The organism is Candidatus Acidiferrales bacterium (genome assembly GCA_035515795.1).
Lineage (GTDB): Bacteria > Bacteroidota > Ignavibacteria > Kryptoniales > JAKASW01 > JAKASW01.
Genome location: DATJAY010000013.1, coordinates 1 through 57,671 on the forward strand (window position 1 = coordinate 1; position 57,671 = coordinate 57,671).

Consider the following 57,671-nt stretch of genomic DNA (forward strand, 5'->3'; position numbering starts at 1 on the left):
AAATTTCCTCTTGAAGGAATTTTTTTTTCGATGGCTGCCTGCGCAATCGGCGTGAATGCAACTAGGAGTCCCGTGATGAACGCGGACTTGGATGAAGTCGTATATTTCAAACCGACCGTCTGGAAGGCAAATCCGATCATCAGCAAAAACCCCAGGAACAGGCCGCCCATCAACGTCGCCCTGTCCATCGAAAAATAATTTTTCCGGTAGATCAGCGGAAAAACAACCGACGCGATACCAAACCTTATTGCAAGAAACATCAGCGGGGACGCGCTGTTCAGCGCAAACTTGACGACCGCAAAAGTCCCGCCCCAGATAAACGTTATCGAGAGGAGAACTAATTCGGCTTTACTGAACCGGGACATATCTCGAGATAATTCGGATCAGTTCATGCCTATATATGATCGCAACAACGGATAGTATGAATAAAACGACAGTTATAACCATGGGCTTATCAGTGAGAAGCGCGTTCGTCGGGCTTTCGCCGAGCCGCGTCTTATGAATGAGATACATATACCTGAAGATTCCATAGACCACGAAAATGGTTGTGAATATCAAAGCCTCCGTGCCGAACGCGCGCACTGTTCGCTCCGAGACAGTGTAGAGCGCATAGGCGATGATTACACTCGCTGCCGAAACTGAAAGAATCTGATCTATCAGGCTCAAATCGTAATCCTCCAGGACTTCCCGCGTCGAAGGCAAAGCAGAATGCCCGTCCGATTCGCTGCTCATGTTAAGGAATTCGCTCCTTCGTTTTGCGACACCGAGGAAAATGGAGATGAAAAGAGTTGTCATTATGAGCCAGCTTGATATCTTAACATCTATGGCGTAACCGCCTGCAACTATCCGAAGAATAAATCCTGCGGCAATGACGAACACGTCGATGAGAACGATCTTCTTTAACCCGAACGAATATAGAAGATTCATGATGATGTAAAGGACGATCGGGATTGTCGCGGTCCAATGCACACGGCCGGCGAATAATAAAACGAATGATACAAATATCAAGGATACGGCGATTGTCCATCCTTCGCTTGTGTTGACTGCTCCTGCCGCAATGGGGCGGTTCTTTTTGATGGGATGGAGTTTGTCGAGCTCTCTGTCGGCAATATCGTTGATTATGTAAACGGAAGACGCAGCCAAACAAAACGAAAAGAAGGCGAGCGCGGAGCCGGAGAAAAGGGAAACGTTGAAAAGGTTTTTCGAAAAGATGAGCGGTACAACCACGAAGACATTTTTGACCCACTGCTCGGGTCTCATCAGTCTGAGGTAGTCAGGAATTCGTTTCATTGCAACAAATCTGATGAAAGTTGAACCGCCCAATATCCCGCAAAGACGGTAATTGACTATTATGCATGTAGCATGTTCTACTTAAACCAAGAAACTTCTTTGGCACAAAAAAGCCGATTGTAGATTGGTTTCATCAAAGTACTTTTCATTATTTCATCAGCCATTCAAGAGCCTCGGTTTTGTCAGAGAAAATAAATAATTGCGACCCTCTGTTGTGTGCAACGGTTTCAGAAAATTTGTTGATCTGATCTTTTTTACCTATCACCGCCAATTTTATCCTGAAAGAAAACAACTTCGCTATCAACTCTCCAAGAACAAAGCGATCGAAATTCGGTATAATTCCGTCCTTCTTCGTGATATCGACAAGCAGTTTGTGAATCTTGTTTTCCATACAGTGATTATATATTTCTTCAATCATTTTCTTCCCTTCGTCCAGGGAATAAATGCCGGTAATCTCAAAGTATGAGTAATCCTCTTTGGTTTCTTTTAAGCTATATTTCATTTTGGAACTCTTCAACATTCTATCTCAACAATAAATTAGAGAATCAAAACATTTCCAAAAATGCGCTGCGGCGCGTCGAAAAGTGTTCATCCGGTCCTCGATTGAGCATGTCATCTGACTATTGCAATACACACTGATTTTGTACCACGCAGCGGGAAAGCCAGACTCCTGTTTGTGCACCAACAAGGTGCCTCCTGTTCGCACAGTAAATTTATTTCTTCTATCTATGAAGTGCAAACGAGTTTTCCCCTTTGTTATTTGGGTCGGGCGAAATATATTTTGCCATGCTCCTGTCGTATCTCCTGATGTTTCTCATAGCGGTCTTTGCAGGATTTTTCGGTGCCCTTGTCGGAATCGGCGGAGGGATCGTAATCGTCCCTGCATTGTCGGTCATCTTCCACCTTCCTATCCACACGGCGATTGCCGCGAGCATAGTTTCAGTGATCGCCACCTCGATCGCCGGCGCGCGCTCGTACGTGGATCAGCAAATTACAAACGTGCGGCTCGGTATGTTTCTTGAAATTTCGACCACGCTTGGCGCACTACTCGGAGCGCTGATCGGCGTCATGGTACGCGGCTGGGTTCTTGCTTTGACATTTGCCGCGCTGGTTTTTTACATGGCGATAATTTCGTTCAGGACTCGTAAAACCGAAGACAAAATGATTCGGGCCGGCGTCTATGGCGAAGGAGTTTCCAGCGACACAATTTCATTATCTCTTAGATTGGCAGGCAACTATCATGATGCCGCGATGCAGACGGAGGTTAATTATATGGCGACGCGGACGGTCGAAGGAAGCTTGATCTCATCGTTTGCGGGCATTGCGTCCGGAATGCTTGGCGTTGGCGGCGGAATCATTAAAGTTGCCGCGATGAATTCACTCATGGGAATTCCGATGAAAGTCGCCGTCGCGACGAGCAAGTTTATGATCGGCGTTACCGCCGCAATCAGCGCTGTCGTCTATTTCATCGCGGGCGGAATAAACTTTTATGTCGTAGCTCCTGTCGCACTTGGAACGATGCTGGGCGCAACTCTAGGGAGCGCAGTGATGAACAAGCTCCGGAGCCGCGTGATCAAAACGATTTTCTTCGTTCTCATGCTCTATCTCGGCTATCAAATGCTCGCGAGAGGATTGTCGTCGGGTTTCGGCATTAATCTGCCGGGAACATTATGAATGGTTTTTTGAGATCTCACGAACGGCAGGTTGCTGAACTGGACCTCAGTCCCGACAAATCCGAAGTCCAGTTCATTAATAGAATTGTCATGTTCATTCTTTCCACGGGTATGTACGCCACCGTTGCATTTTATCTAATCGGATTATTTCTACTTTTTACAAAAGGAGATCCGGTGCCCGAGATTTCCAAACAGTACTTCAACTCGTTCGGATCATTTGTCTCGGGCATTTACTCATTCAACCCGCGGCCGTTTTTTTATCTTGGCACAATCTCGCTTATTCTCACGCCGGTCAGCAGAGTATTGATTTCGATCTTTGCATTCTGGAAAGAGAATGATAGAAAATTTGTCTATGTAACTGCCATGGTCTTTCTGATAATCCTTGCGAGTATTGTGGTCGGAAGTATTTTTAAGATAAATGTCGGATGAATCGGGTAGAAAAGTGGCAGGACCGCTGAGGCATCCCTGAAACGCGGAGGTGCCGGCAAAGAATATGGCGCGAAACCGGAGGAATTACATTCCGCTTTTTTTGATTTTGACCTTTGAATTTCATCCTCATAATTGCTAAAATGTTGTCTAACTAAGACTTACATCGTTGAAGAAATCGACGAAAATATTCATGTGGACGATTGGGATCGTCCTTGCTTTAGGCATTCTGATGATTGTCATTATAATAATGTCGGGAGGCGGAGCCGAAGAAGGAGAGTACGATCTTTCCGGGAGCGGGCAGAGAATTGCCGTCGTAAATATTACAGGTACGATTTTGTCATCGAGAGAAACAGTCTCGACACTGAAGAGCCTCGCAGAAAGTCCGAATGTAAGCGCAATCCTTCTTCGCGTCGATAGTCCGGGCGGCGGAGTTGCGGCGAGCCAGGAAATTTATGAAGAGATAAAATCGATTCGCGATTCCGGAAAACCGATCGTTGTGTCGATGGGTGCTCTTGCTGCGAGCGGTGGCTACTACGTCAGCTGCGGTGCATCAAGAATCGTGGCCAATCCGGGTACGGTTACCGGAAGTATCGGAGTCATCGCAACGTTTCCGAATTTTACAAAGCTGATGGAGAAAGTTGGGTTGCAGATGAACGTTGTAAAGAGCGGGGAATATAAAGACGCCGGTTCTCCTTTTAGACCGGCGACTAAAGAGGACGAAGAAATTTTTCAGAATGTTGTGGACGACACCTACTCTCAATTTCTCAATGTAGTTTCGTCGGAAAGAAAACTCCCTCTCGAAAAACTGAGAAAGTTTGCCGATGGACGTGTCTTCACCGGCGTTCAAGCCTTGAAGCTGGGTCTGGTGGATACCCTCGGTTCTTATGAAGATGCGGTCAACGTTGCGGCGAAACTCGCGGGAGTGAAAGGGAAGCCGGTGGTCGTAGAAGCGCACAGACAAAGGACGCTTGCCGACCTTATCTTTGGGGATCTATTCTCGAATCTCCATTTCTTCGAGAAGGATTTCATCGAGCAGCCGATATTACAGTACAAAATGAATTAGGAATGGGTCTTAACTGTTAGCGATCCGCTGTTTGTTAAAAACTAATAACAAATGGCTGACGACTAAAAAGGAGAAACGATGAGCGTTACTAAAGCTGATATTGTCGAAGAGATAGCTCTTCAAACCGGTCTTACGAAAATTGAAACCATGGCGGTTGTCGAAGGCTTCCTTGCATCGGTCAGGAATTCACTTGCAGAAGGAAAGACCATCGAGATAAGAGGATTCGGCAGTTTCAAAATCAGAAAGAGAAAGGGACGAATGGCGCGCAACCCCAAGACGGGACAGGCATATCCCGTCAAGGAGCAGTTTGTGCCGTACTTCAAAGTGTCGAAAGAATTCAAGGCATTTGTGGACGAGCATCTCGGGAAAAATATTCCCGTCGAAAAAGAAACGGATGGCTCGCATGTGGCCGGAGAGGAAGCGGCGCAGAAGTGACAACAGTGTTTTGTCCGCATTGCGGGACAGAATTGTCGAGTGAATACAATTTTTGCCCGAAATGCGGTACAAAACTTCAATTGGCGAGCAGTCAGCAGCCGGCAATCAGTCAACCTTCCGTTATTACTTGTCCGACGTGCGGATTTCAAAACCCGGTCGGAAATAAATCGTGCGAATCTTGCGGCTCTTATCTCAAAAGTTCGGAAAGGAGCCAGTCGGAAATCTCGGGCGTGCCAGTGGCTCCTGTAAATATGCCTGGACCCGAACCACCCCGCTCGGTTGAAGCATCTTCCAGGAATGAAAAGCGCAAGGAGGTGAAATCGCAAAGTTCAGTGGCGCGATCACAGCAGAAATTTCGTCTCACCACGACACAGGTAGTATCTATCGTAGCCGCCGTACTGCTCGGGTCGATATTGGTTTACGGGATCGTGTCCACGAAATCGGTCACTCCGCAGCAGGATAACACGGCAGGTCTGGATGCGCAGCAGCAGGCAACGGCAAACCAGCCGAGCGCGGATGTGCTCCATGAAATAGATCGTTTGAGGCAAGTGGTCGACAAGAATCCTGATGATCTAGTCTCAACTCTTCGACTCTCCAATATGCTTCAGGACAACGGGTTCTACGATCAGGCGGTGGTTTATTACAAAAGATATCTCGCAAAAATTCCCGATAATGTTGATGCGAGAGTCGACTATGGGGTGACGCTTTTCGAAGGTGGTCATACTCAAGATGCAATCGAGCAGCTGACTCAGGCGCTGAAGATGAACCCGCGACATCAAATAGGTTATTATAATCTGGGCATTGTGTATTTGAATGCCGGAGAGTTTGACAAGGCGAATGCCGCTTTCAAGAAATGCGTTTCGCTGGATCCGAACAGCGACATCGGAAAAAAAGCTCAGCAAACGCTCGAACAACATGCAAACCTAAAAAATTAGGAGGTGATGTAATATGCCGAGTGGTAAAAAGAGGAAACGTCACAAGATGGCAACTCACAAGCGCAAAAAACGTCTCCGCAAGATGCGTCACAAGAAAAAGATTCGTTAGTCAATTCAATATTCAAGCTGCGGTCCGCCGAAAATACTTGGCGGACTTGCAGATCTGATAATTCATAACTAACTGGCTTAGGTTTCAATGAGAACTTTCAAACGAGTTTCACTATTCATTTTTGTCTCAACATGTTTGATATTAGTATCCCAAGCTGCTTTCGGCTGGGGATTCTGGGCGCACAAAGTCATCAACAGGGAAGCTGCTGCCTTACTTCCGGAACCGTTGAAAGGTTTCTATGAGAAGAACCTCGACTACGTTGCCGAACACGCATCGGATCCGGACCTTCGGAGGGACTTCGACAAGAGCGAAGGTTATCGTCATTACATCGACATCGATCGTTACGGCTCATATCCTAATTTTGACGTTCCGCATTCTTATGAAGATGCCGTGAAAAAATACGGCGAGACCACTGTGATAAAAAATGGCACGGTGCCATGGACGGTCGGATTGGCGGTTGATAGTCTCGCAGCGGCGATGAAGACGGGAAATATCCCGCTGGTGCTTCATCTCTCGGCCGATCTCGGCCACTACGTCGGTGACATGAACGTGCCGTTGCATGTGACTCAAAATTATGACGGGCAGATGACGGGCAATATCGGGGTTCACGCGAGATGGGAGAGCGGGATTCCGGAACACTTCGGTGAGAAATATGATTTTGCAGGAATCGACAGTGTGTTCTATATTAAGAATCCGGTTGAGCATGCGTTTGAAATCCTGAATCACAGTTATTCATTGATCGATAGAATTTTCAGAGCCGACAGCATGGCAAAAATCGGGATTCCGCGCGATTCGCTCTACCGCGTGGAGGAAAAAGATGGTCGAAAAGCATATATTTATTCCGAGCGCTATTACGACAAATTCAATATAGAACTGGATGGTATGGTAGAATCACAGATGAGACGAGCGACAAGAGAAGTGGCCTCATACTGGTACACAGCCTGGGTGAACGCAGGTAAACCTAAATTTTGGTGAGAAATATTTCAATGAAATCGAAGCAAGTTCAAAACCGAATTTATTTGACAGAAAAAGAAATACCGAAGAAATGGTATAACATTACATTTAACTTGAAGGAGAAACTTCTTCCGCCTCTCGATCCACAGACGCGTCAGCCCATAGGGCCGGATAAGCTGGCGGCAATTTTCCCGCAGAGACTGATCGAGCAGGAAGTCTACGACAAGCAATTCTTGAAAATTCCGGAGGATATTCTGAAGATTTATTTGAAGTGGCGTCCGACTCCGCTTGTTCGGGCCACGAGACTCGAGGAGATGCTCGAGACGACGGCGCACATTTATTACAAGAATGAGTCGGTTAGTCCGGCGGGAAGCCATAAGCCTAACACAGCTGTCGCGCAGGCGTACTACAACAAGCTCGAAGGTGTCAAGCGTCTTGCTACCGAGACCGGCGCGGGTCAGTGGGGAAGTGCGCTTGCATTGGCGTGCAATTATTTTGATCTCGGGTGTAAAGTCTTCATGGTCAAATCATCGTACGACCAGAAGCCTTATCGTCGCAGCATGATGCAGCTCTGGGGAGCGGAAGTTACACCGAGTCCCAGCGAAGAGACGAAGTCCGGCAAGGAATTACTCGAAAGAGATCCGAACTCACCCGGCAGCCTCGGGATGGCCATCAGCGAGGCGGTTGAAGTGGCTGCGAGCGACCCCGATACGAAATATTCTTTGGGAAGTGTTTTGAACCATGTTCTTCTTCACCAGACGATCATAGGCGAAGAGACGATCAAACAGCTGGAGAAAATCGGAGAATTCCCGAATATTATAATCGGATGTGTGGGAGGGGGATCAAATTTCGGAGGGTTTTCATTCCCGTTCATACGCGAAATTCTGGAAGAGAAACCGCGTGCCAAGAAGATGAAAGTGATCGCAGTTGAGCCTGCCGCCTGTCCCACGATGACGCGCGGGGTTTTTACTTATGACTATGGCGACACCGTCGGTCTGACGCCGCTTCTTCCTATGCACACGCTCGGGCACGATTTTGTGCCTCCTGCGATTCACGCAGGCGGATTGAGGTATCATGGTGTATCGCCGCTCATATCCGCGCTGGTGAACCAGAAAATAATTCACCCGGTTTCATATTCTCAAAATGAAGTCTTCGATGCTGCCGTGAAATTTGCAAGGAGCGAAGGCATAGTACCTGCACCTGAATCGTCGCACGCGATCCGCGCAACGATCGACGAGGCTTTACGCGCAAAGTCCGAAGGAAAAGAAGAAGTCATAGTTTTCAATTTGTCCGGTCACGGTCACTTTGACATGAGCGCCTACGACGCTTACCTGCAGGGGCGGCTCGAGGATACTTCTCTCGATGAAGATGAGCTTCAGAAGTATTTGAGTCAGCTGAAGCATCAAGGGATCGCTGATTGAATATGGTTGGCACTGGTTCTCTGCGATTTCTTGATCGAAGATAACGAATTCTGAACAGACCGGACGTTAGCCGATAGAAAGAGATAGTTCGGGCAGACTTGTTCAGCCTCGGTTGCGAAGATCATTTGAATCACTTTGCAGCAAGTTTTTGCGTTATCGGTCTTCTTGATTTTTACTCTATGCGTTGATAACTTAAAAAAGCGTTTAAAATAATGGGAGGTATATCATGGCACACGACGACAACGGTTTGACCAAGGGTTTGTTGCTCGGCTTTATCGCGGGAGGCGTGATCGGGGCAGTGACCGCGTTACTGCTTGCGCCTAAGTCCGGAAAGGAACTTCGACAGGATATCAAAAAGAAAACAGACGAACTGAAAGAGGTTGCTCAAAATCAGCTCCAACAGGCGCGTGAAAAAGCCGGCGATCTTGTAAATGAGGGGAGAAAGCGCTCCGAAGAAATGATAAGCCAGGCAAAACAGCGAGCGGAGACTCTGCTGTCCGATGCCGAAAAAGTCATCGATCAGGCAAAGGGCGAAGGGAGCAAGCTGAAAGCAGCTTTCAAAGCCGGCGCGGATGCTTTTCGCGAAGAGAGAAACAAAAATAGTTAAAAGGCGGCGACATGACATTTGTTTATATAGCGGCTTCGATTGCTTTACTGTCATTCGCAGCCGCGAGCATCTACATGATAGTTCTCATGAAGGACGCCAAGCAAGTGCTCAATCAGGTAGAGGCTTCGGTCAAAGAAATATCCGATAAATCTGGCCCCCTTCTCGAGAATTCCGGAGTCATCACGGGAAAAATCAGAGAGATTGCCGAGAACGTCGACGGTGAAGTCACAAGTCTGAAGGGGGCTATGGATTCACTCGTCGGTGCAGTCGATGACCTTGTCGAGTTTGAGCGAAAAATCAAATCGAAAATCGAAGGACCAATCTTAGACACCGCGGGCATTGTTGCAGGAATTACAAGAGGAATAAGAACTTTCCTGCGGGTACTTAAAAGTTAATATTATAAGCCGAACGAAAATTGCATCCTGTGAAGTTCGGCTTCCCTGACTTCTTGTTCGGCAAAAGGAGATTCTATGAAGGAGTATCTTTCATCAAATATAAGAAATGTTGCCCTGGTAGGCCATGGCGCTGCAGGCAAGACCACCTTCGCGGAGGCTGTGCTTTATGCGGCCGGCGTCACGAGCCGGATGGGTTCAATCGCTGAAGGGAACACGGTTTCAGATTACAACCACGATGAGATTGAAAAGAAAATCTCGATAAGCACGTCGCTTCTTCATGTTGAATGGCGGGATTTGAAGTTTAATATAGTTGACCCGCCAGGCTACCCGGATTTCCTGGGTGAAGTGAAAGCGGCTTTAAGAGTTTCCGACGCTGCCCTGATTTTCGTCAAAGCCGTCGAAGGTATTGAGGTCGGGACGGAAATCGATTGGGGATTTACCAAGGAATATAAAAACCCGTCGATCTTTGTCATCAATAAAGTAGATGCCGAACACTCAAGCTTCAAAAAGGTTTTTCAGCAGATTCGGGATAAATTAACCCACGATGCCGCAGTGGTACAATTCCCGGCGAACGAGGGATTGACTGCAGACAGCGTGGTTGATGTTTTGAAATTGAAGCTGTTAAAGTTTGATCGAAACGCAAAGGGGAAGTTTACCGAGAGTGAAATTCCGGGTACTCTGAAAACTGAGGCGGAAAAATATCGCGAGGAGCTGATCGAGCAGCTTTCTGAAACGGATGAGGAATTGCTGAATACCTTTCTAGAAAAGGGTGAACTTACTGAAGAACAAATATTGTCGGGGTTGAGGAAGGCAATTGCAGAGCGAAAGATTTTTCCCGTGTTCGCGGTTGCAGGCCAGCAGCTCGTTGGTGTAGCTTCGATTCTCGATTTCCTGGCTGATTACGCTCCTTCGCCTGATGTCGTGCCGCAGAGTATTGCGTATAAGGCGGGAAATTCTAAAGAGGAAGTGAAAGTTCCATGCAGCCCCGGCGGCGACACCGCACTTTTTACATTCAAGACAATTTCTGAGCGCAACATAGGTGAGCTTTCTTTGTTCAGAGTATATTCGGGAATAGTCATGCCGGGTATGGATCTGGTGAATCAAACGAATGGAAAGAGCGAACGGCTCGGAACGTTGTACGTGCTGAACGGAAAAGATCGGAAAGAAATTTCGAAAGTAATAGCCGGTGATATCGCTGCGGTTGTCAAGCTGAAGGATACCCACACCAACAATACGCTTAGCAGCAAGAATTTTCCAGTAGTGCTGAAAAAAATAGAATTTCCTGAGCCGATAATGCGCGTGGCAATCGTCTCCAAGAACAGGCATGACGAGGACAAAGTCGCTTCAGGACTGCACGCGCTTCACGAAGAAGATCCCACGTTTCTCATTGAAGTCGATCCTGAATTGAGCCAGACTGTTCTTAGCGGACAGGGTGAGACGCATTTACAGGTCGTGACCAAGCGGCTCAAAGAGCGCTATGGCGTCGATGTCGACATGGTCGAACCGGATATCCCTTACCGCGAGACTATCAAAGGTTCCATCCCCGACTCTGAATACAAACATAAGAAGCAATCGGGCGGACGCGGCCAGTACGGTCACGTACATTTAAAGATAGAGCATCTGCCGCGCGGCGGCGGATTCGAGTTCGTCGATGCGATTGTGGGTGGAGTTGTGCCGGGAAGGTTTGTTCCCGCCGTTGAGAAAGGTGTCGTTGAGGCAATGGAGCGCGGCGTGGTGTCGGGTCATAAAGTTGTCGACGTAAAAGTGACTTTGTTTGACGGGACATATCATACCGTAGACTCGGATGAGGTCTCTTTCAAGATAGCCGGTTCGATGGCATTCAGAAAAGGCTTCAAGGAAGCCAAACCGATCCTCTTGGAACCAATTTATGAACTCGAAGTGGTCGTGCCGGATGAGCATATGGGAGACATAATGGGCGACATCTCCGGCAGGCGCGGGAAGATCATGGGAATGGAAGCGGAAGGAAGTAATCAAAAGGTTCGTGCACAGGTTCCGCTGAAAGAGCTGTACAAATACGCGAACGTGGTGAGAAGCATGACTCAGGGACGCGGCGTCTTCAAGCAGAAATTCTCCCACTATGAAGAAGTTCCGAAAGAGGTTGCCGAGAAGATTATCTCCGAAGCACAAAAGGACAAAGTAGAACAAGAGTAAAGTGTAATTCTTGTTTTGAATTCTGAAATTCAGATTTAACATTCACAATTTAAAATTTAAGATCCTCCTTTATGCAGCGTTTGTGGTCGCCGTGGCGATCAAAATATATTGAATCGATCTCTGAAAAGAATGACGGAACGCAGAAGAAGTGTATCTTCTGCGAAAAGTTTTCAGAACACGATGACGAAAAAAGTCTCGTCGTCTATCGAGGGAGCCTTTCGGCGATTGTAATGAACCTTTATCCGTACAACAGCGGCCATCTGATGGTTGTCCCGTTCGCTCACAAGGGAGACTTCGAGGATTTAACGGATGAAGAAAATGCGGATGTGATGAGACAGGTGAGATTAGCGGTCAAACTGCTTCGGATGACCTGCCATCCGGATGGATTCAATTTCGGCGCGAATCTTGGGAAGGTCAGCGGCGCTGGGATCGCAGAGCACGTGCACTTCCATGTTGTACCACGATGGAACGGCGACACCAACTTCATGACGGTTCTTGACGACACCAAGATCATCTCTGAGGAGCTTCAGGACACGTACAAAAAGTTCAAGGCTGCTCTCGCCGCAATGAAGCCTTAGAAATAGGGCGCAAAAGGGGCAAATCTTTCAGTCTTTGCGTCTTTTCTATCCTGGAATTTCAAACTTCGACATTTTTCGTCACGGACAAAAAAGGTAAATTATATAAAATCCAATTTCTTGCTCCATTCCGGCATGCATGGACGGCAGGCCGGGAGATACGTGATCTAACGTAGAATAAAAATGACAAAGAAAATCTTATTTATTTTCGGCACTCGCCCTGAAGCCATCAAGATGGCTCCGCTGATAAAAGAAGTCGAAAAGCACAAAGACTTCGAAGCGAAGATTTGCGTTACCGCTCAGCATCGCCAAATGCTTGATCAGGTTTTGAAAATATTCGACATAAGACCTGATTACGACCTCAACATCATGACGAACAACCAGTCCCTCTTCGAAATTACCGCAAAGATCATCGTGAGAATGCAGGACGTCATCGCTCGGGAAAAACCCGACATCGTTGTCGTCCAGGGAGATACGACCACGACGTTTGCTGCATCGCTCGCAGCCTTTTATATGAGAACGGTTGTGGTACACCTCGAGGCAGGACTGAGAACGGGGAACAAGTTTGCTCCTTTTCCCGAAGAGATCAACAGGCGAATAACGAGCACGATAGCTGATATCCATCTTGCACCGACACCCTGGGCGAAGGATAATTTGCTGAAAGAAAACATTCCACCTGACAATATTTTTGTAACGGGGAACACGGTAATAGACGCACTGTTCCATGTTGCCGAAAAATTAAAAACGACAGGCTCGAACTTCGACGGACATTTCGACGGGATAGACTTTTCAAGGAGGGTGGTGTTGATCACCGGACACAGGCGGGAAAATTTCGGGGAAGGATTCAAAAATATCTGCAACGCGATAAGGGATTTGGCAGCAAAATTTACGGACGCAGAATTCGTTTATCCGGTTCATTTCAATCCGAATGTCCGCAAACCCGTGAACGAAATCCTGCGGGGCTTCAAGAATGTGCATCTTACCGAGCCACTCGGCTACGAACCGTTTGTCTACGCGATGGAAAAATGTTATCTGATCCTTACTGATTCCGGGGGCGTGCAGGAAGAAGCTCCGTCGCTTGGCAAACCGGTTCTTGTCATGCGCGAGACGACCGAACGCCCCGAGGCGGTCGAGGCAGGCACGGTCAAGCTTGTCGGAACTGATCGAAAAAAGATCGTCGACAATGTTTCGATGCTGCTCACCGATTCAAAAGAATACCTTGCGATGAGCCGCGCTCACAACCCGTACGGAGATGGAAAAGCCTCGCGAAGGATCGTGAAAATTTTTGAGGATTATTTTAAGCGAGAATCGATCGGAAAAATTGGAAAATAAATTGTCGCTTGTAATTTTTGATCTTGACGGCACTCTTGCCGATACTCATCAATTGATTTTTGACAGCTTTAATTTTGTGATGGGCAAGTACAAGTCTGTCGAGTTGAGCCCTCAGGAAATTATGTCGTACTTCGGTCCACCCGAAGAAGTGTGCATAAAGAATATGATCGGCACAGAAAACTTCGAGGGCGCGTGGCACGATTATCTTGATTATTATGAAAGACATCTCGACGAGACCGTCATATTCTCCGGCATCCCAGAACTTCTTAATGACCTGAAAGCGTTGAAGATGCTCTTGGGTATTTTTACAGGGAAGGGTAAAGAGACGACGGAAATGACCTTGAAATTTCACCGCATACGGAGCTTTTTCGATATCGTGGTGACCGGGTCGGGCGTGAAAAATCACAAGCCGCATCCTGAGGGTGTCGAGCTGGCGCTCGCGAGATTGAATGTGCATGCGCAAAAAGCCGTGGTTGTGGGTGACTCGATGGCTGATTACAAAGCGGCGGTCTCCTCCGGCACGCACTTCATCGCCGCAATGTACGACCCGTTTCTCAGAGCTAAATTTGACGGCATCGATTGCAGACGTGTGAAATCCGTGCAAGAGCTTTCAGGGATGCTGCTGCATGATGGAGCGCGCTAGAACTGCCGATGGATTTTAGTCGATTCGATAAGTATCATAAAGTTCTGTTGGCGGCCGCATTGTTGATAGCGCTTCTCACTTACTGGAGATTTCGCGAGATCGACGTGTCGGAAGCTTATTCATATGTTGCCCAGCAGAATGTGATCCATCCAATTCTTCAGCAGAGTTTTGCGCGAATCGCTTCCTTCGAAACTCGGTCCATGGTCTGGGATTTCTTCGGCCTGTTGGGCAGAACATTTGTCCCTGATTCAATCATCGTGGTACGCCTTGCGGGGCTTCTGCTTACAGTTCTGAATTATTTCCTTCTTACAAGACTGTTGAACCAAATTCTCGATCAGCGCTTTTGGGGATTTCTAGGAGTGTTCTTGGTATCGCTGTCGCCGTTCATGACCGTTGCCGCCGTGTCCGGACTTCCTGCAGCGAGTGCCGTGACCATAACGCTACTTTATCTGATTGCGCTTTATAAAAATCAATATGTTTTTGCCGGAATGCTGTCGGGAATCGGAGTTGCCGCGAATTTGCCGGGATTGATTATGTTCTTGATATTAGTACTCGACCTCCTGCAGAATTCCTTGACAGGAGACCTTCGAGCGGCCGGCAAGAAAAAGATCATACGGGAAATCTTATCTTCTGCAGCGGGATTTCTCGGAGTTATTCTGGTCGTGTTTCTTTATTCGGCTTACGCGGGAACCGCAAGACTCTCTTCAGTTCCTTTGCAGGAGCGAGATGTGCCATGGTCGCTGCTCGGTGCTGTTCCGCTCGTTGTCGTCGGCATCGTGGACATAGCAGGTATCATATATTTGATCGCTGCGAGACGTTTTGACATTTGTCGGATCCATTTTCATACGTTGATGCTGTGGATTTCGTTCGGTGCATTGTGTGTAGTTCAACCCACTGTGTTGAATCTCTCGACGGCATTCATAGTGTCCTCTCTCCTTGCAGTATATTTTGTACGGGGATTTGCCTCAATCTGGAATTTGAAATTCTTGTCGGTTGAAACTTTTGTTTTTCTTTTTGTCGTATCTTTCTTGTTCTCGGATATATATGCCAACAATAGGTTCCTGGGAGAAAAGGTTCTTGCCGATTGCAGGGAGAAGACGCAAGCGGTGAATGAATTAATAGATTCGCTCAAGACTGTTGACGATGATTCGCAGATTGTCAGCAACTTTGCGCCGTCGGAGCTGTCTGTGCGGCTCGTGAAGCCGGTTTTGGAAATCAACGGTGAACCATTTCCGCTGGAAAATGTAAATATCCCCGGAAGAAAGACCATATATATCGTTGACAAAATTTCTAAAGTGGATTCGTCGTATCGAGGATGCAAACTGCTGGTCAGGACTAATTATGAATTCGAGGGACACGAACATTTTGTCGAAGTCATCCAATGCGAGGGAATGTCAAATGAGTGAGAATGTAAAGATTGGAGTTGTAGGTGTCGGTCATCTCGGACAGAGTCATGCCCGGCTTCTCAAACAAATAGGGAGCGCAGATCTGGCCGGCGTTTTTGATATCGATAAGTCGAAGTCGCAAAGTATAGCTGCTGAGTTGAACGTGAGATCGTTTGGCTCTGTCGAAGAAGTGCTCAATTCGGTGGAAGCCGTTTCGATAGCAGTCCCGACAAGCGTTCACTACGATCTGGCAGCAAGATTTATCGAAGAAGGTAAACATTGCTTCATTGAGAAGCCGGTAACTTCGACGGTGGAAGAGGCTGAAGCCATCTGCAGGCTGTCGAAAGAAAAAAAAGTGAAAGTGCAGGTTGGTCATATCGAACGGTTTAATCCGGCGGTGTTGGCACTTTCGAATTTAAAACTCGATCCAATGTTCATAGAGTCGCATCGTCTTGCACAGTTTAAACCGCGGGCGCTTGATGTCGCCGTCGTGCTCGACTTAATGGTGCACGACATCGATTTGATATTGAACTTTGTGAAAAGTCCCGTGACGAGCATCGACGCGAGCGGAGTTGGAGTCATTTCAGACACTATCGATATCGCGAATGCAAGGATCAAATTTAAGAACGGTACGGTTGCTAATTTGACCTCCAGCAGGATTTCGCAGAGGCAGATGAGGAAGATGCGGCTCTTCCAGCGTGACGCATATATTTCGTTAGACTTCGCCGACGGAATCGCGGAGATCTACCGCGCTGTAAAGCCCGATAAAGTAATGCCTGTCGGTATGAACTTAGGGACCATTGGAATCGGAGATTCTACACGCGCAATAACCTACGAGCAGCCGGAGATTTCTCAAGTGAATTCGCTGAAAATGGAACTGGAGCTTTTTGTCAAGAGCATCATTGACGACACCCCCGCTGCGGTGAGTCCTGAGGAAGGTCTGAAGGTCCTTAAAGTTGCCGACACAATCCTCAGACAAATAGAAGAATCTAAAAAAATCTTGAATCTTTGATCGAACGAAATGCTGCGCCGTAAAGAGCATAAAATAGATAATCCTATTCTTCTTCAGATAGGGAAACTTGCCGACAGCATCGGGATGCAATCTTATGTTGTGGGTGGATACGTTCGTGACCTAATTTTGTCCCGGAAGGATACATCCGGGAGGACCGAAAGCAAAGACATTGACGTGATGGTGATAGGCGATCCGATTTCATTTGCAAGAGAGGTCCAGCGAGAGTTGAACGCGACTGCATTGGTGGTGTTCGAAAAATTTCGGACGGTGCAGATGATAGTCGGCGACGTGAAAGTGGAGATAGTCGGTGCGCGTAAGGAAAGTTACGATGCTGATTCACGAAAGCCTCATGTGAAAGAAGCGACGCTTGAAGAAGACCTGTCGCGCCGGGATTTCACGATCAATGCGATGGCAATAATGTTGAATCCGAAATTCGAAGCCCGGCATCCAAAATTGGATGTGATCGATCCTTTTGACGGGAAAGGTGCTCTTGCGAAAAAAATGATCGATACGCCGCTTGATCCGGAGGAAACGTTCAGCGAAGATCCCCTGAGAATACTTCGCGCGATCCGGTTTGCCTGCCGCTTTGATTTTGCCCTATCGCCGCGGGTCAAAGAAGCTATCGTAAAAATGAAAGATCGACTGGGCATAGTTTCGCAGGAAAGAATAACCGAAGAGTTTCTTAAAATAATATCTGCATCGCGTCCGTCTTTAGGATTGAAACTTATGCAGGACACCGGCGTAATGACGATTGTGTTCAAAGAGATAAGCGATATGCCCGGAGTTGAACAGCGGCAGGATCATCATCATAAAGATGTGTTTCTACACACGATCTGTGTTGTGGATAATCTCGCCCAGAATTCGAACAACATATGGCTGCGGTTCGCCGGATTAGTACACGACATCGCGAAGCCGGAGACAAAAAAATTTGTCGAGGGTGTAGGATGGACATTCCATGGCCATGACGAGATCGGCGCACGAAAGATAAAAAAAATTTTCCAGCGCATGAAATTTCCGATGGACAGTCTTCCTTACGTAGAAAAACTCGTTCGACTGCACCTGCGACCCATGGCGCTGGCAGTGGAAGGCGTTACCGATTCCGCTGTCCGCCGGTTACTTTTTGACGCGGGCGATGACTTTGAAGATTTGATGAAGCTTTGCCGGGCTGACATAACCAGCAAGAACAGGGCTTTGATAAAAGAATATTCACGGAATTATGATTCGGTTGAACAGAGGGCCAAGACAGTCGAAGAAAAAGACAAGATACGAAATTGGAAACCGCCTGTGAATGGCGACGAGATAATGGAGATTTTTAGATTGAAGCCGGGAAAAGAGGTGGGCATGCTGAAGAAAGCCGTGGAGACCGCGGTGCTCGACGGGATAATTCCGAATGACCATGATGCCGCGCTGGAGTTTTTGAAATCGAAATATGAGAGAATCCTGGCAGAAGGATGAAACAGTGATTCATTTTATCCGTCTAAATAATGGAGGCATAAATTCAAGCCGCTCTATTTTAAATTCTGAGGAGTTATTAGATGATTAAAAGAATAGTGTATATTTGTGCAATTGTTGTTTTCGCATCGACAGCATTCGGACAGGACAACAGTACGCCGAGGCAATTGTCGCTCGACGATTGCATAAAAATCGCTCTTGAAAGAAATACAACAGTTTTACAGTCACAATATCAGGCGGAGAGCCAGGATGCCAGAGTTCTCAGCGCCTATGGTGGATTGTTGCCGTCATTAAACGCCAGCGGAGAATTTAACTACACCGACCTCCACTCCCCGCCGGGTTCTTACACCGTTGGTACGACCGTGATACAGACTAATGGAATCAGTATAAACAGACGCTACTCGGCTGGGGTCGAGGCAAATTACACTTTGTTTAATGGATTTGCGAATTATGCGACGGTGAATCAGGCGAGCTCCGCGAGTCAGGCTGCGGATTTAGGCTTTGGACGCTCAAAACAAACTGGCGCATATCAAGCTACTGTGAACTATTTGGCGGTCTTCAACGCAAGAGATCAGCTGAAAATTAGTCAGGACAATCTTACCAGGGATCAGCAGCAGCTGGAAACGATCAAAGAACAAAATAGCGTCGGCTCCGCATCACTTGCTCAAGTCTATCAGCAGCAATCCGTTGTAGCCGCCGATGAATATTTGCTCGTGCAGGCAAAGAATACTTATGATCAGGCGCAGGCTTCTCTTAAATTTTTTCTCGGCATTCCCGTTACAGATAACGCGGTTTTTGCCGATTCGACCGTGAAGAGTGACATCGATACCACGGAATTTGTACAAATAAATCGGCAGTTCAGCGAAACCGCAGCAGTAATAGATAAAGCACTTCAGGCACGTTCGGATTATCAGGCAGCAGTTGCAGATCTGAATGCTTCTAAATCGTCTTTGACAATCGCAGAGGCAGCGTACTCGCCTGTGATCAGCGCCTCTCTGCAGTACGGGATATACGGACCTGAATTAGCAAACAGTGGAATTAGCCAGAATAAGAATTTATCTGGCTTACTCAGCGTCTCACTCCCGATCTTCAACGGTTTTCAAACTCAATCGAATATTGAAGAAGCCGGTGTTGCCGTAAAGTCATCGGAACAAACTCTCGATGCCGCGCAGCGGCAGGTGGCGCTCGATGTATATCAGGCTTTGCTTAATCTTAACGCTTCCGAAAAAGGTTACGAAGCTGCTGTAAACTCAGTTGCGTCCGCCAAGATCAATTTGGAAACTGCTCAGGAAAAATTCAGGATCGGCGGAGCTACACTTCTGGATGTCTTGACTGCAAACGCGCAATATACACAGGCATTGTCCAATCAGGTCATTGCTGCTTATACTTATATTCAGGCAAAGAAACAGATAGAGTACGCTATCGGAACAATAAATTATTGAGGTAAATAATGGCAACTAATAGAAAGAAAAAAAGAATTTTCATTTTATCCGGGGCCGGGCTATTGGTGGTGATCCTTGTTGCCGCAATAGTTATCGGCGGGAAGAAAGAGCCCGTCATAATGGTCCAAACTGAAAAGGTTGTTCGCCGTACGATCACTCAGGTAGTTACCGCTTCGGGCGATGTTGAACCCAAGGTGCTCGTGAAAATCAGTCCTGAGGTAAGCGGTGAGATCGTAGACCTTCCTGTGGTGGAAGGACAGCGAGTAGACAAGGGACAAGTCATCGTTAAGATACGTCCGGATACATATATCGCCCAGCTCCAGCAAAGTCAGGCGAACCTCCAATCGATGCTCGGGCAACAGGACTTAGCCAAGGCGAATTACGACAACTCTTCTTCCACGTATAAGCGTGCGCAGGAGCTCTACAAGAAAAACTTAATGAGCGACCAGGATCTCGAGTCTGCAAAGACTCAATATGATGTCAACAAAGCGACATATGAGTCTGCCAAGGCGAATGTCGCGTCCGCAAAAGCGCTGCTTGACCAGACACAGGATGCTCTTAGTAAGACCACCATTCATGCGCCGATGGACGGAATCGTGAGCGTTCTCAATTCGAAACTCGGTGAGCGTGTTGTCGGCACAAGCATGATGGCGGGCACTGAAATCATGGACGTAGCCGACATGAAAAGCATGGAAGCCCAGGTGAACGTCGACGAAAACGATGTGGTCCTCGTTGCTGTCGGCGATACTTCTACGTTGTCCGTCGACGCTTTTCCCGACAAGAAAATAAAAGGAGTCGTATATCAGATAGCATCTTCCGGAACCACGACCGGTGCTGGGACGCAGGACCAGGTGACAAACTTTTTGGTGAAAATAAGAATTATTCAAAGCGAGGTCGATTTGAAGCCGGCAATGTCGGTGACTGCCGACATCCAGACGGCAACTCATCTTAATGTCCTCTCGGTTCCGATCCAGAGCGTGACGGTAAGGATGCCGAAGGCATCGGAAGGCAAGGGACAAGGTGAAGCGTCGAGCGTTAGCGATTCAAAGGCAAATGCAAAGCACGAGACAGTGAACGAATGCGTGTTTATCGTTGACAAAGGTGTCGCAAAAACGGTGACGGTAAAGCGGGGAATTGCAGACGATAATTATGTTGAGATAACCTCGGGGCTAAAAGGTGATGAAGAAGTAGTCAGCGGCAACTTCGTCGCCATCAGCCGGGAACTTAATGACGGATCGAAGGTTAGAATAGATAATAATAAATCTATGGCGACAAAGGCGATCGGAGGATAAAATAATGTCGGGTAATGTTATTGAGCTGATCAAGGTAAATAAAGTTTACGACATGGGTGCAGAAGTCCAGGTCCAGGCACTTAAGGACATAGATCTCACTATCAAGAAGGGAGAATACGTATCGATAATGGGACCGTCCGGTTCCGGGAAGACGACGCTCATGAATATTCTCGGCTGTCTTGACACTCCGACCAGCGGCAAATATCTGTTCGACGGCGTAAACGTCAGCGACATGGATGACAACGAGCTTGCGAAAATTCGCAACCAGGGGATAGGATTTGTATTTCAGACTTTCAATTTGATTCCTCGCTCTGACGCCCTGCATAACGTCGAACTCCCTCTGATCTACAGCGGAGTTCCGGCGGCTGACAGAAAAGAACGGGCAAAAAAAACGCTCGAAATGGTTGGTCTCGCCGAGCGTGTCCATCATAAGCCGAATGAGCTTTCCGGCGGGCAGCGCCAGCGTGTTGCGATCGCGCGGGCACTTATTAATAACCCATCGATTATCCTTGCTGACGAACCGACGGGGAATTTAGATTCGAAGACAGGCGACGAGATAATGTTGTTCATGGAGGAATTGCACAACAAAGGGATCACGATAATTCTTGTCACTCACGAAGAATACATCGCCGAGCATTCGAAGAGAATAATCAGGATAAGGGATGGAATGATAGAAAGCGATTTGCCGTTGGAAAAGAACGGTAAGGTTCACGCATTCCACGAGGCGGAAAAGGTTCATTAATGTCCTTTTTGAGCGAGCTACAAGAAGGTTTGAAACTCTCGTTCGCCGCATTAATGGCCAACAAGATCAGAGCGGCACTGACGATGGTCAGTATTTTTATCGGTATCGTCGCGGTGACACTGATGGGCGCGGCAATAACGGGTCTTACTAACTCGTTCAACAAGAGCTTTCAATTCATGGGTGCCGATGTCCTGTATGTTGACAAATGGCAATGGGGTTTTAGCGGCGGAGAATGGTGGAAGTATCGAAATCGGAAAGACCTGAAACCTGAATATGCCGAGAGAATACAGAGAGAAGCGACGTTAGCTGCCGCTGTTGCACCGGAAACCGATCGAAACGGGATTGTGAAATATAAAAATAAGGTTGCAAACAACGTCGATATCGTGGGGACTACTGCGTCTTATCCGGATGTGACTAACATGAGCCTCGACGCGGGAAGGTTTTTCACCCTTGAAGAAGATCGCGGGAATAGACCCATGGTAATCATAGGCGGTGACGTCGCAGATGCCCTTTTCCCCAATCAGGATCCGATAGGACAGTCGATCAAGATTAACGGTTTATCTTTCCGCGTCGTCGGTGTCAGAAGTAAAGAGGGAAGTTTTCTCGGAATGTTCAGTCTTGATAACGTTGTATTCATTCCCATCGGACAATTCCAGGACATTTACGGAACTCGTTTTTCCGCCACGATAGATGTCCGAGCCTCTAATGAAAAAGACTTAGATGACTCAAAGGAAGAGTTGAGAGGAATAATGAGAAAGATCAGGGGTCTGGCCCCCTATCAAGAGGACGATTTTTCAATCAATCAACAGGATCAATTCACGAATGCGTTTGATCAGATGATAATGTATGTAGGAGCGATCGGGATCTTTGTTACCGCACTTTCTTTATTCGTCGGCGGTATCGGCATTATGAATATAATGTTCGTCAGTGTTACTGAACGGACGAAGGAGATTGGAATCAGAAAGGCGCTCGGTGCGCCGAGGCGCGCGATCCTGGCACAGTTCTTGCTCGAAGCGGTATTGATTTGTTTAAGCGGAGGATTGATTGGCCTCGGAGCTTCATATCCGCTGAGCATGCTCGTTGACAAAGTGCTCCCTACGTCTATGCCGGTATCGATTGCAATCACGGGAATCTTGATATCGCTCGTGGTTGGTGTCATCTCAGGAATTGTACCCGCGCTGAGGGCATCCAGGCTCGATCCGGTTGATGCACTGCGATATGAGTAACCAAAAATTGTGGATGAAGAATTTGAACTATGAATAAGAATTTCATCTTGTCTGAATGGAGAGAGAGTTTTGCGATGGCGTTGTCCGCCATACGAGCTAACAAGCTTCGCTCAAGTCTCACTCTGCTTGGAATCGTTGTCGGCGTCTTCTCGATCATTGCGGTCAACACGGCTATGACAGTTCTTCAGGACTACGTAGTATCCAAATTGAATTCCATGGGCTCAAACACTTTTATGGTTCGGAAGTTTCCAGCTTTCTTTACGGACTGGGACAAATATAGAAATCGAAAGGATCTCACCTATGAACAGGCCATGGAATTGAAGGAACGCGCTACGCTGGCATCGAGTGTCGGCGTGCTGGCAGGTAAGTGGGGGAAGATCGTCGAGTATCGTGACCAGAAGACGAATCCAAATGTGAACCTGTTGGGAATTACCCCCGATATTTCTACGGCGCGGAATGAGGTGATGGAGGAAGGAAGATCGGTAAGTGAAAGCGACGTCGAGACGGGACGTCTTGTTTGCGTTCTCGATCCAAATTTAGCAAAGGCTCTGTTTGTCCACTCCGATCCGCTTGGAGCAGTGGTGACAGTGGACGGTATCGGATACACCGTTGTTGGGGTCATTGAAGACCAGGGAAACATGATCGGACAGCAATACTATCTGGAGATACCGATCTCGGCTTTTTTCGCTCGGTACGGAAAAGAAAGAAGCATGAACATTTATATCCAGGCGAAGAGCCAGAATCTATTCGATGCAGCCCAGGAGCAAGCCATAGGAATTCTGCGCACGGTCCGGCAGGTGCCGCCCGGAAAAGACAACGACTTTGATATCATCTCGAATGCGTCGTTGGTTGGACAATTCGATAAGGTGACCTTCTACGTAAAGATCGGTGCGATAGTGGTGAGCGCTATCGCGTTGCTCGCGGCGGGTGTCGGAATCATGAATATCATGCTCGTCGGTGTCACCGAACGCACGAGAGAGATCGGCGTCAGAAAATCCGTAGGCGCGACGAAGCGAAACATATTAATCCAGTTTTTGTTGGAAGCCATCGTGCTGTGTGAAGTCGGAGGAGTTGTAGGAATTATTCTTGGTTTGATTGGAGGAAACTTAGCAGCGGTTGTGTTGCACCTGAAAGGTGCTTTCCCCGTAGATTGGGCAATAATCGGACTTGTCGTATGTTCGCTCGTCGGCATCACATTCGGGGTCTATCCTGCATACAAAGCGGCGAGCGTAGACCCGATCGAGTCGTTGAGATATGAATGACGGGGTCAGACCTCAAAAGTCAGAGATACATGTCAAATATTTCCGAGCTGTGACTTTTTGATATTCCTTCTCTCATGCCATTCTCCTGAGTCGTTTTTCTTGTCAAGTGTAAACCGCATTGGATCAAAACCTCACCGCGACGTCCTGTTTGTCTGCGTCTGCGGCCTTGAAAAATTCCTGGGGCGTGTAGTTGAGTAATCTGGCGATGAATACGTATGGTATTTGAGCTATGCGTATGTTAAATGTGTTCACTGAATCATTGTAAAATTCCCGCCTATCGGCAATTTGGCTTTCTATTTCGGATATTCTGTTCTGAAATTGGACGAACATCTCATCCGCCTTCAACTCGGGATAATTTTCAGAGACGGCAAAAAGAGATTTCAGAGCTGAGGTCATCATATTATCCGCCTGCGCTTTTTCCGGTATTGTCTTCGCCTGAGCATACGCCGACCGCGCTTGCGTTACCCGTATCAAAACGTCCCTTTCAAAGTTCATATATCCTTTCACGGAATCCATCAACTTTGTCAATTCATCATGGCGCTGTTTTAACAAGACATCAATATTGCTCCAGGCTTTTGAAATATTGTTTTTCAGAAAAATGAGACTGTTGTAAATAGAAACAAGAGATCCAACGAGCACGATAACAATAAGGAGAACGATTACAAGTATTACGATTTCCATGATGATATCCTCACAATAAATTTGATAGATAAAGTATTCCTGAGAATCCCGTAAGAAAAATTATCGCTCCATAAGAGAGGCCGGCAATCATTCCCCATTTTTCCTGATGGAGTGTGTACTGCTCGCGGCTCTCTGAGATTACAAAAGGGGTTTCAGCTCCTTCTTGAATAACAAGCTGCTCTGTTGTACCATCTTTTCTGACGGTAGCTGTTCCTAGAATGAATACGGGGTCGTTCGGTGCCAGAAATTGCTCGATGTAATGTTTATCGCCGGCCTTGGGAGAAAAATCTGCCGAATAGACATCGCTGGTATCGTTCGGAGTTCCATCTGCATTCAACATTCCGAACTCTCTGTCGGAAATCTTAACTTCAGCGTCCTGAGGGTCCACCATGATTTCTCCTGTGTCGTCTTTGACCCAAAAGGGAACCTTGTACGTCGGACCGGGCATTTTCTGCCAGTCATTGTATTCGTCGGAATGTTGATCCTCGCTGCCAGTGCATATTTCCAGTGAACTCGTGCAATAGACACAGGGCGACTTGGAATATGGAGTCGTAAGAACATTTCTCGATACAATCGTGCCGCTTATTTCCACCGGTCCTATTGCCACCGATCGGATCTTTGAGCGAGGGATATTTTGCATGACTTGGAGTTCATGCATTTTCCCAAAGCCGGATTGGAAAAGAATAGAGCCAATAATTGCAAGGAAAAATGAGACCATGATCGAAGCGGTGGATATTACGGAGTGAAGAGCTTTCATGTAGGATGTCAAAGACGTGTAAGACATACTTATTACCATAGCTACAATTATTGCACAAATTAGGAATATCCCGGCGATGACTCTCCTTTGAGGAAGAAACAGGAGACTAAAACCGACAAATAAATAAAAGATAACTACGGAAGTAAAATATCCAACGGAGAGCATAACTGCCGGGATAATAATCGAGGCTATGAGACCGAAGATAAATCTACCGGCTGAATTCACAAGCGCAAAGAATTTATCTTCTAAGCTGCCGTCGGCAAAAAATCTTTTATATAAGTACCACGATAGAAATAGACACAAGAAAAAAGCCAAAAAATACAGAACAGCAGGATCCATTTTCTAGAGCCCTTCTAATATTATTCCACGCGTGCCACTTTGTTTTGCGCTTCGATGAAATATAAGCCGGGGATGCTGCAGAAAAAAATTTCTCTGTGCCCCGGGATATCAGTGTCCTTACGCCTTCATCCTCAGCCCTTTTTCCTCATACGAGAAAATCCAGCCGACGATTTTCCCGGGCTCGATCGATTCGAAGTTGTTCCAGTATTCCTTTGTATAAATGAATCTGGAGCTCGTCTCGTTAACCGGGATCGGCTCGACGGACTTTCTTATTTCATCGAATCTTTTTTTCCATAACTCCATATTCTTGACGCGCAGATCGACCCATCCATCGTGTGCCCACGCGTCAATAGTTTTCTGATTTGCCGGAAGAATTTCTTCCCCTCTGAACGGCGGAATCTTTATCTCGTTTCCTCGCAGCAGGCTGTTTCCATCCGGAAGCAAAATCGGAATGCCTATCGATATGATCTCCGAGCGGAGGCTTTTATTTTCTTTTATCATTTCGCTCAACTCCTCGGACATTTTCCCTGCGGAAGTTTTTTCGACCTTATCAAGAGTGCTGTAGCGCTTCGACAGCAAATAGCTTTCGTAGAGCAGCTTGGAGAGCCGGGGCGGTCCGAGAAGCTCGAACGCTACACTGTCAACATTGTGTTCCTGTTCGAGCTCCCGCATTTTCTTGAAGGCAGAATGAAATAGATAGCCTGCCCTGTAAGTCGGCGCGAGTGTCGCATTATCGAGGGCATTGATGATGTCGTGGCCTGTGTTGCCGCCTTTGATTTCAAAGACTACATCTTCTGCAATCTCTTCGGGCGTCACATACTCCATTTGGCCGGGCGCAGTTATCGCCTCAAATTCGTCCAAGGAGAAGAGTCCATTTTCACCGGTGTCTATGAAAACGGAGCGGAGAGGCTCGTTGCTCTTTACCACCTTGCTCGAATTCTTCAATTCCAGTTTGCTGTCTATCTTATATGGATCATCCGGAGAGCAATCCTGAAGCAATATAGGTTTGCCTCGTTTCATTATCTCGCCGAAACCGATTCGTTTCCACGCGATTGCTGCCGTCGGCTTGATTTCCTTTGTGATCGGCGCGTCCGGAGTTCGTCCCATCAGAAACATCAGCAGCGTGTGTGCTCCGGCAACTGCAGATTTCGAGAGGAGGACGCTGCTCGGTTTTTCTTCGCTGTGAGTATAAGGAATGTTCAGTCCCATTCCGCCGGTTCCGCTTGTACCTATTTTCATGTAGATTTGTGTGCCGGCATCGTGCATCGAACGATAGAGGATCTGGATATGCCTGATCAGCTGCGGGGTATAAAGCGTGCATAAAAGTTTTTCCACGGTATCAAATAGCTCGTGGCCCTTGGTTGACGAATCATGTTTTGCCCTGTCAAGCTCCTTCAACAGCGTGCGGCTCGATTGAAACAAATCTTGATAAGCGATTGCGGTTGCTGAATTGATGCAGTCGATGATGACTTCCGGCCTGTAATCGGTAAGGAGATTATAAATTGTGCTTGATTTGAGAATATCTTCGGACAATTCGCCGAGCGTGTCGTTGATGAGAGCGCGGCGATTCTCGGAATTATTCAGGATCTCCTCGCGCGGCAGGTCTTTGAACTCCTCTCTAACGAAAATGTTGCCATGATATGGGATGAAAAAGTCGGCGTCATGTCCGGCAAACTCTTTTCCGAGCTGCGCAACCGCATCGATTGCTTCCGATTTCAAGAGAGACGTGACAATTATTTTGTCCGGTTTCTCCGGAACAAGCTTCCGGCAGATTGCGGAGCCAACCAAGCCCCACCCGCCAAGAACAAGGACTGTTTTTCCTTTGATCTCCATCGGTCCTCCTTTTTTTGAGTGCCTATAAATTAATTCCTATGTGTCGGTTGAACAAGCGGCGAGTCGTCAATAATGGATCGCCAGATTCATGGATCATTTGGACCGTAGAATCTGCAAGATGATCGCTGGTCCCTAAAGCTATTAAATCATTTGACTTTATGTCCCGCATGATTTAAACTTACCCGTTACCGAAACTAAAAAGGGAGGTATCTGTGGCTTCCAGGAAAAAAGCCTTGCTTGGTACTGTTGCCGCTTTTGCCGCAACTGTGCTGTCCGCTTCGACGGCATTTTCGAGCGGCTATCAACTCAACGAACATGGATCTAGTGCGGTTGCAATGGGCGGCGCGTTTGTCGCTCGCGCGTGGGATCCATCTTCTATTTACTTCAATCCTGCAGGATTAAGTTACGTGAAAGGTTTTAATATTATGCTTGGAGGTACGCTCATTCTTCCGAGCACAACCTTTACCGATCCTAACGACACTCAGTGGAAGATGAATTCACTAACATTCTTCCCGCCGAATGCTTATGTGACCTATAATTTCGATAACGGTCTGGCGGCCGGGATCGGAGTTTTCACTCCGGAAGGGCTTGGCACAAGCTGGCCGCAGGATTGGAGAGGGAAATTCATAATCACAAAAATCAATTTACAGTCCTTCGACATCAATCCGACGCTCTCCTATTCTTTTTTAGGCGACATGGTTTCAGTCGGTGTGGGGTTCGATTACGTGCTGGGCAGCGTGCTTCTCGAAAGGTACAACCCGACGGTAATCATTGATACTGCCGGAAATTCTGTCGACCCATTCGTTCACATGACAGGAAATGCAAAAGGTACCGGATTCAATTTCGGGGTAATGTTGAAGCCATACGAGAATATCTCACTCGGCTTTTCTTATCGGAGCAAGATCACTTACAAGGTGGATAACGGGACGACAACGTATACCGGTGCTGATGGGCTGACCGCCGAACTTCCTAGCGGTGCCGCTTCCACGTCTCTTCCTCTACCTGAGACATGGTACGCCGGGATCGCCTACAACGGATCTACTTACTCCATCGAAGCTGACTATCAATTTGTAGGGTGGAGCGCTTACAAGGAGCTGTCAATTACATTTCAAAACCCCGGACCCAACGGCAATCCCTCCCCGGTCATCGGAGACTACAGTAACAGTTACATCATTCGCATCGGCGGCGAGTATATGCTTAACGACATGTGGACGTTGCGAGCAGGCGTGTTTTACGACAAGAATCCTATTCCAGATGCTTATGACTTGCCGATACTTCCCGATGCAGACCGGCTTGGACTGAATGTCGGCTTTGGAGTAAGTGTAACCAATAACATTTCTGTTGATGCTTCGTATATGTTCCTCCCGTTTAAGCAAAGGACTATCACTAATTCCGCCCTGCAATTTAACGGAACCTATAATACGACGGCCAATCTTCTCGGCATCGACATCAGCTATAAATTATGAGAGGAGACAAAATGAAAAATTTTTATTCCAGGCTGACAGATATCCTAGTCATTGCAATTGTGGCCTTTTTAGCTGCATCGTGCGGGGACTTCAAAAAGACCAACGTCGTAACTCCGCCTTCAACCAACGGAAAAGTTGATTTCACCCGCTACGTGTCGCTCGGCAATTCGCTGGTTGCCGGGTACGAAAGCGGGGCGCTGTATGAGTCTGCTCAAAGATACAGTTATCCAAACCAGATTGCCCAGCAGGCTTCGCTCGCAACGGGATCGACTATGGTTTTCAACCAACCGTTGATCAGCGACCCGGGGTTCGGCATACTGGGAACGACGCCGATCGGTCGTTTGCAAATAGTGGATCTTTCAACAAATCCACCTAAGATCGAACCTGCCATAAGCGCCTCGCCGACCCCGATCAACGCCACGACGGTCATGCAGCCGTACAACAACTTAGGGATTCCAGGCGCTATACTTTCTGATATGATGGATACAACGAACCTTTCCAGTCCTTATCCTTACCTCGGTTCCAATAATAACCCGTACTTCGGTATTGTTTTGAGAAATCCTCTATTGGGAAAGAGCTGCGTTCAGCAGGCTCTCAACCTTCATCCGACATTCGTGACCGTTGAAATTGGAGACAACGACATTCTTGGATATGCGACGAGCGGCGGCATATCGGGGTACACTTCGGCACAAGATTTTGAGAGCAAGTACACCGCTTTGATAGATACTCTGTTGGCAGATGCGCCGACCGCGAAGATTGCAATAGCAAATATTCCCGACGTAACGGCGATTCCGTTCTTTACGACAATATTGCCGTTTATCTATGGCCTCAACGGACAGCCCACCCATGTGCGCATGTTTGTTCAGCGGCACCACGCAGACGGGAGTCTCTATGCTGGACCCGCCGATACACTTCACGATTTCATATTGTTGACGGCAGCTGATTCATTAGCCGCTCTCGCCGGTACTTCACTTTCGCATCCCATGCCGGACGAGTTCGTCCTCGATTCGTCTGAAGTTGCGACTGCACGCGTACAAATCAGCGGCTACAATGACGCGCTTCGACGGATTGCCGATGCACATTCCGATCGCATAGCTCTTGTCGATGTGCACACTCTGTTAAACAACATAGCTCAGCAAGGCTATGTGAGCGACGGTATAGTCTTCACATCAGCGTTTATATCAGGAGGTCTTTTCGGACTCGATGGGATTCACCCGACTGCACAAGGATATGGAATCGTGGCCAACGAATTCATAAGAACAATAAATGCAAAATTCGGTTCGAATATTCCGTTGGTGGCGATATCCTCGATCCCCAGTTCGATTGTCCTGGCGAAGAGTTCGATTCAGCCAAATGTTCTGCCTGACATCAGCTACAAGGATCTAAAATCGGTGCTGCAACTTTTTGACAGACGCTGATTCCTTTAACGTAGATCTTATTCCAGAGAAAACTTTGAACGAGCCCCGTTTTTTACGGGGCTTTTTTTTCGTAAATTATTCATGAAATCATATGTCGACGATAATTTGTCCGAATTGCCATTCGAGCAATATTCGACGAAGTCATACGCATGGCATCAAAGAAAAATTTTTCAAGTTACTGGGCAGGAAAGCTTTCCGTTGCAGAGATTGCGGTTGGCGTGGATTGATGTTTGCTTCAGGTGAGCAGCGGTCTCGTGTCAAGAAGAAACAAAGCTATATTTTCGCGCTGATTCTCGGCATAATTATCGTTGTCCTGATCTTAGTTTTTAACTTTCGCGACGAACAAATAGAAAAGCTTGCAAGAACTATTTTTGGAGTTCCTAAATGATAGAAGTCAGCCTTCAAGTCGCCCAGGAAATGGGTTTGAATGAAGAAGAATTTCAAAAGATAAAAGAAATACTTGGACGCACTCCGACTTACACGGAGCTAGGCGTTTACTCAGTGATGTGGTCGGAACATGCGAGCTACAAGAATTCGATCCTGCAGCTGAAGAAGCTCCCGCGCTCGGGGAGGAATCTGCTTGTAAGTGCTGGAGAAGAGAACGCGGGCCTCGTCGATATCGGCGACGGACTTGCCGTAGCTTTCAAAATAGAAAGTCATAATCATCCCAGTGCAGTGGAGCCTTACCAGGGTGCCGCAACCGGTGTCGGCGGAATATTACGGGATATTTTCACGATGGGTGCACGGCCTGTCGCTGCTCTTGATTCTCTCCGATTCGGGAACCCCGATAGCCCTCGCGTGAAGTATCTCCATGAGAATGTCGTCAAGGGAATTGCAGATTACGGAAATGCTTTTGGCGTTCCCACGGTGGCGGGTGAAATTTATTTCGACGAGTGCTACGATGAAAATCCTCTCGTGAATGCAATGGCAGTCGGCATCGTCAGGCATGACCGTGTTGCGAAAGCGGCGGCGAAAGGTGTCGGAAATCTTGTGATGATCGTGGGCTCTTCAACCGGTCGGGATGGAATCCACGGTGCAACATTCGCTTCGGAAGATATTTCTGAAGCGTCGGAGGCAAAAAGACCTTCCGTTCAAGTCGGCGATCCTTTCACCGAGAAACTCCTGCTCGAGGCGACACTCGAAGCGATCGAAGCTGGCTTAGTCGTCGGGATTCAGGATATGGGCGCCGCAGGAATTGCATGTTCCACCTCAGAGATGAGTGCGAAAGGGAGCACGGGGATGGACGTAAATTTAGATCTCGTTCCTCTTCGTGAGGCGGACATGTCTGCTTACGAGATAATGCTTTCGGAATCTCAGGAGAGAATGCTTGTCGTTGTGAAACCCGAGGATGAGGCGGCGATAAAAAATATCTTTACGAAATGGGATTTGAACGCCGAGGTGGTCGGCAAGGTCACGCGCGATGGCGTCCTCAGAATTCGGCGCTCTGGAAAAATCGAGGCTGAAATCCCGTCCGACACTCTTGTTCTCGGCGGCGGCGCACCGGTTTATGTCCGTGAAAGCCGCAGGCCGGACTACCTTGACAACTTAGCGGAATTTGACCCGAAAACTCTGCCGGAACCACGCGATTACAATGAAGTTCTTAAGAAGCTTCTATCGTCTCCCAATGTTGCAAGCAAGAAATATGTTTATGAGCAGTACGATTTCATGGTCGGGACCGATACTGTGGTGCAGCCGGGTGACGGCGACGCCGCAGTCATAAGACTTGAAAGATGGGCAAAAAGCGGGATAGGAAAGAAGCGCGGCCTCGTTGTTAAGACAGACTGTAATGCGAGGTATGTTTATCTCGATCCGATGCTCGGTGCCGAACATGCAGTAGTTGAAGCTGCGAGAAATGTTGCATGCGTGGGCGGGAAACCGGTCGCGATTACGAACTGCCTCAACTTCGGAAATCCTTACAAACCGGATGTTTATTACCAATTTGAACAGGCTGTCAAGGGAATTGCGAAAGCCTGCATTGAACTGGAAACGCCGGTGACAGGAGGCAACGTCAGCTTTTACAACGAGAGTCCGAATCGCACGGTCTATCCTACTCCGGTCATCGGCATGTTAGGAATAATAGATGACGTTTCAAAAGCTGCGCGATCCGCATTCAAAAATGACGGCGACATAATTGCGGTCGTCGGCCCGTCGGTAAGCGAAATGGGCGGAAGTGAATACCTGAAGGTGATTCACGATGTCGTTTCCGGAAAGATTCCGCCGGTAGATTATGAATATGAAAGAAATCTGCACGAGTTCCTCCGAAAGGCTATCATGGCTGACATGGTACGCTCGGTGCACGATGTTTCCGAAGGAGGTCTCGCTGCGGCCTTGGCTGAATGCTGCATCATGGATCATGAAAGTATTCACGGTTTGAACGCCGACCTTGACGTTAAAGTTAGAAGGGACATCGACTTGTTTGGCGAAGGCGGCGGCAGGGTCGTGATTTCGTTCGATCATATCAACGCCGACAGAATTTCTTCGTTAGCCGGGTCGAGGGGCATGCAGATTGAGAAAATAGGAGTTGTCGGCGGAGAAAAATTCGAGTTGAATGGTGTCATCAGTCTCGGTGCGGCGGAGCTGGCCTCGATTTATTATAATGTTCTTCCCTCAAAGTTTGCGATTTCGTTCGCAGCATGACGTCAAGCTCCGAATGCCGCGTTCCTTGTGAAGGAACTTGTTGACAGCGTGAGACTCCCTCCGTCGAGAGTGATTTTCCAGCAATTCATGAGGCTTACTCAGAGTTTATCTTTTTATGTAAAGGCTGTCTCGCGAAACCTCGGTGCGCATGATATTTTTTTTTACGCTTCGTCGTTATCGTTCCAGATGGTGCTCTGTCTTGTGCCGACAGTATTCTTGATAATCTGGCTGCTCGGCAATTTCTTCTCCCGCGAGGCGCTGCTCAACCAGCTCGAGGTTATAATCCGTCACTTGCTGCCGCGCGAGATTAGTTTTGCAGACGAGACTAGAAAATTCTTTATGAATCGTGCGAGAGTTTTCACCGGCCACAGACGAATTTTCGGAATTATCAGCATCATAGGATTTTTGTGGACGTCCTTAGCCTTGATGGGGACGTTGAGAAAAACGGTGTTCCATGTTATTGGCGTCGTAAGAAGCCGGTCCTTTCTGCGTCAGACGTTTTATGATTTGCGGGTTTTATTGATAGCAGGCTTTTTCTTGACGGCAAGCACAATTGTCACCACGATATTCGCGGGTGTGCGACAAGCGGCAATGCAGCTGCCTGCGGGTCAGATGAGGCTTGCTTTAATAAGATTTGGTGTGCCGATTCTTTTTGCGCTTGTCCTGACTTTCTTCTTATATTTTTTCATTTATAGGTTTCTTTCTTACGGAAAAATAAAATCGAAGGCTGCCGTGTTTGGCGCATTCTGGGCTGCCGTTCTGTATGAGGCGGCCAAGAATTTATTTGCATTGTATATGGCTCGAATCGGAAATCTCTGGGAAACCTACGGTGCTTTCGAGGCGATCTTCGGAACACTCTTGTGGATTTTCTACTCAACCTTTGTTTTTATTTTGGGAGTCGAGTTGTGTAGCGCATACTCAAGGAAGAGATCATTAGAAAAGTTATTGTGAAGCATGGAAATGAATATAAATCTAAGTCGGGAGATATAATGGCCCCAAAGACATTTCATTTTGCCAGAGAACGGAAGAAAGTTTACGATCTCGCGTACAACCTGCGATGGTCGTACGATTGTCCGACGCAGGAGTTTTTTGCGAGGTTGAGCGCGCGCGCTTGGGATCGCTCTAATCACAATCCGATCGCTGTCCTGAGTGAGATCAGCGAAGAAGAGCTGCGCACGAGGCTGAGAGATACGAGCCTGCACGATGATCTCGACAGATGCTACGGGTCTTTGCAGGACTATTTAAAATCCGTCAACAAGCAGATCCCGGCTTACCGGCATCTTGAAAAGCATCCGGTTGCATATTTCAGTGCGGAGATAGGAATTCATGAGAGTCTTCCAATTTATTCGGGCGGACTCGGAATACTTTCCGGCGATCATACCAAGAGCGCGAGCGACATAGGACTGAATTTTGTCGGCGTTACTCTTTTTTATCGTCAAGGATATTTCGTGCAGCGGGTAAACAGCGAAGGTGCACAGCTTGAGGAATACAGCCAGCAGGATTACCGTTGTCTTCCGATCGTGCCGGTCACGGATGAAGGCGGAAACCTTGTGAAAGTTCAAGTGCAAATCGGACGAAGCACCGTTTCGGTGGCAGCTTACAAAGCCGTAGTAGGCAGATCTGTCCTTTATTTCCTTGAGACGAATCTGCCGGAGAACGAAGAGCATTACCGCGATCTGACAGCGAGAGTCTACGGAGGCGACAGTACGACCCGAATTTCCCAGGAAATAATTCTCGGGGTCGGCGGCGCAAAATTCTTGAAGGAGCTTGAATATGATCCTGCCGTCTACCATATGAACGAGGGGCACTCGGCGTTCCTGACTCTTGAGCTTTTGCACGAACAGCTGCTCGCAGGCAAGAGTACCAGCCGCGCGGTCGAAGAGGTGAAAAAGAAATGTGTTTTCACTACGCACACTCCCGTGGCGGCGGGCCATGATAGGTTCACGCAGGACTTGATTAATTTCAGCCTGAGCGGCTTCGTCACATCTCTCGGAATTTCTTTAGATGAGTTTATGAAATTCGGAAGAGTGAACCCGGACGACAAGAACGAGACTTTTTGTATGACGGTTCTCGCGCTCAAGATGAGCAGAGCGGCAAATGCCGTCAGTGAGTTGAACGGGCAGGTGAGCAGACAAATGTGGACCCCGCTTTATCCAGGGAGGAAGACGGAACAGGTGCCGATAGGTCACGTCACGAACGGCATTCACAGCTTGACCTGGCTGCACGGTGAAGCACGGAAGTTTTATGAGAACCATGTGGGCATGAATTGGATCAACAAGCTGGAAAGCTATTCGCAGTGGCAGTCGGCGGTGAACAAAATCCAAGATGAAGAACTCTGGGCTCTGCGCTATTTGTTGAGAAGAAGGTTGATTGAATTTGTTAGGGAGAGATTGAAACGCCAGCAGATAAGATTCGGCAATTCGTCCGGCTGGGTCGAAAAAGTCCTCTGTCCGGACGCTCTGACTATAGGATTTTCCCGTCGGTTTGCAACATACAAACGCGCGCCGCTTTTGTTCACGGATATTGAAAGGGCCGCCCAGCTTCTCGGCGACAACAAGCGGCAGGTTCAAATAATTTTCAGCGGCAAGGCGCATCCAAGGGACGATGCGGGCAAATCTTTCATCCAGCAGATCATCCATCTTAGCCGGGATCCACATTTTGCCGGCAAGATTGTTTTTGCTGAAGACTACGACATGGGAGTCGCCGGGCAGCTGGTCGCGGGCTGCGATGTTTGGCTGAACAATCCACGACGTCCTCTGGAAGCAAGCGGAACCAGCGGAGAGAAAGTCATCTTGAACGGCGGACTCAACTGTTCCATCATGGATGGATGGTGGCGCGAAGCGTATAACGGCAAGAACGGATTTGCGATCGGAGAAGACAAAGATTCAAATGTTTCGATCGAAGAACAGGATCGGATAGATTCACAAAATCTGTACGATGTAATCGAGAATAAAGTCGTACCGATTTTCTATGACCGCGACGGATCGGGAATCCCGTTAAAGTGGATTAAAATGATCAAGGAGTCTGTAAAAACAATCGCTCCGGTTTACAATACGAACCGGATGGTGAAGGAATATGCGGATAAGTACTATTTACAAAGATAAGTTTGTGAGCTAATGACTTTTGTTTAAATTCTTCGAACGAGTGGGGATATTTTTGGAATCAAACAATGAAGGTGAGAATTTCTAATGACTAAACTTGATGAACTCTGTATAAATACAATTCGGTTTCTGTCGGTCGACGCGGTGCAGAAAGCAAACGCCGGCCACCCCGGAATGCCGATGGGTACTGCCCCGATCGGCTACACGGTGTGGACAAAATATCTCAAACATAATCCGCGAAACCCGAAATGGTTCAACCGTGACCGTTTCGTCCTGTCGGCGGGCCATGGCTCGATGCTCCTTTATTCACTTTTGCATCTAACCGGCTACGACGTTTCGGTGGACGATTTGAAGCAGTTCAGGCAATTCGGGAGCAAAACGCCGGGGCATCCTGAATACGGACTTACTCCCGGCGTCGAGACCACAACGGGTCCGCTCGGACAGGGTGTGGGCAATGCGATCGGCATGGCAATCGCCGAGGCTTTTCTCGCGGCGAATTTTAACCGCGACGGCTATAATATCATGGATCATTATGTCTATGTCATCGCGGGAGATGGAGATATGATGGAGGGCGTGACGAGCGAGGCGAGTTCGATCGCCGGCCATCTCAAACTCGGGAAGCTAATTGTTTTTTATGATGACAACCATATAACCATCGAGGGCAAAACCGATCTTGCATTCAGCGAGAACGTCCTGGCGAGATATGCTGCTTACAGCTGGCATACGCAGCGCGTCGAGGATGGAAATGATCTTGAGGGAATTTCAAAAGCGATCGAGGCGGCAAAAAGCGTAACCGACAAGCCGTCGGTCATCGCCGTGCGGACTCACATCGGCTTCGGGTCCCCGAACAAACAGGACACGGCCGAGGCTCACGGTTCGCCGCTTGGAGACAAGGAAGTCGAGCTGACAAAAAAGAATTTAGGATGGCCTCTTGAACCGAAGTTTTTGATCCCGGACGAGGCACTTCCTGTTTTCAGAAAATCGATTGAGAACGGAAAGAAATTCGAAGAGGAATGGAATAATCTTTTCAAGGAATATGAGAAAAAATATCCTGAGCTCGCGAAAGAATTCAGGTCATGGATGTCGGGCGATGTTTCTGCGGACGTCTTAAATAATCTCCCGAAGTTCGATCCGACTGCCGGGGCGGTCGCGACCCGCTCAGCATCCGGAAAGGTGATCAATGCATTTGCTCCGAAGGTAAAGAATTTCCTCGGCGGTGCCGCTGATCTTTCTCCGTCCACGGATACTCTGATGAAGGACACCACTTCTTTCTCCGCCACAGACCGCTGCGGCCGCAACTTCCATTTCGGAATTCGCGAGCATGGCATGGGCGCAATTCTAAATGGCATGGCCGTTCACGGCGGGCTTATTCCGTTTGGCGCGACGTTTCTAGTCTTTGCCGATTACATGCGGCCGCCAATTCGTCTTGCCGCGCTTTCGCATTTCAGGACAATCTATGTCTTCACGCATGACAGCGTCGGTCTCGGCGAAGATGGACCAACCCACCAGCCGATCGAGCACTTCATGGCACTAAGAGCGATCCCGAATTTGATTTTCATTCGTCCGGCAGATGCAAACGAGACTTCGGAGGCATGGAAATTTGTTCTCGGATATAAGAAAGGGCCTGCAGTAATTGCACTTACCAGGCAAAAGCTTCCCGTGATCGACAGGAAAAAATATTCGAGCGAGACCGGGCTGCAGCGCGGCGGTTACGTCCTCGCCGAGACGGGGAGCCCGGAGGCAATCGTTATCGCGACAGGAAGTGAAGTGGGTGTCGCGTTGAACGCTTACGAAGCGCTTGCATCTAAAGGAAAAAAGGTGCGACTCGTCAGCATGCCGAGCTGGGAGATTTTCGACATGCAGGATGAAAAATATCGCGAGTCGGTCTTGCCTGCAAATGTCTGGTGCCGTGTTTCGATTGAAGCCGGAATTACTAAAGGCTGGAGCCGGTATGTCGGCGACAAAGGAATCTCGATCGGCATCGACCGCTTCGGCGCTTCCGCACCCGGCGATGTCGTCATGAAAGAATTCGGTATAACTGCTGAGGCAGTTGCGGCGGCGGTAGAGAAGCTGCTGAAGTAGAAATTTGCCAAAATCTTGTCAACGTAGGAAGAAATTCCCGTTGAACTATCTCAGACATCTCGAGGTCGAGATGGCACAACGGCGGTCCCTTGACAAGGATCAATAAAGTCACAATGGAATCGGAAGTCAAATGTCAATCAAGTATCAATTCGAAGCCGGGAATCATCGGAAAACATTTTTTGAAGGCCTGAAGCAAATCGCGGGATCAAAATTCCTCGAACGCCTGTGGAAGAAGGATGGTTCGCTGTGGTCGGACGATCCGGCACATCATGCCGTCGCCCTGAACAGACTGGGATGGCTCGGTCTTCCTTCCGGAATGAAGAGGGAAGCCGGACAACTCGAAGAGTTTGCGTCAACGAAAGCCTTCCGGAAATTCAAGCACGTAGTCCATCTTGGAATGGGTGGAAGCAGCCTCGCGCCGGAAGTTTTCTTCAGGACGTTCGGCAATGCCGCGGATTTTCCTGAACTCATCGTCCTTGATTCGACGGATCCCGATCAGATAGACGACGTGCTGAATGCCATCGAGCTCGACGCGACCCTGTTTATCGTTGCATCGAAATCCGGTTCAACGATCGAGACCTCTTCGCTCGCGAAATTCTTTTACGATCGGCTCACCCGGTTAAAGCCGGCAACTGCTCATGAACACTTTATAGCCATTACCGATCCGGGCACGGTTCTTCAGGATGAGGCTGAGAAAAAGTACAGCAGGGCTTTTCTGAATCCTCCCGACATCGGCGGAAGATATTCGGCACTGAGCTTCTTCGGACTTGTACCGTTTGCCTTGCTTGGAAAAGACGTGTCGAGGTTTCTCGAGAAGGCAGAAGAACAAGAGAGAGCGTGTGCCATGGATGCACCTGTGGAATCGTGCGATGCCGTCAAGCTGGGTGCCTTTCTGGGAAAGCTCGCAGATTCCGGAATCAACAAGATGACGCTTCAGACGAGTCGTTCTCTCTCCACGGTCGGCTGGTGGATCGAGCAGCTCGTCGCAGAGAGTACCGGTAAGGAAGGAAAGGGAATTCTTCCTGTCAACGGCGAAGAGATAACTGCTTCTAATTTGTATTCATCGGATAGAGTCTTCGTTTATATGAAGGTTCAGGGCGATATCGATCTCGACAAGGAAGAGAAATTGAATGCGCTGAGACTCAACGGATTTCCAGTGGTTGTTGTTGAGATGGATGATCTTTATGACTTAAGCGGACTTTTCTATGACTGGGAGATCGCGACAGCGGCGGCAGCTTCTATAATTCGCATCGATCCATTCGACGAGCCGAATGTAAAGGAAAGCAAAGACAACACGAGGCGGGTGCTGGATGACTATAAGTCAACAGGCAAAATGGAATTTGATTCGTCACCGATCGCCGATGGAGAAACAAAAATTTACGGGAACGTCGCGGTTGCAGGAGATACAATCGGGGTTTTGAATAGCCTCTTCGCCGGAAGAAAGCCGGGAGATTATCTTGCTGTCATGGCATATCTTCCCAGAAGGAGCAAGGTTGAAGAGTTTCTCGTGAGACTCCAGGCTTCGCTGCGTGACAGGCTGCGGATTCCGGTGACGATCGGATTTGGTCCGCGGTTTCTTCACTCGACCGGGCAGTTCCATAAAGGCGGCACAAAGAACGGACTCTTTCTGCAATTCGTCCATGAACCTCGAAAGGATTTTGAGATCCCGGGAGAAAATTATTCATTCAAGAGTTTGTTCCGCGCTCAGGCAATCGGGGATTATGTTTCTCTGAAGTCTAAGCAGAAACCGGTAGTGTCAGTGGAATTGAACGGAGATCCTGTCGTCCAGCTCGAGGAAATTTTCAAAAAGGTAGTCTAGCGACAACCGTCGATTCATTCCTTATGCGTCGGGTTAGAAGGTCAATATTTAACTTATCTGGAATTTTAGAGAAATATGAGCGGGAACGTGACCGCTCCTGCAACGCTCGCGGCAAAGTTCACCACGTCATTATTAATCCATCTGTATCCCCGGACTAACACTGTCTCCTGATTGCCGCAATGCTTCCTGCGTTCAGTGATCTTGTCACAGACTGTGCATCTGTATTGCGATTGAATCGTGCCGCCGATCAGGCTGTCTATGAAACTCCCGATCATGCCGCTGACGGCCCCCGCAACGACAAATCGAAGCGGGAACAAAGCGTAGCTCCCTGCAACCGGCAACGTCAATGATGCTAACACTGCTGCCGATGCCATTCCTGTAAAAGTGCCCAGAGAGGAGACTCCGCCTGAAATTCCTTTCTCAACTCTTTTCCAGGTCGGGATCGAAAACGGATTGTTGCGCGAGAAGACGCCGATTTCAGTCGCGAGCGTGTCGGCGGTGACGGCAGACAGTGCACCGAGATATGCGAGGAACCAATGATAATTCGGAAGAAGGATGCTGCATACCAACATCAACAGAGGAAGGCCGCCGTTCGCAAATACTTGTGCCGAATCGCGCTGGTGACTTTTCTCATAGAGCAAATTGTAATTTACTTTCTGTTTCGAAAACATTTTTGAGGCTACGCTGCCGATGATGAAAAAAAGAAGAATCGGCAAAGACCACTGCCACCCGCCGAACCCGAATATGAAACTGCCGAGTATGAACGTCGCAACTGCGCCGTCATTTGAAAGGAGCTTCAGTCTCGCAGATGCGACGGCCACGAGGAGTGCAAGAAATTCTCCGACCATGAACGAATCGAATAGAGGCGGAGCGCTTACGGCTATGAAAAGGAGAAGTCCGGACGAAAGCGGAACCGTCAGATTGTCCGTCGCTTTCGGCGAGATAAGCTCGATCGCGGCAGCCGTGAGGCCGATGGAAACGGAGATGTTGAGAAGAGTTGTAAGATTTGAAGTTGCCGAAATATGGATGCCGAAGAACAAGAGTCCGATCATGATGGCGATGGAGGCGACGATGAACATCCCTGCACTCCCCTCGAATGTTTTTCGCCCGCCGCCCGCCGACACCTCATGGGTGTTCTTCAGCGATGAGCCGATTACTGCCGCGGCCGGATCGGCAAGTCCCATCACAAGCATCGCGGTCGATACTATGAATGGATACCTGTCCCAGACGAGGAGGACAAGAATGAGAAAAGAGAGCGGGTAATAGACCGTGCCGAGGTTCTTCTTGTCGGCATTTATCCCCTTGAACATTCCGAGTTTTATCGAAATTAAATTAACTACAACGAATATGGAGGCGAGTAATGCGGGGTACAGTCTTCCCGTGAACAGCCATGGAGCGAAGAAGATGACGACCGCTACGGAAATGTGGACGAACATACGGGTACTTTTCGAGTCGATCGTGAAGAACTTCCTGGCCAGGTCCGCCGCCACCACGAGAGCAGTTAGACTCGCGAGTATCAAGAAAAATTTGATGAGCTCACTCACGCTGAAGAAGCTAACTACCGGAGGATGAAGATACAAGTTTGAAATTTCATGGAGCGGTGGTTAGATTTGAATGCAGATGTTCAGGTGAAGTGGAGAAAAACGAAACACAGTTCGCGGCAATAATGTGCCTTCGGAACATTGTCGGATCTCCGCATTTTTATATCGTCAAAATCAGATCAAAGTTTTCTGCGCGCCACTTTCTCGCGTGTCCCGGGACACTTGACAATTCGAGTAGGGGCGGGTATATTTCTCCGTTCATAAACTAGAGAGACGGAGGATGACCGCAGTCGTGCACAGCGAAAATGTTCGGGAGTGTGTCAGAGTAAGAACGATTGCTCTCTCGTCCTCTATTGAATCCCGACTCAATTATTCCAGCAAAAAATTCACGGGTGTGCCATGAAAAGAATCGCAAGATCTATTTTCTGCTTATTCATAATTATGATTCCTTCTCACCATGCAAACGCACAATGGAGCTTTGTAACCGGCTCCTGGGACTCTTATAATACACAAGGGTGTTTGAGCCTCGCAGTCGTCGGCAACACGATCCTTGCGGGGACATGGGTGGACACCGTCGTTTACCTATCAAACGACAGCGGAGCGACCTGGACTAAAAGCGCTGCAAATGCTCAATGCACCATGAGGTTTCTTGTCGTACCCGGGACAAACCCCGTAAAAGTCCTTGCGGCAACCTATGGCGGCGGGATTTTTGCTTCCACCGACACGGGAAAGACCTGGACTCCGGCAGACAGCGGCCTTGGGAGACCCCACGCTGATCCACAGACGTGGGTCATTGATTTTGCAATCCACGGAAATTTTATATTCGCGGCTACATTAGACGGCATGTTTCGCTCATCTGACAAGGGAGTGAGTTGGACCGGGGTAAACATAGGCATACCTGCATGGAGTCAATTACGATGTCTCTATGTCTATGGCGACAAGATTTTTGCCGGATCTGATAATTATACCGATTATGAGTCCACCGATGACGGCGACGATTGGTCCACTGTCGATACGAGCAGAGGTTTGGCAAATGGCAGAGTTGTTAAAGGATTTACTTCTGTTGGGAGTCATCTTTTTGCCGGCTCAAATGGAAGCGGCGTCTTCGCTTCCACCGACAGCGGAGCTACCTGGACTGCTGTCAATAACGGAATTCCAATAGGTTGGGAAGATGTATTTTGCGTGTGGACGAACGGAACAACAGTCTATGCCGGGACCGTCCTCTTCATTTATCAGACAACGGATTACGGAAAAACATGGACAATGGTGGATACAACGGGATGGAACGGTTCTTCTCAAGTTGAGTGCTCCGTGAATTGTGGAAAATATGTCCTTGTAGGCACATTAGGAGGAATTTTGCGACGCCAGATGTCGCAAGTTTATACGGCGGTCGATTCAAAATCAGCTGTCGAAATTCCAAAGGATTATTCTCTTGAGCAGAACTATCCAAACCCTTTTAATCCTTCGACCACTATAACATACAAACTGCCGGTCGCTAGCCCAGTGACAATGAAGCTTTACGATGCGTTAGGCAGGTTGGTCGGAACATTGGTCGATGAGCGCCAGAATGCCGGTGACCATTCTGTGAAATTTGACGGGTCAAATCTGCCAAGTGGAGTATACTTCTGCAGACTTGAAGCTGGAGTGTTCCATGATACCAAGAAACTTCTCTTGCTTAAATGACGGACAAGTGTACGTAACAAGCGTGAAGGAGATGCCTCCCGATCAAAGCGATATCGGGATAAGCTGCCTTTTTATGTTTCGTCCTCGCTTCATAGACCTACGATGGATGAATTTACTTGCATGTGATATAAATGTGTCATCTTTGAGATCAACAAATGAAAACCTCAGTCTTCATAGCGACAAGTCTTGACGGATTCATCGCGCGCAAAGATGGGAACATCGACTGGCTGGTCGAATTTGAAAATCCCGACGTGAATTCTGCTTATGCAGAATTTATCGGCAAGATTGACTCAATTGTAATTGGAAGAGGTACTTTCGAAACTGCCCTTGCCTTTCCTTCATGGCCTTACGACAGGAAAGTATTTGTCCTGAGCACGACGATGCGCAACGTCCCCGAAAGACTGAAGCGGAAGATTGAGATCGTCGCGATGAAGCCGAAGGAGTTGCTGAACTACATTTCTAGGGGAGGCTATTCAAATCTCTACATTGATGGCGGAAAAGTGATACAGAGTTTCCTGACCGAAGATTTGATAGACGAAATGACTATTACAAGAGTGCCTGTTCTCCTTGGGAGCGGTATCCCGCTGTTCGATAGTCTTGACCGCGAATATAGGTTCGAGCACCTGGAAACGAAGGTGTATCCGAACGGACTGGTAAGAAGTCGGTATGAAAGGAAGAGAGGTTGATGTGAGGAGCGGCGCAATAGAGGTGGTAATGGATTAGACGATAGATACATAAATGCAATCCCTTTCCCGCAAATGCATCATACCCTGACTCATTGTTCTTCCCGATTTTCTTGATTAACTTTTTAAAAAGAAACCATCAAAGAAACCATCATGCCTCATCTTCTTTCCCGCGTGAGGGATCTTCGACTTGACGGCAATTCGCTCACGATCGAGGACACTTTTCTTGCCGAGAAAAACAGGAAGAAGGTGTCGCTGTCGAAGTCTGCCGCTAAGAAGATGGAAAGGTCACGCAGCCTGGTTGAAAAGTGGCTCGTCGGTGGCGAGGTTATTTACGGAGTAACGACGGGGTTCGGTGAGTTTGCTACCGTGAAAATCCCGCATGAGAAAATAAAACAGCTTCAAGTAAATCTAATACGAAGTCATTCTGCGGGTACAGGCGATCCGCTTCCGGCGAATATCGTGCGGCTGATAATTTTGCTTCGTGCGAACGCTCTGGCGAAAGGTTACAGCGGCGTGAGACCCGAGGTGGTGCAGCTGCTTCTGGAAATCTTCAATCTCAACCTGGTTCCGTTTATTCCCGAGAAAGGCTCCGTCGGAAGCAGCGGCGATCTTGTGCAGCTTGCGCATCTCGTGCTAGCTCTCATTGGAGAAGGGAGCTTCATCGCGAACGGAAAGCTTAGTCCGGCGGAAGAAGTGCTTCGGAAGCACCATTTGAAGCCGCTTGAACTCACGGCCAAGGAAGGTCTCGCGTTGGTGAATGGTACGCAGATGATGGGTGCATTTGCGGTCCATTGTATTTACGAAGCGGCTCAACTTGCAAAGATATTTGATATTGTCGGTGCACTCAGCGTCGAAGCGCTCCGCGGGACGGATGTAGCGTTCGATGCCCGCATCCATAAACTGAGGCCGTACCATGGTCAAAAGGTTTCTGCAAAGAATGTAAGGCGCCTTCTCGTGGGAAGCGAGATCAGAAAATCTCATTTGCATAACGATCCGCGCGTCCAGGATGCATACTCACTAAGATGCATGCCGCAGGTCCATGGTGCGGTCCGGGATACGATTGAGTTTTGCGAGAAGCAGGTGAACGTCGAGATAAACTCTGCCACGGATAACCCTTTGATCTTTGCAGATGACAGAGTTCATCTTGAAGGTGGAAATTTTCACGGTGAACCTCTGGCGCTGGCATGTGATTTCTTAGCCATCGGGCTAAGCGAGTTTGCGAGTATTTCGGAGCGGCGCACAGAACGCATGGTTAACTGGCAGCTGAGCGGCCTGCCGAAATTCTTGATCGAGGATGGTGGATTGAATTCCGGCATGATGATCGCTCAATATACCGCGGCATCGCTCGTAAGTGAGAACAAGGTCCTTTCGCATCCCGGGAGCGTCGATTCGATTCCTACGAGCGCAAATCAGGAAGACCATAATTCGATGGGGTCGGTCTCGGCACAGAAGTGTTACAGAGTCCTGGAAAATGTCTGGCGCGTCGCCGCTATAGAACTTTTGGTTGCATGTCAGGCGATAGATTTTTCAAGACGGATTGGCGGCGATGGTACGCCGCTGAAATGCGGCGGCGGAACGGAATCCGTCTATCAACTTGTGAGGACAAATATAAAACACCTTGATAGCGATAGGGTTTTGTACAAAGATATCGAGGCAGCTCTGCAGCTTCTGAAATCAGGAGAGGTGATCACCGCTGCTGAGAAAGTCGTCGGTAAACTTGATTGAATTTTTTTGAAAGGGAAAAAATGGAAGTTACTTTTCAGGTTAGTCTTTATCCGATTGCGAAGGAAGATTTCAAGACACCAATAAACAGATTCATTTTGGAATTGAAAAAAGGAAGACTGGATGTCGATGTCCATGAGACCTCTACGATCGGAAACGGTGAAATAGAAAATGTTTTTGACACTTTGAAGAAAGCGTACATGTCCGCGGCGAAAAACGGAGACGCAGTGATGATTTTGACCGTTGTCAACGGCGCTCCGACGAAGGAAGAACTAACCGAATTGAATAGGTGACCGAATATGAATCCGATGCCGAATCTTTCGAAAGCGATTCATGAAATGCCGAAGGTGATGTTACATGATCACCTCGACGGCGGCCTGCGTCCGGAAACCGTGATAGAACTGGCGAAAGATCAGAAGTATGACAAACTCCCGACGAAGGATCCGGGTGAGCTTGCCGAATGGTTTCGCCGCGGTGCAAATAGGGGGAGCCTGCCGTTGTATCTTGAGGGGTTCACTCACACGTGCGGCGTTATGCAGACTTCGGAGGCGCTTGAGCGCGCTGCTTACGAGATGATGGAGGACATGAAGGAAGACGGCGTCGTTTATGTCGAGACAAGATTTGCTCCTGCGTTCCATACGGACAAAGGATTGCACTGGGAAGAAGTGGTCGGCTCGGTGCTTCGCGGTCTTGAGCGCGGGAAGAGAGAATTCCGAGTCGGATATGGATTGATAATCTGTGCAATGAGGAACATGAACCTGACCGAAGAGATGGCACAGCTTGCGGTCGACTTCCGCGACCGCGGCGTCGTCGGGTTCGATCTCGCCGGCGAAGAGGGAGGCTATCCTCCGAAGAAGCATGTCGAAGCGTTTGAATATATTCAGCGGCAAAATTTTAATATTACAATACACGCCGGCGAAGGTTTTGGCAAGGAGTCGATCTGGCAGGCGATCCAATGGTGCGGCGCTCATCGCATCGGACATGCAACGAGGTTGATTGAAGATATAATCATATCCGAGGGGAAAGTTATAAAGCTCGGGACCCTTGCCCAATATGTTCTTGATAAAAGGATCCCGCTTGAGATCTGTCTCAGCTCGAATGTCCATACCGGCGCGGTCAAAAATCTTCAAGAACATCCGTTTGGAATTTATTACGAGAAAAAGTTCAGGGTGACATTGAACACCGACAACCGCCTTATGAGTGCAACGACTTTATCCAAAGAATTCCAAATTGCCGAAGAAGTGTTCCACCTTAGTTTTGCCGAGATGGAAAAGCTCACTATCAATGCGATGAAGAGTGCATTCCAGCCATACGACGAGAGAATAAGATACATCTATGATTGGATAAAACCGGGGTTTCAGAAATTGAGGGAGAAGTACGGACTTTAGTTGTCTCCAATCAAATATGATCCGTTAGCATGAAACTCTATTTCCACGCAGTCGGTCATGGCCACCCGCTCGTCATTCTTCATGGCTTGTTCGGCTCAAGCGACAACTGGTTTACTCTATCAAAATTTTTCGGGGAGAAATATAAAGTCTATGCGGTAGACCAGCGTAATCATGGCCGATCGCCGCACAGCGATGAATTTAGTTATCGTATCATGGCCGACGATATCAACGATCTGCTGATCCATGAAGGCATCCAGTCAGTTTATTTAATGGGGCATTCGATGGGCGGAAAAACCGCAATGCAATTTGCTTTGATGTATACGGATAAGGTGGACAGGCTGATAGTCGTCGACATCGCACCAAAAGCTTATCCGAGAAAACATGACGCGATTTTTGAGGCGCTGTTCTCTTTGGATCTGGACAAATATAAGACGAGATCGGAGCTTGATTCTGCACTTTCCCGGCATATAAGCGATTACGCGGTCCGCCAGCTCTTGTTGAAAAATGTTTTCAGGGATGATGGCGGAAACTTTAAATGGAGAATCGATGTGGCGTCACTTGATAGAAACTACGACAGAATTAATGAGGGTGTAAACGATACACGCCAATTCGAAAAGCCCGCTCTTTTTATCCGGGGGGCGAAATCGTCTTACATTCTTGATAGTGATCTCCCGAAAATTAAATCTCTTTTTCCATCGGCAAAGGTTGTTTCAATAGAGGGCGCAGGCCATTGGGTGCATGCAGAGGCGCCGCGGAAATTTAGTGAAGCGGTGATGGAATTTTTAGATCGGCGTTAACGTTACACATGATGGTCGATTTACCGGTCGACCGATGTTGCTTACCGAGTTTCTGTTCTTGGCCTTGTTGAGGATAAAATGAAATCGTTCAGGTGTGTATCAGTGGAACGTGTAGGTGAAGCCCCGACGCGGTTTTTAGACAAGTTTGAAACTCTTTTTATTAAATCTTAATTTATTTTCCCCGAGGGAATCTCTTCGGGATGAGAAAAACAGGAGGAAAAATGTCAGTCGAGATTGGAAATAAAGCCCCCGACTTTAAGCTTTATGATACCGATAGAAAAGAGAGGAGTCTCTCGGAATTTGCAGGGAAGAAAGTGGTGCTCGCGTTTTATCCGGGCGCCTTTACCGGAGTCTGCACAAAAGAACTATGTAACTTTCGAGATTCGTTGAGCAAATTCAACAACGTAAGCGCGCAGGTGGTTGGGATCAGCGTCGACCCGCCGTTTTCCAACAAGGCATTTGCTGACCAGAACAAATTGAATTTCCCGATCCTGTCGGATTTTAACCGGCAGGTAGTCAAAACTTATGACGCGTACCATGAAAACTTTGCCGGCCTGAACGGCTACACGGCCGCGAAGAGATCGGTGTTCGTTCTCGACAAGAATGGGATTGTAAGATACAAATGGGTTTCAGATAACCCCACTGTCGAGCCAAATTACGACGAAGTTCTTAAGTCGGTGGAATCCATGAAATGAGCGAGATGCATTACGCAACATCTTACAAGATATCATTACGTCAGAACGACAAAAGAGGCATTTTGAAGTCATGACCTGGAAACTAATCTGAGGGAGGAGGATCAAAAAGATGGCTAAAGCTACCAAGACATCGACGAAGAAAACTAGGAGTACCTTGGACCTTGGGAACAAAGCTCCGGATTTCTCTCTAAAAAACGACAATGGCGAGCCTGTAAAACTTTCGAATTACAAAGGCAAAAAAATTGTCTTATATTTTTATCCGAAGGATGATACACCCGGATGCACGGCAGAAGCCTGTTCATTCAGAGATGGAATATCTGAGATCCAGAAGAAAGGCGCCGTCATTTTTGGAGTCAGTACCGACTCCGTTGAATCCCATAAAAAATTTAAGGAGAAGTATCATCTGAACTTCCCGCTCCTGAGCGATGTCGACAAAAAGGTCGTCAACGCATACGGTGTGTGGAAAGAAAAAAATATGTACGGGAAAAAATATATGGGAATCGAGCGAACGACGTTCGTAATTGATGAAGAAGGCAATATCAAGAGAGTATTCCCGAAAGTGAAAGTGGAAGGGCATTACGACGAAGTTCTGGCTGAGCTCTAAGATTTTGGCCGCCGGCTTCGCAAATCATATTTGTTCATGAAGGAATTTTTTGAATTTGTGGCTCATAAACTCAAGAGGACAATTTAATGAATGAAGTAAAAGTCGAATTAGAACTTGAAGATTTGATACGCGAGATGCTCGTTAAACTCGAAGAGGATCCCGATCGCGAGGGTCTGAAGAAAACTCCATATCGTGTCGCGCGGGCGTATGAGTTTCTTACAAAGGGGTATAACCAGGATATCGAGTCTGTCATGAACAATGCCATCTTCGAAGAAAAGTACAGCTCGATGGTTCTGGTCAAGGATATCGACTTCTTCAGCTTATGTGAACACCATCTGCTTCCGTTCTTTGGAAAGGTGCATGTGGCGTATATACCGGACGGAAAGATAGTCGGTCTCTCCAAGATGCCCCGCATCGTGGAGGTATTTGCAAGACGCCTGCAAGTTCAGGAAAGGATGACGCAGCAGATTGCGGACACTTTGTACGATTACCTTTCGCCTCGCGGGGTTGGCGTCGTCATCGAAGCGCAGCATCTTTGTATGATGATGCGGGGAGTCGAGAAACAGAATTCGATTGCGACTACGAGCGCGATGCTTGGCGAATTCCGTGAAGATGTGAAGACGAGGGATGAATTTCTGAATCTCATTAACCGAAGGTAAGCGCCTTTGGGGCTCAGAGGCAAAGTAGCAATTATAACGGGTGCCAGCAAAGGCATCGGCAAGGCAATTGCGGAACATTACGGGCGTGAGGGCGCAAAGCTGATCATCTCGGCCAGACACGGGGAAATGCTTCACAAAACAAACGATGAATTGAAATCGAACGGAGTGGAGTCGATGGCTGTCATCGCCGACATGGCGAGAGAGGACGACGTAAAAAAGCTGGTTAAGACGGCAGCCGACACTTTTGGACGAATTGATGTGCTAGTAAACAATGCCGGCTTCGGGGTATTTAAACCTGTTTCTGAAATGACCACCGGAGAGTATGACGAACTCTTTGATGTCAATATGCGGGGAACATTTATAGCGACCCGCGAAGTGTTGAAATACATGACCGGACAAAACGACGGTGTCATAATTAACATTGCTTCTCTCGCGGGAAAAAACGCCGTCGAGAACGGCGCTGCATATGCGGCAACGAAGTGGGCAATGCTCGGATTCGGCAAGAGTCTCATGCTGGAGGTCCGCAAGTATAATATCCGAGTAATTACGATTTGTCCGGGTTCGGTCGATACGGATTTTTCATTTGGACACTCTCCAAACCGGGATAGAGTCTTAAAGCCTGAGGATGTAGCAGAAGCTGCAGTTCTAGCCGCATCACTTCCCGCACGAGCCATGATGAGTGAAATTGATCTGAGGCCTACGAACCCAAAGTAATCGACTTCTTCGAAAACTCTCCGGTATATTCAAGCAGGATGTGATCGAGGAAGTGCGGCGGCTGAAAAGTCTGCCGAGATGATTACCTAATCCGAATGCGGCTTTGTATATTGTAGTCAAAAAGATTTTTCGAATTGACGAAACTGTTTCTCCTGCGCGTTAGATCCCGAATAAGAAAAAACTTCAAGTCGCTGCGGCATTATAATTATCGGCTGTACTGGATTGCGCAGCTTATTTCTGTTTCCGGCACATGGATGCAGAACGTCGCCCTTGCATGGCTTGTCGTAACACTTACCGGTTCAGCTGTCGCGCTCGGTACCGCGACCGCGCTGCAATTTCTCCCCACACTTTTTCTGTCCCTCTTCGCAGGGGTCCTGATCGATCGTCTGCCGAAAAGAAAAATCATAATCCTTACTCAATCGGTTTCTGCAATCCAGGCTTTCATCCTCTGGGGGTTAGTCGCGTTCAAAGCGATCACTCTGTGGGAAATCTATGCTCTCTCGCTTCTGATTGGTCTCGCAAATGCGTTCGACCAGCCGGGGCGGCAGGCTTTTGTTGCAGAGATGGTGCCCGACGAAGACGTCGGGAATGCGATTGCATTGAATTCGCTTCTCTTCAATGCGGCAAGGACTGTCGGGCCGGCAATCGCGGGGTTTACAATTGCGGCAATCGGAGTGGCGTCAAGTTTTTTTCTCAACGGTGTAAGTTTCCTTGCGATAATCGTAGCATTGCTCATGATGAGGAAACCTCAGCTCAGAATCTTTGGCTCAAAGGTTGACTTCAGCATGAAGGATGGGCTGAGAGAAGGGATCTCATTCGCAGTCCACGAGCCGACAATCGCATCACTTCTGATTGTGCTTTCCTTCCTCGGGACTTTTGGTTTTAATTTCAGCACCGTCCTGCCTCTTCTCACAAAATTCGTGATGAACGGAGGGCCGGAGATGTTCGGAGTCCTTACCTCGTCGCTCGGCATCGGTTCGATGCTGGGCGCGCTGATCATAGCGGGAAGGCAAAAACCGACGAGAAAGTTTATCTATTTTTTCGCAGCGGTGTTTGGGGTTATGGATATTGCAATCTCGTTTTCCCGCAGTTACGTCTTTACGATAATCTTTCTTGTTTCGCTCGGTATCGCAAGCATAGCGTACATAGCATCAACCAATACTTCACTTCAGATGAACAGCCCGAAAGAATTACGGGGGAGGATAATGGGATTGTATGTGGTGATTTTTGCTGGTAGCACTCCGATCGGTGCAATGTTCACGGGGTTTATGGCAGATCTGCTCGGGACGGCAATGATGATTTTGGTCGAGGGTCTGTTGTGTTTGATGGGAGTTGGCGTCGGGACACTTTACATCAGGAGGAGAACCGTTGCAGGCGCGAGGAGAATTGAGGAAAAACCTTGCGAAAGCTCTGAGCCTTCGCAAGGCTAGTCGTCCTCATAACTTCCGGATTTATTTCGATGAATCCGGAGTCTGCTCTTCGGGGCTCCGATTCATCATATCCTTCATCATTTCGGCTCTATTTCTCATAAATTCCGCCGATCCTGTAATGTCCATATTGTCCATCATCGGTGCGTCGAACATTTCCACGTCATCAGGGGAAGAATCGTCGTCAAACAATATATCGGCATCTGCCGTCGACCCCAAATAATCCATGTCGTCGGCACCGGGATCGTTGTCCAATCCTTCGCCGAGCATCGGTCCTTCGTTTGTCATCGGACCCACGCCGAGACGTTGCTTTCTCATCTGCATCATCCCGTTCCTTCCGTTCGTTCGCATTCTAATCATCATCCTTCTCTTCTGCATTGCCATCCCAGGATGCTGTAGAACCTTTTTCCAAATCTTTTGTTGATCGGGTGTCAAGATTTTGTTTATTGCGAACCACCCATCGAGAAGATTTTTGCGAATCTGAACCTGCAATTTTGCAATGTCGTCGAGTTTATCCGCTATTGCACTCTCATCAGGAGTCTCTGCGGAAGCCAGTCGCTCGTAGTCTAAACGATCATGTGCAATTTGAGCGCGGAGATCGATTTGCTTCTGCATAATGCCGAATCTAATTTTTTGAACGGTCGCTTTTTGCTCGTCGGTGAGTTTAAGTCCGTTGCGGGCGTGCATCATGGTCCGGTGCCTTCCCCAGGTCGAATCGTCAGGGGAACCCTGAGGCTGGGCCATCACGCTGCCGGCCGCAGCCATAATACAAAAGGACGTGATCAACAATTCTATTCTCATGTCTTTTTACTCCTTTGATTGAATTCTATTGTTTGACACAACTTGAATCCTTTAGGTTTAAAGTGAATCGTGAATTGATAAGCTTGCGAGCTCTTTTAATGGCATATGCGCATCAGTCCAAAGGACGGATAAGCGGCGGAAATATTTCATAGGATGGTTTTCAAAGCCAAGGTAGGAACATTCGTACATGGCGATGCTTTAGCTTGAAGAGCTTTTTATCCTTTTTTATATTCAAATGGTGAAAACAATTCTTCGAAGCAGAATACTCGCCGGAAATTCACAGACGATCGCTGAGGACGCGGGCATTGTTGTGGAGAACGGATTTGTGACGGGAGTCGGGAAATTTGCGGAAGTGAAGCAAGGGATTGTTGGTGCCCGTACCCTTGAGTTTGACGGAATAATCTGTCCGGCTTTGATCAATTCCCACACTCATCTGGAATTGTCCCCCTTCAAGAAGATTCCTCATAAAGACTTCGTCGATTGGGTGCTGCATCTGGTCTCCGTAAGATATTCGCGGCAATACAGCGATGTGCGGTCCGAATGTGTGGAGGCGAAGTGCCAGTCTGAAAAATTGGGGACGTCATATTTTGTCAATGTCGGAAACGACTTCGAGCTCAACGAATTCCTCGGCAAGAATCAGCTCTTTCAATTTGAGCAGATCGGGATGAATGTCACCGCAGCGGAGGACATTTTTAAAAAGGCGGTATCATTTCTTTCGGGAAAAAACGAGATTCAAGCTGCGCTCGCAATACACGGACCGTATTCGACATCGGCACAGTTGATGAAAAAGATCAAGACGTTCAACAACAGCAGGAATCTGATTACTTCTGTGCATCTTGCAGAGACCGAGAGTGAAGTCGAGTTCATAAGGTTCGGGAGGGGAAGAATGACTGACCTTCTGAATATGCGACTGGGTACGGGCAGCTGGTCATTCCGCGGAACGGGATTGTCTCCCGTCGAGTATGTTGACTCGCTTGGGATACTCGACGAAAAGACTCTTTGCGTGCATTGTGTATTTGTCGAGGAAAAGGACCTGGAGATATTGAAGAAACGTAACTGCGGAATCGTTGTTTGTGTCCGCAGCAATCGCAACCTCAGCGGTTCGATCCCTGATATTTCTAGATTTATGAAGAGTGGAATCAGGGTGATGCTGGGCACCGACAGCCTGGCGAGTTCACCCGACCTTGACATGTTCGCGGAGATGTCATCGTTCTACGGAGAGTACCATGATGTACTCAATCCATCCGCAGTTTTCCGGATGGCGACAACGGATCCCTCTGAATTTCTGGGAATAAAAAATCTTTACGGCGAGATTGCACCGGGGAAAAGCGCATCGGTAGTTTTTGCGCCGTTCGCGGAAAAAAAAGAGAACGTATTCGAGTTTTTGGTTTCGGAAGCTAAGGGAAAGACGCAGGTTGTCAGCTGTTGAGCGGAAAATTTCTTTTGATATGTATTGTCATCGTTGTCGCAAGTTTTTCAATTTATAAAATGGTGATCGCTCCCGTAAGCGTGACTTTTGAGAGCTGTCCGGCAAAGATCCTGACGAACAGCTCATCTCCTATTGTGGTCGCTGTTTTCCCCGTCAACAGGCTGGGTCTCAGAATCCCGTTTGGACACCTCGACGGGAAATTTGTTGTGAACGAAGGTTCAGAAAAAATAGACATAGTCCAAGAAAAGAGAGATGAGCTCATTTTCAAAACGGGTGACAGTGTCGGAAGGCTGGTAATTTTTTATTACACAAATAGAATTCCTTTCCCAATCCAGATTATTTTGAACATTGAGAACAGTTCGCTCGCGATGAATAATCACTTTGCACATTTCTTCGCTTAATCACCCGGATGCTTGAATTTAAACTGCTCCAGACGGACACGCGAAGCAAGGCGCGGGCCGGTGTAATACAGACTGATCACGGTACTATCAAAACGCCGGTCTTCATGCCGGTTGGAACACGCGGAAGCGTCAAAGCGGTTGAACAACGGGAGCTCCTCGAAATAAATGCGCAGATAATTCTAGGAAATACGTACCATCTGTTCCAGAGGCCCGGTGTGGAAGTTTTGCAGAAATTCGGCGGACTTCATTCCTTCATGTCGTGGCCCAGACCGATTCTAACCGACAGCGGTGGTTTTCAGATACTTAGCCTTTCAGAGCTCAGTAAACTTTCTCCGGACGGTGTCGAATTCCGTTCTCACATAGACGGAGCATATTATTTTTTCACTCCCGAGAAAATTGTCGAAGTGGAACGGCAGATCGGAGCGGACATTATCATGGTTTTAGATGAATGTGCGCCATATCCGTCTGAGAAAGAATACATCGCCAGGAGCATTGAGCTGACCCGTGATTGGGCTATGAGGTGCAAGGAGGTTTTTTCAGCATCCGGCTCTCTTTACAACTACCGCCAATATCTGTTTGCAATTGTTCAGGGCGGTGTCCATCTCGACCTCCGTGAAAAAAATGCGAACGATCTTGTCGCTGCGGACTTTGACGGTTACGCTATCGGCGGTCTGGCTGTGGGAGAACCGATGGAAGAAATGTACCATGTTACGAATTTCGTAACGGATATTCTTCCGGCGAACAAGCCTCGATATCTTATGGGCATAGGAACTCCGGGAAATCTTCTAGAAGCGGTCGAAAGAGGAGTGGATATGTTCGACTGTGTTATGCCGACTCGAAACGGACGAAACGCACAGGCATTTACCATAGAGGGAACGATTAACATAAAAAACGCAGTTTATAGATTTGATGAGTCTCCTTTATGTAAGGAGTGCGACTGTTATGCCTGCAAGAATTTCTCGAGGGCGTACGTTCGCCACCTCTTCAATGTCGATGAGATACTGGGACTACAGCTGGTTTCCTTACATAATTTGCGGTTTTTTATTAACTTGATGGAGAAAACGAGGCTCGCGATTGCCGAGAGTCGGTTTCTCGAATTTAAATCAGAGGTACTCTCAAAAATGGAAAGCAAAAAAAAGGAGGAAATTTGATCAATTTATTTCTTGCACTCATGGCGCCTCAGGGCGGAGATGGCGGCGGGAGTATGATCAGTACGCTGTTGATGTTTGGTCTCATCATCGTGATTTTTTATTTCATGATAATTCGTCCGCAGAGTAAGAGGCAGAAGGAGCGACAGAAGATGTTGGAGGCGATGAAGAAAGGTGACAAGGTGGTCACGAGCGGCGGTATCCATGGTAAGATCATCGCCATGGAAGACAAGACCGTGCTGCTTGAAATTGCCGATAACATAAAAGTCAAAGTCGAAAAATCCGCCGTGTCGGCTGTAGTGCCGGAGTGATCGGAGATCCCGATGCGGGAACAGTTTAAGTTTGATGACATCGAAGCTGCCGTCGAAGACATTCGACAGGGCAAAATCATAATCGTTGTCGATGATGAGGAGCGCGAAAACGAGGGCGACTTTGTTGTCGCGGCCGAGAAGATTTCGCCCGAGATAATAAATTTTTTTGCAAAGCATGCGCGCGGAATAATTTGCGTGGCGTTGCTGCCGGAACGAGCCGACGAACTTCAGCTGGATATGATGGTCGGGGAAAACACTTCGCTGCACCAGACCGCTTTCACCGTAAGCGTCGATGTGCTGAAGGGAACGACCACCGGAGTCTCGGCCTCTGATCGCGCAGCTACGATTAGAGCGCTCGTCAGTCGCGATACCAAGCCTTCGGATCTGGGAAGACCCGGTCATATCTTCCCGCTTCGTGCGATGAAAGAAGGCGTCCTGAGAAGGGCCGGACATACCGAGGCGGGGATTGATTTGGCAGGATTAGCTTCACTTTATCCTGCCGCAGTTTTGTGCGAGATAATGAACGACGACGGTACGATGGCGCGTGTTCCGCAGCTCATAAAGATTGCGCGGGAATTCGGACTTCATATTGTAACGATTCGCGACTTGATCCATTACAGGATGCAGCGCGAAAAAATGGTGAAACAGATCGTGTCAACGAAGTTGCCGACGAAGTACGGAAATTTCAATTTGCATCTTTATCAGAGCACCATCGACAAAAAGGAACACCTTGCACTGGTCAAAGGGGAAATAACTGCCGATGTGCCGGTTCTAGTTCGCGTACATTCCGAGTGCCTCACGGGAGATGTGTTTGCGTCCCGGAGATGCGATTGCGGTGAACAGCTTCATCGCGCCATGATGATGGTTGAGCAAGAGGGTACAGGTGTAGTTCTCTATATGCGCCAGGAAGGCCGCGGAATCGGGCTGGTCAACAAGATCAAAGCATATAAACTTCAAGACGACGGGCATGATACTGTAGAGGCGAATGAAAAACTGGGATTTAAAGCAGACTTGCGCGATTACGGAATCGGGGCGCAGATATTGGTTGACCTGGGTGTCAAGAAGATGCGCCTGATGACGAATAATCCCAAGAAGATAGTCGGGCTTGAAGGATATGGGCTCGAGGTTGTGGAGAGAGTGCCGATTGAAGTAGAACCCAATGAGATAAATCAGAGATATCTCGAAACCAAACGTGATAAATTAGGTCATTTCATCCTCGATTCTGAGGATGAGAATCTTTAGAGAAAATTTGTTATATTAAAGTCAAGCCATTTTGCTCAGCATCCCTGGGCAAATGGCTTTCGTATTTTAGTGAAACGATTTCTGGAGGTGCAGATGTCAAATAACTCGATTTATTTGACAAAGGAAAAATTGGTGGAGCTCGAATCGCAGCTCAAGGAGATGAAGACGAAGGGACGTCAGGAGGCGGCGCGCAAGATTGCCGAGGCGAGGGGCCATGGCGACCTTTCCGAAAATTCCGAGTATGATGCCGCAAAGGAGGAGATGGCGATGCTCGAACTTCGCATCTCCCAGCTTGAACAGACTCTCACTAGGGCGCGAGTGATGGATCCAACTGAGGTAAGAACGGATAAGGTTTATATTTTCAGCAAAGTTCAGCTCCTCGACATGCTGTCAAACAAAACCATCGAGTACCAGCTCGTCTCAACAGAGGAAGCCGACCTTCTA

54 protein-coding genes (1 of these 54 running past the window's edge) are annotated in these 57,671 nt (G+C 48.0%); 46 read left to right on the forward strand and 8 right to left on the reverse strand.

What is annotated here, in order from left to right; translation table 11 throughout:
• The 3 genes from VLX91_07495 to VLX91_07505 form a co-directional block, all read right to left on the reverse strand.
• On the reverse strand, window positions 1-365 hold a 365-nt coding region (locus tag VLX91_07495; GenBank protein ID HUI30044.1), incomplete at its 3' end, for an EamA family transporter.
• Window positions 349-1,290, reverse strand: a complete 942-nt coding sequence (locus VLX91_07500) for a decaprenyl-phosphate phosphoribosyltransferase (GenBank protein ID HUI30045.1) — start codon at window positions 1,288-1,290, stop codon at window positions 349-351. The genes VLX91_07500 and VLX91_07495, both read right to left, overlap by 17 nt.
• A gap of 148 nt (window positions 1,291-1,438) precedes the next feature.
• Window positions 1,439-1,792, reverse strand: a complete 354-nt coding sequence (locus VLX91_07505) for a DUF4180 domain-containing protein (protein HUI30046.1) — start codon at window positions 1,790-1,792, stop codon at window positions 1,439-1,441.
• A gap of 284 nt (window positions 1,793-2,076) precedes the next feature.
• Between VLX91_07505 and VLX91_07510 the strand changes: the two genes are divergently transcribed.
• The 21 genes from VLX91_07510 to VLX91_07610 all read left to right on the forward strand — a co-directional run bounded on the left by VLX91_07510 (window position 2,077) and on the right by VLX91_07610 (window position 23,846).
• Complete coding sequence (locus tag VLX91_07510; protein ID HUI30047.1) at window positions 2,077-2,964, forward strand: sulfite exporter TauE/SafE family protein; 888 nt, start codon at window positions 2,077-2,079, stop codon at window positions 2,962-2,964.
• Window positions 2,965-2,972: 8 nt separating this feature from the next.
• Window positions 2,973-3,392, forward strand: coding sequence for a DUF1634 domain-containing protein (locus VLX91_07515; GenBank protein ID HUI30048.1), 420 nt, complete (start codon window positions 2,973-2,975; stop codon window positions 3,390-3,392).
• Window positions 3,393-3,558: 166 nt separating this feature from the next.
• The gene (sppA, locus tag VLX91_07520) at window positions 3,559-4,455 is read left to right on the forward strand and encodes a signal peptide peptidase SppA (GenBank protein ID HUI30049.1); all 897 of its coding nucleotides are present in this window, start codon (window positions 3,559-3,561) and stop codon (window positions 4,453-4,455) included.
• A 78-nt stretch (window positions 4,456-4,533) separates the two neighbouring features.
• Window positions 4,534-4,890, forward strand: a complete 357-nt coding sequence (locus VLX91_07525) for an HU family DNA-binding protein (GenBank protein ID HUI30050.1) — start codon at window positions 4,534-4,536, stop codon at window positions 4,888-4,890.
• A gap of 236 nt (window positions 4,891-5,126) precedes the next feature.
• Window positions 5,127-5,825 carry a tetratricopeptide repeat protein gene (locus VLX91_07530; protein ID HUI30051.1) on the forward strand — a complete coding sequence of 233 codons (699 nt, stop codon included), beginning with the start codon at window positions 5,127-5,129 and terminating at the stop codon, window positions 5,823-5,825.
• A gap of 196 nt (window positions 5,826-6,021) precedes the next feature.
• On the forward strand, window positions 6,022-6,909 hold the full coding sequence (locus tag VLX91_07535; protein HUI30052.1) for a hypothetical protein: 888 nt from the start codon (window positions 6,022-6,024) through the stop codon (window positions 6,907-6,909).
• A gap of 11 nt (window positions 6,910-6,920) precedes the next feature.
• Window positions 6,921-8,309, forward strand: coding sequence for a TrpB-like pyridoxal phosphate-dependent enzyme (locus VLX91_07540; protein ID HUI30053.1), 1,389 nt, complete (start codon window positions 6,921-6,923; stop codon window positions 8,307-8,309).
• A gap of 226 nt (window positions 8,310-8,535) precedes the next feature.
• On the forward strand, window positions 8,536-8,916 hold the full coding sequence (locus tag VLX91_07545) for a YtxH domain-containing protein (GenBank protein ID HUI30054.1): 381 nt from the start codon (window positions 8,536-8,538) through the stop codon (window positions 8,914-8,916).
• An 11-nt stretch (window positions 8,917-8,927) separates the two neighbouring features.
• On the forward strand, window positions 8,928-9,311 hold the full coding sequence (locus VLX91_07550; protein ID HUI30055.1) for a DUF948 domain-containing protein: 384 nt from the start codon (window positions 8,928-8,930) through the stop codon (window positions 9,309-9,311).
• Between the two features lie 75 nt (window positions 9,312-9,386).
• A complete protein-coding gene (gene fusA / locus VLX91_07555; protein HUI30056.1) occupies window positions 9,387-11,483 on the forward strand; it encodes an elongation factor G in 2,097 nt (698 codons plus the stop codon).
• Between the two features lie 71 nt (window positions 11,484-11,554).
• Window positions 11,555-12,061, forward strand: a complete 507-nt coding sequence (locus tag VLX91_07560) for an HIT domain-containing protein (GenBank protein ID HUI30057.1) — start codon at window positions 11,555-11,557, stop codon at window positions 12,059-12,061.
• Between the two features lie 180 nt (window positions 12,062-12,241).
• Window positions 12,242-13,390 carry a UDP-N-acetylglucosamine 2-epimerase (non-hydrolyzing) gene (gene wecB / locus VLX91_07565; protein ID HUI30058.1) on the forward strand — a complete coding sequence of 383 codons (1,149 nt, stop codon included), beginning with the start codon at window positions 12,242-12,244 and terminating at the stop codon, window positions 13,388-13,390.
• 1 nt (window position 13,391) lies between these two features.
• On the forward strand, window positions 13,392-14,033 hold the full coding sequence (locus VLX91_07570; GenBank protein ID HUI30059.1) for an HAD family hydrolase: 642 nt from the start codon (window positions 13,392-13,394) through the stop codon (window positions 14,031-14,033).
• Between the two features lie 8 nt (window positions 14,034-14,041).
• Window positions 14,042-15,439: a hypothetical protein gene (locus VLX91_07575; GenBank protein HUI30060.1), complete on the forward strand. Its 1,398-nt coding sequence runs from the start codon at window positions 14,042-14,044 to the stop codon at window positions 15,437-15,439.
• The gene (locus tag VLX91_07580; protein HUI30061.1) at window positions 15,432-16,430 is read left to right on the forward strand and encodes a Gfo/Idh/MocA family oxidoreductase; all 999 of its coding nucleotides are present in this window, start codon (window positions 15,432-15,434) and stop codon (window positions 16,428-16,430) included. Before VLX91_07575 ends, VLX91_07580 begins: the two co-directional genes overlap by 8 nt.
• A gap of 9 nt (window positions 16,431-16,439) precedes the next feature.
• Entirely contained in the window at window positions 16,440-17,885 is a 1,446-nt protein-coding gene (locus VLX91_07585) for an HD domain-containing protein (protein HUI30062.1), read from the forward strand.
• Window positions 17,886-17,965: 80 nt separating this feature from the next.
• Window positions 17,966-19,324, forward strand: a complete 1,359-nt coding sequence (locus VLX91_07590) for a TolC family protein (GenBank protein ID HUI30063.1) — start codon at window positions 17,966-17,968, stop codon at window positions 19,322-19,324.
• A gap of 8 nt (window positions 19,325-19,332) precedes the next feature.
• Window positions 19,333-20,616: an efflux RND transporter periplasmic adaptor subunit gene (locus tag VLX91_07595; protein ID HUI30064.1), complete on the forward strand. Its 1,284-nt coding sequence runs from the start codon at window positions 19,333-19,335 to the stop codon at window positions 20,614-20,616.
• A gap of 4 nt (window positions 20,617-20,620) precedes the next feature.
• A complete protein-coding gene (locus VLX91_07600; protein ID HUI30065.1) occupies window positions 20,621-21,358 on the forward strand; it encodes an ABC transporter ATP-binding protein in 738 nt (245 codons plus the stop codon).
• Between the two features lie 53 nt (window positions 21,359-21,411).
• Window positions 21,412-22,584, forward strand: a complete 1,173-nt coding sequence (locus VLX91_07605; protein ID HUI30066.1) for an ABC transporter permease — start codon at window positions 21,412-21,414, stop codon at window positions 22,582-22,584.
• A gap of 29 nt (window positions 22,585-22,613) precedes the next feature.
• Window positions 22,614-23,846: an ABC transporter permease gene (locus VLX91_07610; GenBank protein ID HUI30067.1), complete on the forward strand. Its 1,233-nt coding sequence runs from the start codon at window positions 22,614-22,616 to the stop codon at window positions 23,844-23,846.
• Window positions 23,847-23,969: 123 nt separating this feature from the next.
• Here the strand turns inward: VLX91_07610 and VLX91_07615 are convergent, their stop codons facing one another.
• The 3 genes from VLX91_07615 to VLX91_07625 form a co-directional block, all read right to left on the reverse strand.
• Window positions 23,970-24,527, reverse strand: coding sequence for a LemA family protein (locus tag VLX91_07615; GenBank protein HUI30068.1), 558 nt, complete (start codon window positions 24,525-24,527; stop codon window positions 23,970-23,972).
• Between the two features lie 10 nt (window positions 24,528-24,537).
• Window positions 24,538-25,623 carry a GIDE domain-containing protein gene (locus tag VLX91_07620; GenBank protein HUI30069.1) on the reverse strand — a complete coding sequence of 362 codons (1,086 nt, stop codon included), beginning with the start codon at window positions 25,621-25,623 and terminating at the stop codon, window positions 24,538-24,540.
• 117 nt (window positions 25,624-25,740) lie between these two features.
• Window positions 25,741-27,456, reverse strand: coding sequence for a hypothetical protein (locus tag VLX91_07625; GenBank protein ID HUI30070.1), 1,716 nt, complete (start codon window positions 27,454-27,456; stop codon window positions 25,741-25,743).
• A 212-nt stretch (window positions 27,457-27,668) separates the two neighbouring features.
• Here VLX91_07625 and VLX91_07630 point away from each other — a divergent pair, with 212 nt between their 5' ends.
• From VLX91_07630 to VLX91_07665, 8 genes are all read left to right on the forward strand, one after another.
• Window positions 27,669-28,922: an outer membrane protein transport protein gene (locus VLX91_07630; protein HUI30071.1), complete on the forward strand. Its 1,254-nt coding sequence runs from the start codon at window positions 27,669-27,671 to the stop codon at window positions 28,920-28,922.
• An 11-nt stretch (window positions 28,923-28,933) separates the two neighbouring features.
• The gene (locus VLX91_07635) at window positions 28,934-30,340 is read left to right on the forward strand and encodes a GDSL-type esterase/lipase family protein (protein ID HUI30072.1); all 1,407 of its coding nucleotides are present in this window, start codon (window positions 28,934-28,936) and stop codon (window positions 30,338-30,340) included.
• A gap of 91 nt (window positions 30,341-30,431) precedes the next feature.
• Window positions 30,432-30,728 carry a hypothetical protein gene (locus VLX91_07640; GenBank protein ID HUI30073.1) on the forward strand — a complete coding sequence of 99 codons (297 nt, stop codon included), beginning with the start codon at window positions 30,432-30,434 and terminating at the stop codon, window positions 30,726-30,728.
• Window positions 30,725-32,977: a phosphoribosylformylglycinamidine synthase subunit PurL gene (purL, locus tag VLX91_07645; GenBank protein ID HUI30074.1), complete on the forward strand. Its 2,253-nt coding sequence runs from the start codon at window positions 30,725-30,727 to the stop codon at window positions 32,975-32,977. The genes VLX91_07640 and purL overlap by 4 nt, the downstream gene beginning before the upstream one ends.
• 27 nt (window positions 32,978-33,004) lie before the next feature.
• The gene (locus tag VLX91_07650) at window positions 33,005-33,928 is read left to right on the forward strand and encodes a YihY/virulence factor BrkB family protein (protein ID HUI30075.1); all 924 of its coding nucleotides are present in this window, start codon (window positions 33,005-33,007) and stop codon (window positions 33,926-33,928) included.
• A gap of 38 nt (window positions 33,929-33,966) precedes the next feature.
• Window positions 33,967-36,081 (forward strand): alpha-glucan family phosphorylase, encoded by a 2,115-nt coding sequence (gene glgP / locus VLX91_07655; GenBank protein ID HUI30076.1) that lies wholly within the window; start codon window positions 33,967-33,969, stop codon window positions 36,079-36,081.
• An 84-nt stretch (window positions 36,082-36,165) separates the two neighbouring features.
• Window positions 36,166-38,160 carry a transketolase gene (tkt, locus tag VLX91_07660; protein ID HUI30077.1) on the forward strand — a complete coding sequence of 665 codons (1,995 nt, stop codon included), beginning with the start codon at window positions 36,166-36,168 and terminating at the stop codon, window positions 38,158-38,160.
• Window positions 38,161-38,290: 130 nt separating this feature from the next.
• Window positions 38,291-39,979: a hypothetical protein gene (locus VLX91_07665; protein HUI30078.1), complete on the forward strand. Its 1,689-nt coding sequence runs from the start codon at window positions 38,291-38,293 to the stop codon at window positions 39,977-39,979.
• 65 nt (window positions 39,980-40,044) lie between these two features.
• Here the strand turns inward: VLX91_07665 and VLX91_07670 are convergent, their stop codons facing one another.
• Window positions 40,045-41,523 (reverse strand): DUF92 domain-containing protein, encoded by a 1,479-nt coding sequence (locus VLX91_07670; protein HUI30079.1) that lies wholly within the window; start codon window positions 41,521-41,523, stop codon window positions 40,045-40,047.
• A 516-nt stretch (window positions 41,524-42,039) separates the two neighbouring features.
• On the opposite strand from VLX91_07670, the gene VLX91_07675 reads away from it, so the two are divergent.
• From VLX91_07675 to VLX91_07725, 11 genes are all read left to right on the forward strand, one after another.
• Window positions 42,040-43,203 carry a T9SS type A sorting domain-containing protein gene (locus VLX91_07675; protein HUI30080.1) on the forward strand — a complete coding sequence of 388 codons (1,164 nt, stop codon included), beginning with the start codon at window positions 42,040-42,042 and terminating at the stop codon, window positions 43,201-43,203.
• A 155-nt stretch (window positions 43,204-43,358) separates the two neighbouring features.
• Window positions 43,359-43,889: a dihydrofolate reductase family protein gene (locus VLX91_07680; GenBank protein ID HUI30081.1), complete on the forward strand. Its 531-nt coding sequence runs from the start codon at window positions 43,359-43,361 to the stop codon at window positions 43,887-43,889.
• 150 nt (window positions 43,890-44,039) lie between these two features.
• Complete coding sequence (hutH, locus tag VLX91_07685) at window positions 44,040-45,614, forward strand: histidine ammonia-lyase (GenBank protein HUI30082.1); 1,575 nt, start codon at window positions 44,040-44,042, stop codon at window positions 45,612-45,614.
• 20 nt (window positions 45,615-45,634) lie between these two features.
• Entirely contained in the window at window positions 45,635-45,904 is a 270-nt protein-coding gene (locus VLX91_07690; protein HUI30083.1) for a YkoF family thiamine/hydroxymethylpyrimidine-binding protein, read from the forward strand.
• A 6-nt stretch (window positions 45,905-45,910) separates the two neighbouring features.
• Complete coding sequence (locus tag VLX91_07695; protein ID HUI30084.1) at window positions 45,911-46,999, forward strand: adenosine deaminase; 1,089 nt, start codon at window positions 45,911-45,913, stop codon at window positions 46,997-46,999.
• A gap of 29 nt (window positions 47,000-47,028) precedes the next feature.
• Window positions 47,029-47,796: an alpha/beta fold hydrolase gene (locus tag VLX91_07700; GenBank protein HUI30085.1), complete on the forward strand. Its 768-nt coding sequence runs from the start codon at window positions 47,029-47,031 to the stop codon at window positions 47,794-47,796.
• Between the two features lie 221 nt (window positions 47,797-48,017).
• On the forward strand, window positions 48,018-48,491 hold the full coding sequence (locus VLX91_07705; GenBank protein ID HUI30086.1) for a peroxiredoxin: 474 nt from the start codon (window positions 48,018-48,020) through the stop codon (window positions 48,489-48,491).
• 109 nt (window positions 48,492-48,600) lie between these two features.
• Window positions 48,601-49,095 (forward strand): thioredoxin-dependent thiol peroxidase, encoded by a 495-nt coding sequence (gene bcp / locus VLX91_07710; GenBank protein ID HUI30087.1) that lies wholly within the window; start codon window positions 48,601-48,603, stop codon window positions 49,093-49,095.
• An 86-nt stretch (window positions 49,096-49,181) separates the two neighbouring features.
• Window positions 49,182-49,754 carry a GTP cyclohydrolase I FolE gene (folE, locus tag VLX91_07715; protein ID HUI30088.1) on the forward strand — a complete coding sequence of 191 codons (573 nt, stop codon included), beginning with the start codon at window positions 49,182-49,184 and terminating at the stop codon, window positions 49,752-49,754.
• Window positions 49,755-49,760: 6 nt separating this feature from the next.
• Window positions 49,761-50,468 (forward strand): SDR family NAD(P)-dependent oxidoreductase, encoded by a 708-nt coding sequence (locus VLX91_07720; GenBank protein HUI30089.1) that lies wholly within the window; start codon window positions 49,761-49,763, stop codon window positions 50,466-50,468.
• A gap of 134 nt (window positions 50,469-50,602) precedes the next feature.
• Window positions 50,603-51,898, forward strand: a complete 1,296-nt coding sequence (locus VLX91_07725; GenBank protein ID HUI30090.1) for an MFS transporter — start codon at window positions 50,603-50,605, stop codon at window positions 51,896-51,898.
• Between the two features lie 21 nt (window positions 51,899-51,919).
• Here VLX91_07725 and VLX91_07730 read toward each other — a convergent pair whose 3' ends face one another.
• Window positions 51,920-52,696, reverse strand: coding sequence for a periplasmic heavy metal sensor (locus tag VLX91_07730; GenBank protein HUI30091.1), 777 nt, complete (start codon window positions 52,694-52,696; stop codon window positions 51,920-51,922).
• Window positions 52,697-52,931: 235 nt separating this feature from the next.
• On the opposite strand from VLX91_07730, the gene VLX91_07735 reads away from it, so the two are divergent.
• From VLX91_07735 to greA, 6 genes are all read left to right on the forward strand, one after another.
• On the forward strand, window positions 52,932-54,125 hold the full coding sequence (locus VLX91_07735; protein ID HUI30092.1) for an amidohydrolase family protein: 1,194 nt from the start codon (window positions 52,932-52,934) through the stop codon (window positions 54,123-54,125).
• Window positions 54,122-54,526, forward strand: a complete 405-nt coding sequence (locus tag VLX91_07740) for a hypothetical protein (GenBank protein HUI30093.1) — start codon at window positions 54,122-54,124, stop codon at window positions 54,524-54,526. Before VLX91_07735 ends, VLX91_07740 begins: the two co-directional genes overlap by 4 nt.
• 8 nt (window positions 54,527-54,534) lie before the next feature.
• Window positions 54,535-55,677: a tRNA guanosine(34) transglycosylase Tgt gene (gene tgt, locus VLX91_07745; GenBank protein ID HUI30094.1), complete on the forward strand. Its 1,143-nt coding sequence runs from the start codon at window positions 54,535-54,537 to the stop codon at window positions 55,675-55,677.
• Entirely contained in the window at window positions 55,674-55,985 is a 312-nt protein-coding gene (gene yajC / locus VLX91_07750; GenBank protein ID HUI30095.1) for a preprotein translocase subunit YajC, read from the forward strand. The genes tgt and yajC overlap by 4 nt, the downstream gene beginning before the upstream one ends.
• Before the next feature lie 12 nt (window positions 55,986-55,997).
• Window positions 55,998-57,227, forward strand: coding sequence for a bifunctional 3,4-dihydroxy-2-butanone-4-phosphate synthase/GTP cyclohydrolase II (locus tag VLX91_07755; protein HUI30096.1), 1,230 nt, complete (start codon window positions 55,998-56,000; stop codon window positions 57,225-57,227).
• A 93-nt stretch (window positions 57,228-57,320) separates the two neighbouring features.
• Window positions 57,321-57,671: the 5' portion of a transcription elongation factor GreA gene (greA, locus tag VLX91_07760; protein HUI30097.1), read on the forward strand. 126 nt of this gene lie beyond the right edge of the window; the window shows 351 of its 477 coding nt (coding positions 1-351); the start codon lies at window positions 57,321-57,323; its stop codon lies off the right edge, out of view.

Excerpts from the sequence above, each read along its gene's own strand:
- hutH (HUI30082.1), top strand. The coding sequence starts at position 44,040 with ATGCCTCATCTTCTTTCCCGCGTGAGGGATCTTCGACTTGACGGCAAT.
- VLX91_07620 (HUI30069.1), bottom strand. The coding sequence starts at position 25,623 with ATGGATCCTGCTGTTCTGTATTTTTTGGCTTTTTTCTTGTGTCTATTT.
- VLX91_07505 (HUI30046.1), bottom strand. The coding sequence starts at position 1,792 with ATGAAATATAGCTTAAAAGAAACCAAAGAGGATTACTCATACTTTGAG.
- VLX91_07535 (HUI30052.1), top strand. The coding sequence starts at position 6,022 with ATGAGAACTTTCAAACGAGTTTCACTATTCATTTTTGTCTCAACATGT.
- VLX91_07735 (HUI30092.1), top strand. The coding sequence starts at position 52,932 with ATGGTGAAAACAATTCTTCGAAGCAGAATACTCGCCGGAAATTCACAG.
- VLX91_07500 (HUI30045.1), bottom strand. The coding sequence starts at position 1,290 with ATGAAACGAATTCCTGACTACCTCAGACTGATGAGACCCGAGCAGTGG.
- VLX91_07755 (HUI30096.1), top strand. The coding sequence starts at position 55,998 with ATGCGGGAACAGTTTAAGTTTGATGACATCGAAGCTGCCGTCGAAGAC.
- tgt (HUI30094.1), top strand. The coding sequence starts at position 54,535 with ATGCTTGAATTTAAACTGCTCCAGACGGACACGCGAAGCAAGGCGCGG.
- VLX91_07665 (HUI30078.1), top strand. The coding sequence starts at position 38,291 with ATGTCAATCAAGTATCAATTCGAAGCCGGGAATCATCGGAAAACATTT.
- VLX91_07575 (HUI30060.1), top strand. The coding sequence starts at position 14,042 with ATGGATTTTAGTCGATTCGATAAGTATCATAAAGTTCTGTTGGCGGCC.
- folE (HUI30088.1), top strand. The coding sequence starts at position 49,182 with ATGAATGAAGTAAAAGTCGAATTAGAACTTGAAGATTTGATACGCGAG.
- VLX91_07510 (HUI30047.1), top strand. The coding sequence starts at position 2,077 with ATGCTCCTGTCGTATCTCCTGATGTTTCTCATAGCGGTCTTTGCAGGA.
- VLX91_07540 (HUI30053.1), top strand. The coding sequence starts at position 6,921 with ATGAAATCGAAGCAAGTTCAAAACCGAATTTATTTGACAGAAAAAGAA.
- VLX91_07550 (HUI30055.1), top strand. The coding sequence starts at position 8,928 with ATGACATTTGTTTATATAGCGGCTTCGATTGCTTTACTGTCATTCGCA.
- VLX91_07730 (HUI30091.1), bottom strand. The coding sequence starts at position 52,696 with ATGAGAATAGAATTGTTGATCACGTCCTTTTGTATTATGGCTGCGGCC.
- VLX91_07680 (HUI30081.1), top strand. The coding sequence starts at position 43,359 with ATGAAAACCTCAGTCTTCATAGCGACAAGTCTTGACGGATTCATCGCG.
- VLX91_07560 (HUI30057.1), top strand. The coding sequence starts at position 11,555 with ATGCAGCGTTTGTGGTCGCCGTGGCGATCAAAATATATTGAATCGATC.
- VLX91_07640 (HUI30073.1), top strand. The coding sequence starts at position 30,432 with ATGTCGACGATAATTTGTCCGAATTGCCATTCGAGCAATATTCGACGA.
- VLX91_07690 (HUI30083.1), top strand. The coding sequence starts at position 45,635 with ATGGAAGTTACTTTTCAGGTTAGTCTTTATCCGATTGCGAAGGAAGAT.
- VLX91_07545 (HUI30054.1), top strand. The coding sequence starts at position 8,536 with ATGGCACACGACGACAACGGTTTGACCAAGGGTTTGTTGCTCGGCTTT.
- VLX91_07600 (HUI30065.1), top strand. The coding sequence starts at position 20,621 with ATGTCGGGTAATGTTATTGAGCTGATCAAGGTAAATAAAGTTTACGAC.
- fusA (HUI30056.1), top strand. The coding sequence starts at position 9,387 with ATGAAGGAGTATCTTTCATCAAATATAAGAAATGTTGCCCTGGTAGGC.
- VLX91_07635 (HUI30072.1), top strand. The coding sequence starts at position 28,934 with ATGAAAAATTTTTATTCCAGGCTGACAGATATCCTAGTCATTGCAATT.
- glgP (HUI30076.1), top strand. The coding sequence starts at position 33,967 with ATGGCCCCAAAGACATTTCATTTTGCCAGAGAACGGAAGAAAGTTTAC.
- VLX91_07610 (HUI30067.1), top strand. The coding sequence starts at position 22,614 with ATGAATAAGAATTTCATCTTGTCTGAATGGAGAGAGAGTTTTGCGATG.
- purL (HUI30074.1), top strand. The coding sequence starts at position 30,725 with ATGATAGAAGTCAGCCTTCAAGTCGCCCAGGAAATGGGTTTGAATGAA.
- bcp (HUI30087.1), top strand. The coding sequence starts at position 48,601 with ATGGCTAAAGCTACCAAGACATCGACGAAGAAAACTAGGAGTACCTTG.
- VLX91_07605 (HUI30066.1), top strand. The coding sequence starts at position 21,412 with ATGGCCAACAAGATCAGAGCGGCACTGACGATGGTCAGTATTTTTATC.
- VLX91_07625 (HUI30070.1), bottom strand. The coding sequence starts at position 27,456 with ATGGAGATCAAAGGAAAAACAGTCCTTGTTCTTGGCGGGTGGGGCTTG.
- VLX91_07615 (HUI30068.1), bottom strand. The coding sequence starts at position 24,527 with ATGGAAATCGTAATACTTGTAATCGTTCTCCTTATTGTTATCGTGCTC.
- VLX91_07580 (HUI30061.1), top strand. The coding sequence starts at position 15,432 with ATGAGTGAGAATGTAAAGATTGGAGTTGTAGGTGTCGGTCATCTCGGA.
- VLX91_07700 (HUI30085.1), top strand. The coding sequence starts at position 47,029 with ATGAAACTCTATTTCCACGCAGTCGGTCATGGCCACCCGCTCGTCATT.
- VLX91_07595 (HUI30064.1), top strand. The coding sequence starts at position 19,333 with ATGGCAACTAATAGAAAGAAAAAAAGAATTTTCATTTTATCCGGGGCC.
- VLX91_07590 (HUI30063.1), top strand. The coding sequence starts at position 17,966 with ATGATTAAAAGAATAGTGTATATTTGTGCAATTGTTGTTTTCGCATCG.
- tkt (HUI30077.1), top strand. The coding sequence starts at position 36,166 with ATGACTAAACTTGATGAACTCTGTATAAATACAATTCGGTTTCTGTCG.
- VLX91_07525 (HUI30050.1), top strand. The coding sequence starts at position 4,534 with ATGAGCGTTACTAAAGCTGATATTGTCGAAGAGATAGCTCTTCAAACC.
- VLX91_07585 (HUI30062.1), top strand. The coding sequence starts at position 16,440 with ATGCTGCGCCGTAAAGAGCATAAAATAGATAATCCTATTCTTCTTCAG.
- VLX91_07695 (HUI30084.1), top strand. The coding sequence starts at position 45,911 with ATGAATCCGATGCCGAATCTTTCGAAAGCGATTCATGAAATGCCGAAG.
- wecB (HUI30058.1), top strand. The coding sequence starts at position 12,242 with ATGACAAAGAAAATCTTATTTATTTTCGGCACTCGCCCTGAAGCCATC.
- VLX91_07705 (HUI30086.1), top strand. The coding sequence starts at position 48,018 with ATGTCAGTCGAGATTGGAAATAAAGCCCCCGACTTTAAGCTTTATGAT.